General features: G+C 64.2%; 53 protein-coding genes (2 of these 53 running past the window's edge). 21 read left to right on the forward strand and 32 right to left on the reverse strand.

All coding sequences use genetic code 11. From position 1 onward, the window contains the following. The 10 genes from urtC to ureG all read left to right on the forward strand — a co-directional run. Positions 1-730 carry the 3' portion of an urea ABC transporter permease subunit UrtC gene (gene urtC / locus HWX03_RS12230; RefSeq protein WP_175871391.1) on the forward strand. 458 nt of this gene lie to the left of the window's left edge, so only the last 730 of its 1,188 coding nucleotides appear in the window; the start codon falls outside the window, past its left edge; the stop codon is at positions 728-730. After that, a complete protein-coding gene (gene urtD / locus HWX03_RS12235) occupies positions 727-1,587 on the forward strand; it encodes an urea ABC transporter ATP-binding protein UrtD (RefSeq protein WP_175871392.1) in 861 nt (286 codons plus the stop codon). Before urtC ends, urtD begins: the two co-directional genes overlap by 4 nt. A gap of 4 nt (positions 1,588-1,591) precedes the next feature. Continuing rightward, the gene (gene urtE / locus HWX03_RS12240) at positions 1,592-2,284 is read left to right on the forward strand and encodes an urea ABC transporter ATP-binding subunit UrtE (RefSeq protein ID WP_175871393.1); all 693 of its coding nucleotides are present in this window, start codon (positions 1,592-1,594) and stop codon (positions 2,282-2,284) included. Positions 2,285-2,462: 178 nt separating this feature from the next. Beyond that, complete coding sequence (locus HWX03_RS12245; RefSeq protein ID WP_175871394.1) at positions 2,463-3,338, forward strand: urease accessory protein UreD; 876 nt, start codon at positions 2,463-2,465, stop codon at positions 3,336-3,338. A 235-nt stretch (positions 3,339-3,573) separates the two neighbouring features. Next, complete coding sequence (gene ureA / locus HWX03_RS12250) at positions 3,574-3,876, forward strand: urease subunit gamma (RefSeq protein ID WP_006406310.1); 303 nt, start codon at positions 3,574-3,576, stop codon at positions 3,874-3,876. An 8-nt stretch (positions 3,877-3,884) separates the two neighbouring features. Next, positions 3,885-4,190, forward strand: coding sequence for an urease subunit beta (locus HWX03_RS12255; protein WP_043181642.1), 306 nt, complete (start codon positions 3,885-3,887; stop codon positions 4,188-4,190). Between the two features lie 28 nt (positions 4,191-4,218). Further along, positions 4,219-5,925, forward strand: a complete 1,707-nt coding sequence (gene ureC / locus HWX03_RS12260; RefSeq protein WP_174386955.1) for an urease subunit alpha — start codon at positions 4,219-4,221, stop codon at positions 5,923-5,925. An 18-nt stretch (positions 5,926-5,943) separates the two neighbouring features. Then, positions 5,944-6,552 carry an urease accessory protein UreE gene (gene ureE / locus HWX03_RS12265; protein WP_175871395.1) on the forward strand — a complete coding sequence of 203 codons (609 nt, stop codon included), beginning with the start codon at positions 5,944-5,946 and terminating at the stop codon, positions 6,550-6,552. Continuing rightward, a complete protein-coding gene (locus HWX03_RS12270) occupies positions 6,539-7,219 on the forward strand; it encodes an urease accessory UreF family protein (RefSeq protein WP_175871396.1) in 681 nt (226 codons plus the stop codon). The genes ureE and HWX03_RS12270 overlap by 14 nt, the downstream gene beginning before the upstream one ends. Positions 7,220-7,235: 16 nt before the next feature. Continuing rightward, positions 7,236-7,883, forward strand: coding sequence for an urease accessory protein UreG (ureG, locus tag HWX03_RS12275; protein WP_175871397.1), 648 nt, complete (start codon positions 7,236-7,238; stop codon positions 7,881-7,883). Positions 7,884-7,946: 63 nt separating this feature from the next. Here the strand turns inward: ureG and waaA are convergent, their stop codons facing one another. The 4 genes from waaA to HWX03_RS12295 all read right to left on the reverse strand — a co-directional run bounded on the left by waaA (position 7,947) and on the right by HWX03_RS12295 (position 12,816). Next, on the reverse strand, positions 7,947-9,308 hold the full coding sequence (waaA, locus tag HWX03_RS12280; RefSeq protein ID WP_175871398.1) for a lipid IV(A) 3-deoxy-D-manno-octulosonic acid transferase: 1,362 nt from the start codon (positions 9,306-9,308) through the stop codon (positions 7,947-7,949). Between the two features lie 37 nt (positions 9,309-9,345). Then, the gene (locus HWX03_RS12285; protein ID WP_175871399.1) at positions 9,346-10,230 is read right to left on the reverse strand and encodes a Kdo hydroxylase family protein; all 885 of its coding nucleotides are present in this window, start codon (positions 10,228-10,230) and stop codon (positions 9,346-9,348) included. A 23-nt stretch (positions 10,231-10,253) separates the two neighbouring features. Further along, positions 10,254-11,249 carry a lipopolysaccharide heptosyltransferase I gene (gene waaC, locus HWX03_RS12290; protein WP_027783735.1) on the reverse strand — a complete coding sequence of 332 codons (996 nt, stop codon included), beginning with the start codon at positions 11,247-11,249 and terminating at the stop codon, positions 10,254-10,256. A 172-nt stretch (positions 11,250-11,421) separates the two neighbouring features. Next, positions 11,422-12,816, reverse strand: coding sequence for a phosphomannomutase/phosphoglucomutase (locus HWX03_RS12295; RefSeq protein WP_175871400.1), 1,395 nt, complete (start codon positions 12,814-12,816; stop codon positions 11,422-11,424). Positions 12,817-13,062: 246 nt separating this feature from the next. Here HWX03_RS12295 and HWX03_RS12300 point away from each other — a divergent pair, with 246 nt between their 5' ends. The 5 genes from HWX03_RS12300 to HWX03_RS12320 are packed head-to-tail and all read left to right on the forward strand — an operon-like array spanning position 13,063 to position 18,500. Further along, the gene (locus HWX03_RS12300) at positions 13,063-14,319 is read left to right on the forward strand and encodes an oligosaccharide flippase family protein (protein WP_175871401.1); all 1,257 of its coding nucleotides are present in this window, start codon (positions 13,063-13,065) and stop codon (positions 14,317-14,319) included. Then, on the forward strand, positions 14,316-15,140 hold the full coding sequence (locus HWX03_RS12305; RefSeq protein ID WP_175871402.1) for a glycosyltransferase: 825 nt from the start codon (positions 14,316-14,318) through the stop codon (positions 15,138-15,140). The genes HWX03_RS12300 and HWX03_RS12305 overlap by 4 nt, the downstream gene beginning before the upstream one ends. Before the next feature lie 51 nt (positions 15,141-15,191). Beyond that, positions 15,192-16,328, forward strand: a complete 1,137-nt coding sequence (locus HWX03_RS12310; RefSeq protein ID WP_175871403.1) for a glycosyltransferase family 4 protein — start codon at positions 15,192-15,194, stop codon at positions 16,326-16,328. Positions 16,329-16,343: 15 nt separating this feature from the next. Next, positions 16,344-17,366, forward strand: a complete 1,023-nt coding sequence (galE, locus tag HWX03_RS12315; RefSeq protein WP_175871404.1) for a UDP-glucose 4-epimerase GalE — start codon at positions 16,344-16,346, stop codon at positions 17,364-17,366. Positions 17,367-17,393: 27 nt separating this feature from the next. Continuing rightward, the gene (locus HWX03_RS12320) at positions 17,394-18,500 is read left to right on the forward strand and encodes a glycosyltransferase (RefSeq protein WP_175871405.1); all 1,107 of its coding nucleotides are present in this window, start codon (positions 17,394-17,396) and stop codon (positions 18,498-18,500) included. Positions 18,501-18,591: 91 nt separating this feature from the next. Here the strand turns inward: HWX03_RS12320 and HWX03_RS12325 are convergent, their stop codons facing one another. From HWX03_RS12325 to HWX03_RS12340, 4 genes are read right to left on the reverse strand one after another with little or no spacing between them, the layout of a single operon-like run. Beyond that, positions 18,592-20,475: a nucleoside-diphosphate sugar epimerase/dehydratase gene (locus tag HWX03_RS12325; protein WP_175871406.1), complete on the reverse strand. Its 1,884-nt coding sequence runs from the start codon at positions 20,473-20,475 to the stop codon at positions 18,592-18,594. 12 nt (positions 20,476-20,487) lie between these two features. Next, positions 20,488-21,504, reverse strand: coding sequence for a glycosyltransferase family 4 protein (locus HWX03_RS12330; RefSeq protein WP_175871407.1), 1,017 nt, complete (start codon positions 21,502-21,504; stop codon positions 20,488-20,490). 7 nt (positions 21,505-21,511) lie between these two features. Beyond that, positions 21,512-22,477: an SDR family oxidoreductase gene (locus HWX03_RS12335; RefSeq protein ID WP_175871408.1), complete on the reverse strand. Its 966-nt coding sequence runs from the start codon at positions 22,475-22,477 to the stop codon at positions 21,512-21,514. Further along, positions 22,474-23,301, reverse strand: a complete 828-nt coding sequence (locus tag HWX03_RS12340; RefSeq protein WP_175871409.1) for a glycosyltransferase family 2 protein — start codon at positions 23,299-23,301, stop codon at positions 22,474-22,476. The genes HWX03_RS12335 and HWX03_RS12340 overlap by 4 nt, the downstream gene beginning before the upstream one ends. 276 nt (positions 23,302-23,577) lie before the next feature. On the opposite strand from HWX03_RS12340, the gene HWX03_RS12345 reads away from it, so the two are divergent. Beyond that, positions 23,578-24,393, forward strand: a complete 816-nt coding sequence (locus tag HWX03_RS12345; RefSeq protein WP_175871410.1) for a sulfotransferase — start codon at positions 23,578-23,580, stop codon at positions 24,391-24,393. A 93-nt stretch (positions 24,394-24,486) separates the two neighbouring features. Here the strand turns inward: HWX03_RS12345 and HWX03_RS12350 are convergent, their stop codons facing one another. The 5 genes from HWX03_RS12350 to HWX03_RS12370 all read right to left on the reverse strand — a co-directional run bounded on the left by HWX03_RS12350 (position 24,487) and on the right by HWX03_RS12370 (position 32,253). Further along, positions 24,487-25,464 (reverse strand): glycosyltransferase, encoded by a 978-nt coding sequence (locus tag HWX03_RS12350; protein ID WP_175871411.1) that lies wholly within the window; start codon positions 25,462-25,464, stop codon positions 24,487-24,489. 48 nt (positions 25,465-25,512) lie between these two features. Beyond that, complete coding sequence (locus tag HWX03_RS12355; protein ID WP_175871412.1) at positions 25,513-26,091, reverse strand: acyltransferase; 579 nt, start codon at positions 26,089-26,091, stop codon at positions 25,513-25,515. Positions 26,092-26,105: 14 nt separating this feature from the next. Then, the gene (locus tag HWX03_RS12360) at positions 26,106-27,344 is read right to left on the reverse strand and encodes a glycosyltransferase family 4 protein (protein ID WP_175871413.1); all 1,239 of its coding nucleotides are present in this window, start codon (positions 27,342-27,344) and stop codon (positions 26,106-26,108) included. 26 nt (positions 27,345-27,370) lie between these two features. After that, positions 27,371-30,766, reverse strand: coding sequence for a methyltransferase domain-containing protein (locus HWX03_RS12365; RefSeq protein ID WP_175871414.1), 3,396 nt, complete (start codon positions 30,764-30,766; stop codon positions 27,371-27,373). A gap of 116 nt (positions 30,767-30,882) precedes the next feature. Continuing rightward, positions 30,883-32,253, reverse strand: coding sequence for an ABC transporter ATP-binding protein (locus tag HWX03_RS12370; protein WP_175871415.1), 1,371 nt, complete (start codon positions 32,251-32,253; stop codon positions 30,883-30,885). Positions 32,254-32,752: 499 nt separating this feature from the next. Here HWX03_RS12370 and HWX03_RS12375 point away from each other — a divergent pair, with 499 nt between their 5' ends. From HWX03_RS12375 to HWX03_RS12385, 3 genes are all read left to right on the forward strand, one after another. Beyond that, positions 32,753-33,577, forward strand: a complete 825-nt coding sequence (locus tag HWX03_RS12375) for an ABC transporter permease (RefSeq protein ID WP_175871618.1) — start codon at positions 32,753-32,755, stop codon at positions 33,575-33,577. Continuing rightward, positions 33,567-34,967: an ABC transporter ATP-binding protein gene (locus HWX03_RS12380; protein WP_175871416.1), complete on the forward strand. Its 1,401-nt coding sequence runs from the start codon at positions 33,567-33,569 to the stop codon at positions 34,965-34,967. Before HWX03_RS12375 ends, HWX03_RS12380 begins: the two co-directional genes overlap by 11 nt. A gap of 319 nt (positions 34,968-35,286) precedes the next feature. Next, a complete protein-coding gene (locus HWX03_RS12385) occupies positions 35,287-37,185 on the forward strand; it encodes a glycosyltransferase family 2 protein (RefSeq protein WP_244132639.1) in 1,899 nt (632 codons plus the stop codon). A gap of 188 nt (positions 37,186-37,373) precedes the next feature. Here the strand turns inward: HWX03_RS12385 and HWX03_RS12390 are convergent, their stop codons facing one another. The 7 genes from HWX03_RS12390 to rfbB form a co-directional block, all read right to left on the reverse strand. Beyond that, complete coding sequence (locus tag HWX03_RS12390; protein WP_175871418.1) at positions 37,374-38,189, reverse strand: class I SAM-dependent methyltransferase; 816 nt, start codon at positions 38,187-38,189, stop codon at positions 37,374-37,376. 479 nt (positions 38,190-38,668) lie between these two features. Continuing rightward, positions 38,669-39,583 (reverse strand): glycosyltransferase family 2 protein, encoded by a 915-nt coding sequence (locus tag HWX03_RS12395; protein ID WP_175871419.1) that lies wholly within the window; start codon positions 39,581-39,583, stop codon positions 38,669-38,671. A 153-nt stretch (positions 39,584-39,736) separates the two neighbouring features. Further along, complete coding sequence (locus HWX03_RS12400) at positions 39,737-41,155, reverse strand: mannose-1-phosphate guanylyltransferase/mannose-6-phosphate isomerase (RefSeq protein WP_175871619.1); 1,419 nt, start codon at positions 41,153-41,155, stop codon at positions 39,737-39,739. A gap of 131 nt (positions 41,156-41,286) precedes the next feature. Continuing rightward, positions 41,287-42,201, reverse strand: a complete 915-nt coding sequence (gene rfbD, locus HWX03_RS12405) for a dTDP-4-dehydrorhamnose reductase (RefSeq protein ID WP_175871420.1) — start codon at positions 42,199-42,201, stop codon at positions 41,287-41,289. Then, positions 42,194-42,745 carry a dTDP-4-dehydrorhamnose 3,5-epimerase gene (gene rfbC, locus HWX03_RS12410; protein ID WP_175871421.1) on the reverse strand — a complete coding sequence of 184 codons (552 nt, stop codon included), beginning with the start codon at positions 42,743-42,745 and terminating at the stop codon, positions 42,194-42,196. The genes rfbD and rfbC overlap by 8 nt, the downstream gene beginning before the upstream one ends. Beyond that, positions 42,730-43,623: a glucose-1-phosphate thymidylyltransferase RfbA gene (gene rfbA, locus HWX03_RS12415; protein WP_175871422.1), complete on the reverse strand. Its 894-nt coding sequence runs from the start codon at positions 43,621-43,623 to the stop codon at positions 42,730-42,732. Before rfbA ends, rfbC begins: the two co-directional genes overlap by 16 nt. Before the next feature lie 11 nt (positions 43,624-43,634). Beyond that, positions 43,635-44,696 (reverse strand): dTDP-glucose 4,6-dehydratase, encoded by a 1,062-nt coding sequence (rfbB, locus tag HWX03_RS12420; protein WP_175871423.1) that lies wholly within the window; start codon positions 44,694-44,696, stop codon positions 43,635-43,637. A gap of 342 nt (positions 44,697-45,038) precedes the next feature. Here rfbB and HWX03_RS12425 point away from each other — a divergent pair, with 342 nt between their 5' ends. Then, the gene (locus HWX03_RS12425) at positions 45,039-45,878 is read left to right on the forward strand and encodes a symmetrical bis(5'-nucleosyl)-tetraphosphatase (protein ID WP_175871424.1); all 840 of its coding nucleotides are present in this window, start codon (positions 45,039-45,041) and stop codon (positions 45,876-45,878) included. Between the two features lie 32 nt (positions 45,879-45,910). On the opposite strand, the gene HWX03_RS12430 is transcribed toward HWX03_RS12425, so the two are convergent. The 8 genes from HWX03_RS12430 to HWX03_RS12465 all read right to left on the reverse strand — a co-directional run bounded on the left by HWX03_RS12430 (position 45,911) and on the right by HWX03_RS12465 (position 52,539). Beyond that, positions 45,911-46,768: a lysophospholipid acyltransferase family protein gene (locus HWX03_RS12430; protein ID WP_175871425.1), complete on the reverse strand. Its 858-nt coding sequence runs from the start codon at positions 46,766-46,768 to the stop codon at positions 45,911-45,913. Between the two features lie 19 nt (positions 46,769-46,787). Next, entirely contained in the window at positions 46,788-48,074 is a 1,287-nt protein-coding gene (locus tag HWX03_RS12435; protein WP_175871426.1) for a dihydroorotase, read from the reverse strand. A 61-nt stretch (positions 48,075-48,135) separates the two neighbouring features. Further along, on the reverse strand, positions 48,136-49,167 hold the full coding sequence (locus HWX03_RS12440) for an aspartate carbamoyltransferase catalytic subunit (RefSeq protein WP_027783704.1): 1,032 nt from the start codon (positions 49,165-49,167) through the stop codon (positions 48,136-48,138). 73 nt (positions 49,168-49,240) lie between these two features. After that, a complete protein-coding gene (gene pyrR, locus HWX03_RS12445; RefSeq protein WP_175871427.1) occupies positions 49,241-49,768 on the reverse strand; it encodes a bifunctional pyr operon transcriptional regulator/uracil phosphoribosyltransferase PyrR in 528 nt (175 codons plus the stop codon). After that, entirely contained in the window at positions 49,755-50,204 is a 450-nt protein-coding gene (gene ruvX / locus HWX03_RS12450) for a Holliday junction resolvase RuvX (RefSeq protein WP_006476737.1), read from the reverse strand. The genes pyrR and ruvX overlap by 14 nt, the downstream gene beginning before the upstream one ends. Continuing rightward, positions 50,201-50,779, reverse strand: a complete 579-nt coding sequence (locus HWX03_RS12455) for a YqgE/AlgH family protein (RefSeq protein ID WP_006491354.1) — start codon at positions 50,777-50,779, stop codon at positions 50,201-50,203. The genes ruvX and HWX03_RS12455 overlap by 4 nt, the downstream gene beginning before the upstream one ends. Before the next feature lie 182 nt (positions 50,780-50,961). Beyond that, positions 50,962-52,263, reverse strand: coding sequence for a hypothetical protein (locus tag HWX03_RS12460; protein ID WP_175871428.1), 1,302 nt, complete (start codon positions 52,261-52,263; stop codon positions 50,962-50,964). Between the two features lie 105 nt (positions 52,264-52,368). Further along, complete coding sequence (locus HWX03_RS12465) at positions 52,369-52,539, reverse strand: rubredoxin (RefSeq protein ID WP_004186709.1); 171 nt, start codon at positions 52,537-52,539, stop codon at positions 52,369-52,371. 255 nt (positions 52,540-52,794) lie between these two features. On the opposite strand from HWX03_RS12465, the gene HWX03_RS12470 reads away from it, so the two are divergent. After that, on the forward strand, positions 52,795-53,661 hold the full coding sequence (locus tag HWX03_RS12470; protein WP_027783700.1) for a hydroxymethylpyrimidine/phosphomethylpyrimidine kinase: 867 nt from the start codon (positions 52,795-52,797) through the stop codon (positions 53,659-53,661). 146 nt (positions 53,662-53,807) lie between these two features. Here the strand turns inward: HWX03_RS12470 and groL are convergent, their stop codons facing one another. The 4 genes from groL to HWX03_RS12490 form a co-directional block, all read right to left on the reverse strand. Then, positions 53,808-55,448, reverse strand: coding sequence for a chaperonin GroEL (gene groL, locus HWX03_RS12475; RefSeq protein ID WP_175820420.1), 1,641 nt, complete (start codon positions 55,446-55,448; stop codon positions 53,808-53,810). A 45-nt stretch (positions 55,449-55,493) separates the two neighbouring features. Beyond that, positions 55,494-55,787, reverse strand: a complete 294-nt coding sequence (gene groES / locus HWX03_RS12480; protein ID WP_069746035.1) for a co-chaperone GroES — start codon at positions 55,785-55,787, stop codon at positions 55,494-55,496. Between the two features lie 403 nt (positions 55,788-56,190). Beyond that, the gene (locus HWX03_RS12485; RefSeq protein ID WP_175871429.1) at positions 56,191-56,703 is read right to left on the reverse strand and encodes an SRPBCC family protein; all 513 of its coding nucleotides are present in this window, start codon (positions 56,701-56,703) and stop codon (positions 56,191-56,193) included. Positions 56,704-56,747: 44 nt separating this feature from the next. Continuing rightward, a protein-coding gene (locus HWX03_RS12490; RefSeq protein ID WP_175820422.1) for a DUF1571 domain-containing protein crosses the window boundary here: on the reverse strand, positions 56,748-57,141 show its 3' portion. The gene runs 239 nt beyond the window's last position; the window shows 394 of its 633 coding nt (coding positions 240-633); its start codon lies off the right edge, out of view — the gene reads right to left on this strand; its stop codon occupies positions 56,748-56,750.

Here is a 57,141-nt window from a genome sequence, read left to right on the forward strand (position 1 = left end):
GAGCGGCACGCAGCATCTCGCGTGGGCGCTCGCGCTGGTCGTGCTCGTGCCGGCCGTGCTCGCGTGGGTGTTCGGCTTCTTCACGTTCCGCTCGCGCGTGAAAGGCGTGTACCTGTCGATCATCACGCAGGCCATGACGTTCGCCGCGATGCTGCTGTTCTATCGCAACGAGACGGGCTTCGGCGGCAACAACGGCTTCACCGATTTCAAGCGCATCGCCGGCTTCGCGATCACGTCGCCGGGCACGCGCACGGTGCTGTTGCTGCTGACGTTCGCGACGCTCGTGCTCGCGTTCATCGCCGCGCGCGCGATCGTCACGAGCAAGCTCGGCCGCGTGGTGACCGCGGTGCGCGACGGCGAGACGCGGCTGATGTTCCTCGGCTACAGCCCGCTCGCGTACAAGCTGTTCGTGTGGACCGTGTCGGCCGTGCTGTGCGGCATCGCCGGCGCGTTGTACGTGCCGCAGGTCGGCATCATCAATCCCGGCGAGATGTCGCCCGGCAACTCGATCGAAATGGCGATCTGGGTCGCGGTCGGCGGGCGCGGCACGCTGATCGGGCCGATCGTCGGCGCGTTCGCGGTGAACGGCGCGAAGAGTTTCTTCACCGCGTACTTCGCCGAATACTGGCTGTTCTTCCTCGGCCTGATCTTCGTGCTCGTGCCGCTGCTGCTGCCGCGCGGGATCATGGGCCTCGTCGAAACCGTGCTCGCGAAGGGGAAACGCGCATGAACGGAACGGCTCTCTATCAGTTCACGCCGCCGCCGCCCGAAGACGAACTGCTGGCGGTCAGCGGCAGCGCGTCGATGGGGCGCGTCGTGCCGCCCGGCATCGACACGTCGCACGGCACGATCCTCTATCTCGAGGATATCGAGGTGAGCTTCGACGGCTTTCGCGCGCTGAAGAAGCTGTCGCTCGCGATCGACGCGGGCGAGTTGCGCTGCGTGATCGGCCCGAACGGCGCGGGCAAGACGACGATGATGGACGTCATCACCGGCAAGACGCGGCCCGATGCGGGCAAGGTGTTTCTCGGCCAGACGATCGACCTCGCGCGGATGAACGAGCCCGAGATCGCGCGTGCGGGCATCGGCCGCAAGTTCCAGAAGCCGACCGTGTTCGAACAGCATCCGGTGTGGGAAAACCTCGAACTCGCGATGCAGACCGACAAGGGCTGGCTCGCGTCGCTGCGCGCGCGGCTCGACCGCACCGCGCAGGCGAAGATCGAGGAGACGCTCGCGCTGATCGGCCTCGAAAGCCACGCGTATCGCGCGGCCGGCGAACTGTCGCACGGACAGAAGCAGCGGCTCGAGATCGGCATGCTGCTGATGCAGCGCCCCGCGCTACTGCTGCTCGACGAGCCGGCGGCCGGGATGACCGACCACGAGACGATGGAACTCGCCGAGCTGCTGAACACGCTGCGCGGCACCTGCTCGATGATGGTCGTCGAGCACGACATGGAATTCGTCGCGGCGCTCGCGGGCGACACGGGGCGCGTGACGGTGATGGCCGAAGGCGCGGTGCTCGCGCACGGCACGCTCGACCAGGTCAAGCGCGACGACGCGGTGATCGAGTCTTACCTCGGACGATGATGCGATGCTGAAAATCGAAGCGCTGAACCAGTACTACGGCGGCAGCCATATCCTGCGCAACGTGAACCTCGCCGCCGACGACGGCAAGCTCACCGTGCTGCTCGGCCGCAACGGCGTCGGCAAGAGCACGCTGCTGCGCTGCCTGATGGGCGTCGTCGCCGTGAAGAGCGGCAGCGTGTCGTGGCGCGGCACCGCGCTCGGCGCACTGCCGCCGTATGCGCGCGTCGCGGCCGGGCTCGCGTACGTGCCGCAGGGCCGCGACATCTTTCCGCGGCTCACCGTCGAGGAGAACCTGCTCGTCGGCGCGGCGAGCCGCAAGGCACCCTCGAAAGTGCCCGATCGCATCTACGACCTGTTCCCGGTGCTGAAGGACATGCGCGCACGGCGCGGCGGCGACCTGTCGGGCGGCCAGCAGCAACAGCTCGCGATCGGCCGCGCGCTGATGAGCGAGCCGCAGTTGCTGATCCTCGACGAGCCGACCGAAGGCATCCAGCCGTCGATCATCCAGGACATCGGGCGCACGCTGCGCCAGCTCGTCGACGAATCGAAGATGACCGTGCTGCTCGTCGAACAGTATTACGATTTCGCGCAATCGATCGCCGATCGCTACTGGGTGATGAGCCGCGGCGAGATCGTCGCGGGGGGCGATGCGCGCGACATGGGGACGAACGGCGTGCGCGAGTTGATCGCGGTGTGACGGGCGGCACGGCGGTAGGCACGGCGGTAGGCATGGCGGGTGACACGGGAGGTGACACGGGCGGCCGGCTCGCGAAACGCCCACACGCGGCGCTTCCAACGCACGCGGCATCTGCATTATTGTTCCGGTAGCATCCACGTTCTTCACGCCCGTTTCTTTCGTTTCCCGTTCGCCGCCGATGTCCGCCCCCGATTCGCACGCCTCGCTGTCCCGCCCTGCCGTCGCCAAGTCGTGGCGCGGCCGCCTCGAACTCGGCTTCGAGCGGCACGGTGCGCGCACGACGCTCGCGCACCGGCTGCACGACGGCCCGTTGCGCGTGCAGCGGCCGCTGTACCCGGAAGGCGATGCGATCTGCCACGCGGTGATCGTTCACCCGCCGGGCGGCGTCGCGGGCGGCGACCGGCTCGACATCGACATCGCGCTCGGCGACGGCACGCACGCGGTGCTGACGACACCCGGCGCGACCAAGTGGTACAAGTCGAACGGCCTCGAAGCGACGCAGCGCATCGGCATCACGGTCGGCGCGCACGCAAAGCTCGACTGGCTGCCGCAGAACAACCTGTTCTTCGACGCGGCGCACGCGTCGCTCGACTTCACGGTGACGCTCGGCGCGGGCGCGAGCGCGATCGGCTGGGACGCGACGCAACTCGGCCGGCAGGCGGCGGGCGAAACCTGGTCGAAGGGACGCATCGCGTCGACGTCGGCGCTCGTCGATGCCGACGGCCGGCCGCTGTGGACCGAGCGCGCGCTGCTCGACGCGCGCGACCCGCTGCGCGGCGCGCTGCAGGGCCTCGCCGGCTTTCCCGCCTACGGCACGCTGTGGGCGGCCGGCGCCGCGTGCGACGCCGCGCTCGCCGAATCGCTTGCCGCGCGCATGCCGTTCGACGACACGCTGCGTGCGGGCGCCACCTGCGTGACGCCCGGCGTCGTGCTGGTGCGCGCGCTCGCGACGTCGATGGAAGCGCTGCAGCGCCACTTCACTGAATGCTGGCTGCACCTGCGGCCGATCGTGCACGGCGTCGACGCGCGACCGCTGCGCCTCTGGCAAACCTGAACGCGCAGGCATCACGCACCGTTTCGGCGCAGCATCGCGACACACAGTGCACGCTCTGCAGGCATCACGCACCACGAACGCGCATCGCACCACCGCGATGCACATGGCACGCACCTTGCTCCTTACATAGTCGATACACGACGCACGCAAAGTAGCGCGGTGCTACGATGGTCCGCGCGCCTGCCCAGTCGCGTGCGCACCGATAAAAATTACGTTTTCCTGAACGTCTGCCTTCATGAAACTGACTCCCCGCGAAAAGGACAAGCTGCTGATCTTCACGGCGGCGCTGCTCGCCGAACGCCGCCGCGCGCGCGGCCTGAAGCTCAACTATCCGGAGGCGGTCGCCTTCATCACCGCGGCGCTGATGGAAGCCGCGCGCGACGGCAAGACGGTGGCCGAGGTGATGCACTACGGCACGACGCTGCTCACGCGCGACGACGTGATGGACGGCGTGCCGGAAATGATTCCCGACATCCAGGTCGAAGCGACCTTCCCCGACGGCACGAAGCTCGTGACCGTCCACCACCCGATTCCGTGAGGCCCCGCATGATCCCCGGCGAAATCCTCACCGACGACGGCGAACACGAACTGAACGCGGGCCGCGCGACGCTGACGCTCGTCGTCGCGAACACCGGCGATCGCCCGGTGCAGGTCGGCTCGCACTACCACTTCTTCGAAGTCAACGACGCGCTGTCGTTCGACCGCGCGGCCGCGCGCGGCTTCCGGCTCAACATCGCGGCCGGCACGGCCGTGCGCTTCGAGCCGGGCCAGACGCGCACCGTCGAGCTCGTCGCGCTCGCGGGCGAGCGCGCCGTCTACGGTTTTCAGGGCAAGGTGATGGGGCCGCTGTAAGCCGCGCCCCGCTCTTCAGGAACAGCACATGACACTACGCTTGAGCCGCCGCGCGTACGCGGAAATGTTCGGGCCGACGACGGGCGACCGCGTCCGGCTCGCCGATACCGAACTGCTGATCGAGATCGAACGCGATTTCACGACCTACGGCGAAGAAGTGAAATTCGGCGGCGGGAAGGTGATCCGCGACGGGATGGGCCAGTCGCAGCGCGTGGCCGCCGACGTGCCCGATACCGTCATCACGAACGCGGTGATCCTCGATCACTGGGGCATCGTGAAGGCCGATATCGCGATCAAGCACGGCCGCATCGCGGCGATCGGCAAGGCCGGCAACCCCGACATTCAACCGGGCGTGACGATCGCGATCGGCGCCGCCACCGAAGTGATCGCCGGCGAAGGGCTGATCGTGACGGCGGGCGGCATCGACACGCACATCCACTTCATCAGCCCGCAGCAGATCGACGAGGCGCTCGCGTCGGGCGTCACGACGATGCTCGGCGGCGGCACGGGGCCGGCCACCGGCACCAACGCGACGACCTGCACGCCGGGCCCGTGGCACATGGAGCGGATGCTGCAGGCCGCCGATGGCTGGCCGATCAACCTCGGCTTCCTCGGCAAGGGCAACGCGAGCCTGCCCGAGCCGCTCGTCGAGCAGATCGCGGCCGGCGCGATCGGCCTGAAGCTGCACGAGGACTGGGGCACGACGCCCGCCGCGATCGACAACTGCCTGTCGGTTGCCGACGACACCGACACGCAGGTCGCGATCCACACCGACACGCTGAACGAGGCCGGCTTCGTCGAATCGACGGTCGCCGCGTTCAAGGGCCGCACGATCCACACGTACCACACCGAAGGCGCCGGCGGCGGCCATGCGCCCGACATCCTGAAGGTGTGCGGCGAGGCGAACGTGCTGCCGTCGTCGACCAATCCGACGCGCCCGTACACGATCAACACGCTCGACGAGCATCTCGACATGCTGATGGTGTGCCATCACCTCGATCCATCGATCGCCGAGGATCTCGCGTTCGCCGAATCGCGCATTCGCCGCGAGACGATCGCGGCCGAGGACATCCTGCACGATCTCGGCGCGCTGTCGATGCTGTCGTCCGATTCGCAGGCGATGGGCCGCGTCGGCGAAGTGATCATCCGCACGTGGCAGACCGCGCACAAGATGAAGGTGCAACGCGGCGCGCTGCCGGAAGACGGCGCGCGCAACGACAACTTCCGCGCGAAGCGCTACGTCGCGAAGTACACGATCAACCCGGCGCTCACGCACGGCATCGCGCACGAAGTCGGCTCGATCGAGCCGGGCAAGTGGGCCGACCTCGTGCTGTGGGAGCCGGCGTTCTTCGGGATCAAGCCGTCGATGATCCTGAAGGGCGGGATGATCGCCGTCGCACAGATGGGCGACCCGAACGCGTCGATCCCGACGCCGCAGCCGGTTCACTATCGCGAGATGTTCGCGACGCGCGGCGGTGCGCTCGCCCGCACGTCGCTGACCTTCGTGTCGCAGATGGCGGCCGATGCGGGCATCGCGGAGCGCTACGGCCTCGCGAAGCGAATCGTGCCGGTACGCAACTGCCGCAACGTGACCAAGGCCGACATGATTCACAACGCATGGCGCCCATCGATCAGCGTCGATCCGGAAACCTACGACGTGATCGCCGACGGCCAGTTGCTCACCTGCGAGCCGGCAACGGTGCTGCCGATGGCGCAGCGCTATTTCCTGTTCTGATTCGGAATCCTTTGTTTCATGCGCACCCTCGACAAACGCATTGCCCCGAACGTGAAACTCGCCGCGTCGCTCGTCGCGCGCGCGCCGACGCTCACGCTCGCCTATGACGCCCGCTGCAAGAGCCGCCTCGCGGCGACGCTCGACACCGGCGAGGACGTCGCGGTCCTGCTGCCGCGCGGCACCGTGCTGCGCGACGGCGACGTGCTCGTCGCCGACGATGGCGCGCTCGTGCGCATCGCAGCTGCCCCCGAAACCGTGCTGCTCGTGCGCGCGGCCGATCCGCTCACGCTGATGCGCGCCGCGTACCATCTCGGCAACCGTCACACGCCGGTCGAGATCGGCGACGGCTACCTGAAGCTCGAAGCCGATCCGGTGCTCGCGGACATGCTGCGCAGGCTCGGCACGCAAGTCGAAGAAACGAGCGCGCCGTTCCAGCCGGAAGCCGGCGCGTACGGCGGCGGCCACAAGCACGGGCACGACGCGACGTTCGCCGAGGATTACGCGCTCGCGCAGCAGGTGTTCGGCGAACACCACGGCCACTCGCATTCGCACGATCACGATCACGATCACGATCATCAGCATGGTCCCGGCTGCACGCACGGCCACCACGGTCATGACCACCACTGAACTCGTCGCGCTGCTGCACCTCGCGTCGCCCGCTTTGCCGATCGGCGCATACAGCTATTCGCAGGGCCTCGAAGCCGCACTCGACGCGAACCTGATCCGCGATGCCGATTCCGCACGCGACTGGATCGCCAGCGGCCTGACCGACGTGCTCGCGCACGGCGAGTTGCCGTTCCTCGCGCACCAGCTCGCCCGCTGGCAGACCCACGACACGCACGCGCTCGCCGCCGAAAATGCCTGGTTCGTGGCGAGCCGGGAATCGGCCGAACTGCGCCGCGAAACCGAACAGATGGGCTGGTCGCTCGCGCAGTTGTGCGCATCGCTCGAATGGGGCGACGCCGCACGCCGCGCGACGCTCGCGTCGCTGTCGCCGGTCGCGCTGCCGACCGCGTTCGCGTACGCGGCCGCCGCTCACGACGCCAGCGCCGACGCGACGCTCGCCGCGTACGCGTTCGGCTGGGTCGAGAACCAGACGTCCGCCGCGCTGAAGGCCGTGCCGCTCGGCCAGCTCGCCGGGCAACGCATCCTCGTCGCGCTGCGCGGCGCGATCGACGCCGCCGTGCGCCGCGCGCTCGCGACGCCGCCCGACTCCGTCAACACGTTCGCGCCGCAGCTCGGCATCCTGTCCGCGCGGCACGAAACCCAGTATTCGCGGTTGTTCCGCTCCTGAACCTCATCGCCCGACCATGAACGCACCTGCCTCCTCCTCCGCCCGCCGCACGAAGAAACTGCCGCCGCTGCGCGTCGGCATCGGCGGCCCCGTCGGCTCCGGCAAGACCACGCTGCTCGAAATGCTGTGCAAGGCGATGCGCGAGCGCTACGACCTCGTCGCGATCACGAACGACATCTATACGAAGGAAGACCAGCGGCTGCTGACGGTCGCGGGCGCGCTGCCCGAGGAACGCATCATGGGCGTCGAGACGGGCGGCTGCCCGCACACGGCGATCCGGGAAGATGCGTCGATCAACCTCGAAGCCGTCGACCGGATGCTCGCGCGCTTTCCCGATGCCGACATCGTGTTCATCGAGTCGGGCGGCGACAATCTCGCGGCGACCTTCAGCCCCGAGCTGTCGGACCTGACGATCTACGTGATCGACGTCGCCGGCGGCGAGAAGATTCCGCGCAAGGGCGGCCCCGGCATCACGAAGTCCGACCTGCTCGTGATCAACAAGACCGACCTCGCGCCGCTGGTCGGCGCGAACCTCGACGTGATGGCGTCCGACACGCAGAAGATGCGCGGCGAACGGCCTTACGTGATGACGAACCTGAAGGCGCTCGACGGCGTCGCGGACGTGATCGCGTTCATCGAGAAGAAGGGCTTGTTGACGGTGTGAGCGGCGTAGCGGCGGCTCAGGTCGCCGCCATGCGTGCGCGGGCGGCCTTGCGCCGCCCTTCGTCTATTCGTCTTCGGAAGCAGCGTCCTGCCCGCCCGGTAACGCACGCGCGCCGGCTTCGCCGGGCGGCAGCAGCGCGGCGAGCACGTCGACCGTGCGCGCGGTCGCGCCGCGGTGACGCGACGCGAAGGCCGCGCCGGCCGCGCCCATCGCGATGCGCCGCGCCTTGTCGGCGAACAACGCGTCGAGCACGTGCGCGAGATCGAGCGGATCCGCAACCTGCATCGCAGCACCGGCCGCGACCGCGTCGGCCGTCGCCTGCGTGAAGTTGAACACGTGCGGCCCGATCAGCACCGGCACGCCGACCGCGCATGCTTCGATCAGGTTCTGCCCGCCGAGCGGCAGCAGGCTGCCGCCGATGAACGCGATGTCGGCCGCCGCGTAGTACGCGCCGAGCTCGCCCATCGAATCGCCGAGCAGCACCGTCACGTCGTCCGGCAGCGGTTCGGCGGCCGGCCGGCCCGCCGCGAGCGCGGCCGCATCGGCGGCCCAGACGGAGCGCCGCACGCACTTGAGCCCGCTGCGCGCGACGAGCGCCTCGACTTCGGCGAAGCGCTGCGGATGACGCGGCACGAGCACCAGCAGCGCGCCGGGCGTGCGCATTTCCGCGAACGCCTGCAGCACCAGCGCTTCTTCGTTCTCGCGCGTGCTGGCGGCGACCCACACCGGCCGCGCGCCGATCGCATCGCGCCACGCATGGCCGCGTGCCGCGAGTTCCGGCGGCGTCGTCATGTCGAACTTCAGGTTGCCGAGCACGGTCACGTTGCGCGCGCCGAGCGACGTCAGCCGCTCCGCGTCGGCCGGGCTCTGCGCGAGCACGCGCGAGAAGCCGCCGAACACGTCACGCGTCGCCGCGCCGAACTTCGCCGCGCGCCGGAACGAACGCGCGGACATCCGCGCATTGGTCAGCACGAGCGGCACGTCCGCGCGGCGGCACTCGTCGATCAGCGTCGGCCACACCTCGGTTTCCATCACGAGGCCGAGCGTCGGCCGCCATGCGCGCAGGAAGCGCCGCACCGCGCCCGGCATGTCGTACGGCAGGTAGCAGCACAGCACGCGATCGCCGAAGATCTGTTCGCCCGTCGCGCGGCCGCTCGGCGTCATGTGGGTAAGCAGGATGCGCGCATCGGGGCGCGCGTGCATCAGCGCATCGATCAACGGCTGCGCGGCGCGCGTCTCGCCGACCGACACCGCATGCACCCAGATCAGCGGCGCACGGTCGTCGCGCGAGCGTCCCGCGACGTGGCCGAAGCGCTCGCCGATATGCTCGCGATAGCCGCGCTCCTTGCGTGAACGCACGTAGAGCCGGATGACCGCGGCCGGCGCGACGAGCCACCACAGCGCGCGATAGATCGCCCTCAGCATGCGGCCGCCTGCGGGTTGTGTCGAAGCAGGGGCGCGCTCAAACCAGCGCCCTGCCCGTCAGGCGTTCGAGAATGCCGAGCGGCGCGCATTCGCGGCGCACCATCGCGTCGACCGGCAGGAAGAAGGTCTGCTCGAGCATGAACTGGCCGGACATCACAGCGTGCGAAGTCTGATCGGAGAAACATATCCACACGCTGCCCGGCGGAAACGGCATCGTTTGCTGTGGACAAATCTTCTGGTAGTCGAGATCGGCCTTCATCCCGTCGTGCAGGTTCAGCATCAGGTGGTCGTACGCGCTGCGCGGCGATTTCGTCACATGCAGCAGATTCAGCAGCCACGCCGAGCCCGGGAACTGCGGCCGGATCTTCGGCAGGAAGCGCTTCGCGACGTCCTCGAACGGCTCGCCGACACGCCACACGCGCGGCACGCCGGCCGGATTCACGTTCGTGAACACGCGCAGGATGCGCTCGCCGTAGTTCGGCCGCGACGGGAACGCGTCGACGTGCAGCCGGCTGTCGTCCTTGCGCCACGACGTCTGGCGCGTCTCGACCTGCATCAGCCGCAGGCTCGTCGGCGCGACCCGCAGCTTGCCGCGGTATTCGGGAAAGAGGCCGTCGACGAGCGTGCCGGCCTGCTGCTGGAAGCGCGCGACGAGCGCGCGCACGGCCGACTGCGTGACGCTGTCGCCGAGCACGCCGGCGAGCGCGCCACCATTCGGCGCGAGGCTGATGTTCTTGCGTTTCGGATCGGCGAGCGCCGGATCGAGCAGCGCTTCCTCGCCGCCTTCGATCGCGAAGCGCAGGTGCGGGAAATACAGCACCTTGCCTTCCTCGACCGCGGCCAGCAACTGCTCGCGCGGCGCCGACAGGTTGTGTCCGCTCCAGTCGGCGGACGGGACTTCGATGATCTGGGATTCGCTCATGATCGGTTCGCGTGTGGACAGCATTACAGGAGACCGAAGCCCGCGAGCGCCGACTTCACCTGCGCGATCGACGGGGGCTGCCCCGCCGTGCCGAGATTGACGACGTTCGGCGACCAGTAGCCGCCGGTCCGCCAGGCCGTCGCGAAATTGTACAGTTCGATCGTCGGACGCTTCAGCGCGGCCGCGATATGAACCAGACCTGTATCAACCCCGACCGTCGCGGCCGCGCCGTCGATCAGCCCGACCACGGCCGGCAGCGACAGCTTCGGCGGCACGATCGCGGCCGCGCCGAATTCCTTCGCGAGCCGCTCGCTGGTCGCGCGTTCCGCGTCGTTGCCCCACGGCAGCACGAGCGACGCGCCGCGCCGCACGAGCGCCTGGCCGAGCTCGATCCATGCGGCGTCCGGCCACTGCTTGTCGGCGCGCGACGTCGCGTGGACGAACACGACGTACGGCACCGGCAGGTTCAGGCCGAGCGCGGCCACCGCGAGCGCCGCCGCCCGCGTGTCGAGGCCGAATTCGACCGGATCGGCCGGGGTCGGCGCCGGGTCGTCCAGCGCGGCCGCGACGAGCTGCCGCGAGCGCTCGACGACGTGCGTGCGCGGCGCGATCGGCACGCGCTTGCGGTAGAAGAAGCGCACCGGCCATTCGTAGCCGGCGCCGTCGGTACGGTTGCCGAGCCCGACGAGCGGGCCGCGCGCCCAGCTCGCGACCCACGCCGTCTTGATGAGGCCCTGGCAGTCGATCACGAGGTCGTACTGCTCGGCCGCGAGGCGCCGGCGGAACGCGCGGATCTCGCGCCACGTCGCCCCCGAGAACGGCTTCTTGCGCCAGCGGCGCAGCGAGAACGGCAGCACGTTGCGCACGCCGTCGACGAGCCGCACGAGGTCGACGAAGCTTTCCTCGACGAGCCAGTCGATCTGCGCATCGGGGTGGCGGCGCCGGATATCGGCGATCACCGGCATGTTGTGCACGACGTCGCCCAGCGACGACACGCGCACGATCAGGATCTTTTGCACGCTGAAAAAACGCCGGCTGGCAGCCGGCGACAGACATAAAGGGGGGATTTTATCCCGGCCGGCGGGCCGGACAGACAAAAAGCGGCCGCGCGCCTGGGGCGCGCGCCGCTTTTCGGGACCAGCACGGCCGCTGAACGGGCCGTCGTACGGGCGGCCCGGCGGCCGCCGGCGCTCAGAACGGCAGCTTGACGTCCGGCTTCGCAGCCGTCAGCACGCGGCGGAAGTCTTCCTGAATGCGCTCGAGCCCTTCCTGCGTCTCGGCTTCGAAGCGCATCACGACGACCGGCGTCGTGTTCGACGAACGCGCGAGGCCGAAGCCGTCCGGGTACTCGACACGCAGGCCGTCGATCGTCACGACTTCGTCGGCGCCGTCGAACTTCGCCTCTTTCTGCAGCTTGTCGATCAGGCGGAAATTCTCGCCTTCGTCAAGCCAGAGCTGCAGTTCCGGCGTGCTCATCGCGTCCGGCAGGCTGTTGAGCAGTGCGCTCGGATCGGCCGTCTTCGCGAGGATCTCGAGCAGGCGCGCGCCGGTGTACAGGCCGTCGTCGAAGCCATACCAGCGATCCTTGAAGAACACGTGGCCGCTCATTTCGCCGGCGAGCGGCGCACCCGTCTCGCGCAGCTTCGCCTTCACGAGCGAGTGGCCCGTCTTCCACATCAGCGGCTCGCCGCCCTTCGACTTCACCCACTGCGCGAGGTGGCGCGTGCACTTCACGTCGTAGATGATCTGGGCGCCCGGGTTGCGCGACAGCACTTCTTCCGCGAACAGCATCAGCTGGCGGTCCGGATAGATGATCTGGCCGTCCTTCGTGACGACGCCCAGGCGGTCGCCGTCGCCGTCGAACGCGAAGCCGAGCTCCGCATCGGTGTCCTTCAGCGCCTGGATCACGTCCTGCAGGTTTTCCGGGTGGGCGGGATCGGGATGGTGGTTCGGGAACGTGCCGTCGATGTCGGTGAAGCGCTCGACGAGTTCGCAGCCGAGCGCCTTGAACAGGCGCGTCGCGAGCGGGCCCGCGACGCCGTTGCCGCCGTCGATCACGAGCTTCAGCGGCCGTGCCAGCTTCACGTCGCCGACGATGCGCGCGATGTATTGATCCGCGACGTCGATTTCTTCATACGTACCGCTGCCCGTCTCGAACCGCTCGTCGACGATGCGGCGGTACAGCGCCTGGATCTGCTCGCCGTAGATCGCGGCGCCGCGCAGCACCATCTTGAAGCCGTTGTAGTCGGGCGGGTTGTGGCTGCCCGTGACGACGATGCACGAATCGACGCGGCGCTCGCCGCCCTTCAGCGCCAGCGGCACGTTCGCCGCGAAATAACCGACCGGCGTCGGCACCATGCCGACGTCGACGACGTCGACCCCGGCCGCACGCAGGCCGTCGGCCAGCGCGCCGACGAGTTCCGGCCCGGACAGGCGGCCGTCGCGCGCGACGACGACCGCATCGCCGCCCTGCGCACGCACTTCGCTGCCGAATGCCCGGCCGATTCCGCGCGCGGTGTCGACGTCGAGGGTCTTGCCGACCACGCCACGAATGTCATATGCCTTGAAGATGGATTGGGAGATCATCGATTCTCTTCTCTCTCAGTTGCGTGCATGGAAAATTGTCTGGCTTGCGCGGCCGCCGCTCACGGGTGCCGCGCATGATACATGCCTGCCGGCGGGCCACGGCGCGCAACGGCTGGCGCGGCCGCGATCCCACTTATAATCGCGGGTTTTGATGACGCGCATATCGCCCATTTTAATGCCTAGCCGTCCCGCCGCCGCCCACCCGCCGCTTCCGGCCGCCCTCCGCGCGCGCCGCCGCTGCCGCGCATGCTGAAGCGCTTCGGCAACCCGGACGTCGCGAAGGCCGTCGCGAACCTCGTCTGGCTGGGGCTCGAACGGCTCACGCAGATCGGCGTCGCGATCGCGATCAGCGGCCTGCTGGCCCGTTATTTCGGGCCAGATGTGTTCGGCAAATGGCAGTATGCGAATACGCTTCTCCTGGTACTGGCGCCGCTCACCTGGGTGTGCGGCGCGGAAATCCTCGTCCCGACCATCGTCCAGCGCCCGCCCGCCCAGCTCGGCGCGGTGCTCGGCAGCGCGTTCGTGCTGCGCATCGCCGTGTCGGTCGCCGCGCTCGTCGCGACCTGGATCGCGATCGCCGCGGGCGCCTTCGACCCGCTGGTCGGCGCGATGCTCGCGGGCCTGGCGGTCACGATGGTGTTCCGCGAGCCGTTCGTCGGCGTGATCAACGCGTGGCTGCAGAGCATGACCTACAGCAAGCCGCAGCTCGTCACCAGCATGGTCACCGCGCTCGCCAAGGCGCTGCTCGTGTGGCTGCTGGTCCGCGCGGCCGCCGGCCCCGCCCGCTTCGCGTGGCTGTGGGCGCTGGAAGCCGCCGCGATCGGCGTCGCCCTGCTGCTGTACTACCGCCATCGTAACGGCGGTGCGCTCGGCTGGACGTTCGACACGCCGCTGTTCCGGCACTTTGCGACGGCCGGCACCGTGTTCTGGCTCGGCCTCATCTGCATGTACCTGTTCCTGAAGCTCGATCGCCTGATGCTCGAGCGTCATGTGTCGTTCGCCGATCTCGGCCGCTATTCGGCCGCGCAGCAGCTCAACGAGAACTGGATCACGCTCGCGCTGATGCTCGCGCAGACGATCGCGCCCGCCTTCGTCTACCGCGTGCAGGACGTCGCGCGGCTGCGCCGCAACATCGTCCGGCTGATCGCAATGACGGCCTGCCTGATGACGGCCGGCGCGCTCGTGCTCGACGCCGCCGCCCCGCTGATCGTCGGCAAGGTGTTCGGCCGCGGCTACGAGGCGTCGGTCGACATCTTCCGCTGGGCCGTCTGGCTGTCCGTGCCGGCCGGCATCGAGGCGATAGGCAATCTTATCGTTCTCAAATATCAAGCAAAATTCGTGTTGCTGACGAAATGGCTGCTCGCGCTGGCGATCGCCGCGCTCGTCAACCTGTTCGCGATCCCGCGGCTCGGCCTGTACGGCGCGCTCGTCGGGCTGGCGGCCGGCTACCTGGCTGCGGCCGCCGTCAACTTTTATTACATCCGTTTCAAGCTGCAAACATGACGTCCCCTGATTGCCCGCCCCCGCTCGACGACGTGGCCGTGCTGATGCCAGCCTACAACGGGCACGACGACGTCGTCCGGACCCTCGCGTCGTTTCGCGAGGACGCGCCCGTGCACGTGCTGATCGTCGACGACGGCAGCACGCCGCCGATCGTCGCGCCCGACCTGCCGGGCCTGTCGATCGACGTGCTGCGCATGCCGCAGAACGGCGGTATCGAACGCGCGCTGGCGGCCGGCATCGACGCGCTTGCGGCGCGCGGGTTCCGCTATGCAGCCCGCATCGACGCGGGCGATCTCGCCGCGCCGCAGCGCCTCGCGAAGCAGCGCGCCTATCTCGGCGCCCACCCGCGCGTGGCCTGCGTCGGCATGTGGACGCAGGTCGTGTCGCGCGCCGGCGAGCCGCGCTTCATGCTGACGCCGCCCGCCGATCCGCGCACGCTGCGCCGCACCCGCTTCCTGCGCTCGCCGCTCGTGCATCCGTCGGTCATGTTGCGCATCGACGCCGTGCGCGAAGTGGGCAACTATCGTGCGAAGTACCGCGCGGCCGAGGATCTCGATCTTTTTTTACGGTTAATGCAACGCTACGATTGCGCGAACCTGCCGGAACTCGGCCTGTATTACGAGCTTAACGAGGGCGGGATCAGCGCGACCAAACGCCGGCGCCAGCTGGTGTCGACGCTTACGCTGCTGCTGCGCCACTTCAACGCGCTGAACCCGTACGACTGGGCCGGCCTCGCCAAGAACCTGCTGCATTTCGTGACGCCGTACCGTACGCTGCAGCGCATCAAGCAGACGCTGTTCGCCGCGCGGCCGTCCGCCTGACGCGTATCCGGCCAGTTCGGCAATTTCGACGCTTTATTTTTTCTTTTTTTCATGTCCGCCACCTCCCCGCTGCGCATCGCGCTCGTCTGCAACACGGCCTGGGCGATCCATACGTATCGCCACGGGCTGATCCGTGCGCTCGTCGCGCGCGGCGCCGAGGTCATCGTGATCGCGCCGCACGACCGCACGGTGCCGTTGCTCGAGCAAATGGGCTGCCGCTACGTGGCGCTCGCGGTCGCGTCGAAAGGCACGAGCCCGCGCGAGGATCTCGGCACGCTCGCCGCGCTGGTGCGCCACTACCGCGCGCTGCGGCCCGATCTCGTGTTCCATTACACGATCAAGCCGAACATCTACGGCTCGGTGGCCGCGTGGCTCGCGCGCGTGCCGTCGATCGCGGTGACGACGGGCCTCGGCTACGTGTTCATCCAGAAGAGCCGCGCGGCGAACGTCGCGAAGCGCCTGTACCAGTTCGCGTTCCGCTTCCCGCGTGAAGTGTGGTTCCTGAACCGCGACGATCTCGCGACCTTCACCGACGAGCGGTTGCTCGCGCATCCCGACCGCGCGCGGCTGCTGCACGGCGAAGGCGTCAATCTCGAACAGTTCTCGCCCGTGCCGCTGCCGGCCGGCGCAGCGCCCGTCTTCATCCTGATCGGCCGGCTGCTGTGGGACAAGGGCGTGCGCGAATACGTGGAGGCCGCGCGTCGCGTGCGCGAGCGCTTCCCGAATGCGCGCTTCCAGCTGCTCGGGCCGCTCGGCGTCGACAATCCGAGCGCGATCGGTCGCGCGGATGTCGACGCGTGGGTCGACGAAGGCATCGTCGAGTATCTCGGCGAAGCGCACGACGTGCGCCCGCACATCGCGGCGGCTGATTGCGTCGTGCTGCCGTCGTACCGCGAAGGCGTGCCGCGCACGCTGATGGAAGCATCGGCGATGGGCCGGCCGATCGTCGCGACCGATGTGCCGGGCTGCCGCGACGTCGTCGCCGACGGCGAAACGGGGTTCCTGTGCCGCGTGCGGGACAGCGCGAGCCTCGTGGAGCAATTGGTTCGCATGATCGAGTTGCAGCCGGAAGGACGCGCAGTGATGGGGACGCGCGGTCGACTGAAGGTGGCGGCCGAATTCGATGAGCAAACGGTCGTCGATTGCTACAGACGTACCATTCATACGTTGACAGGCATCACTTTTTGAAGGAGCACATGAGCAATGAGCGCTAAAGGCACCATACTCGTCACCGGCGGTGCGGGTTACATCGGTTCGCACACGACCGTCGAGCTGCTCGACAATGGCTACGACGTCGTAATCGTCGACAACCTCGTCAACAGCAAGGTCGAATCCGTTCGCCGGATCGAACGCATCACGGGCAAAACACCGGCATTTCATCAGGTCGACGTGTGCGACGAAGCCGCGCTCGCGAAGGTGTTCGACGCGCACCCGATCACTGCCACGATCCATTTCGCGGCGCTCAAGGCGGTCGGCGAATCGGTAGAGAAGCCGCTCGAGTACTACCAGAACAATCTCGGCGGCTTGCTGACCGTGCTGAAGGTAATGCGCGAGCGCAACGTCAAGCAGTTCGTGTTCAGCTCGTCCGCGACCGTGTACGGCGTGCCGGAGCGCTCGCCGATCGACGAATCGTTCCCGCTGTCCGCGACCAACCCGTACGGCCAATCGAAGCTGATCGCCGAGCAGATCCTGCGCGATCTCGAGGTATCGGACCCGTCGTGGCGGATCGCGACGCTGCGCTACTTCAACCCGGTCGGCGCGCACGCGAGCGGGCTGATCGGCGAGGATCCGGCCGGCATTCCGAACAACCTGATGCCGTACGTCGCGCAGGTCGCGGTCGGCAAGCTGGAAAAGCTGCGTGTGTTCGGCTCCGACTACCCGACGCCGGACGGCACCGGCGTGCGCGACTACATCCACGTCGTCGATCTCGCGAAGGGGCACATCGCCGCGCTGGACGCACTCGCAAAGCGCGACGCGAGCTTCGTCGTGAACCTCGGCACCGGCCAGGGCTACAGCGTGCTGGAAGTCGTGCGTGCGTTCGAGAAGGCGTCGGGCCGCCCGGTGCCGTACGAACTCGTCGCGCGCCGCCCGGGCGACATCGCCGAGTGCTATGCGAACCCGCAGGCCGCGGCCGACATCATCGGCTGGCGCGCGACGCTCGGCATCGAGGAAATGTGTGTCGACCACTGGCGATGGCAGGAGGGGAACCCGCGCGGTTTTGTATAATCCGCTGTCCATTTTTCGAGCGATCCCATGCTCAGCTTCGCGTCCGGCTTCATCGTCTCCTTGCTCGTCACGCTGTTCATCGTGCGCTACGCGCACCTTCACGAGAAATTCTCGATCGACAGCGACCTGGCCGGCGTGCAGAAATTCCACGTGCGGCCCGTGCCGCGTGTCGGGGGCATCGGGATCCTCGCCGGGGTCGTAATTGCCGCACTGATCCTGTCGCGGCGCTATCCGACGATCGCCGGGAGCATACTGGGGATCGCCGCATGCGGGTTGCCGGCATTCCTGTCCGGCCTCGTCGAGGACCTGACCAAGCGCGTGTCGCCGCGCGCGCGGCTGCTCTGCACGATGGGCGCGGCCGCGCTGGCGTTCTGGCTGATGGGCATCGCGGTCAAGCGCATCAGCGTGCCGCCGCTCGATTTCCTGCTCGGCTACGTGGCCATCTCGGCGTTCATCACGGTGCTCGCGGTTGCGGCGCTGGCGAACGCGATCAACATCATCGACGGCTTCAACGGGCTCGCATCGATGGTCAGCTTCATGATGTTCGCGTCGCTCGCGTATGTCGCGTTCCACGTCAACGACCCGGTCGTGATGTCCGCGTCGATCATCATGATGGGCGCCGTGCTCGGCTTCTTCCTGTGGAATTTCCCGGCCGGGCTGATTTTCCTCGGCGACGGCGGCGCGTATTTCATCGGCTTCATGCTCGCGGAGCTCGCGATCCTGCTCGTGATGCGCAACCGCGAGGTGTCCGCGTGGTACCCGGTGCTGCTGTTCATGTATCCGATCTTCGAGACCTGCTTCTCGATTTATCGGAAGAAATTCATCCGCGGGATGTCGCCGGGAATTCCGGACGGCGTGCATCTGCATATGCTCGTGTACAAGCGGCTGATGAGATGGGCCGTCGGCACGAAACACGCGCACGATCTGACGCGCCGCAATTCGCTGACGTCGCCGTATCTGTGGCTGCTGTGCCTCGTCGCAGTGATACCGGCGACGCTGTTCTGGCGGCATACCGTGCATCTGTTCGTTTTTGTCGTGCTGTTCGCGCTGACGTATGTCTGGCTTTATCTCAGCATCGTGCGGTTCAAAGCGCCGCGGTGGATGGTGGTGCGCAAGCACCGGCGCAGCCACTGAGCGTCACGCCGGCTGCCGGATAAAGAAATAGCGCCCCGCGGGGCGCTATTTTCATGCGTCGTCGAGCCGTTCGGGTCTCGACCGGGCCGCGTCACCCGTTCGACGCAACGCGCACCGGCGGTACGCTCTGCAAGGTCGGGGCAACGGCCGTCTGGTATTCCGGCACCCAGCGCCGCAGGTCGCGCCGCACTTCGTCGTCGGACAGCACACGATGCTGCATCAGCCACGGCAACAGTTCGTCGAGCAAATTGTCCGGCACTTCGCGCGCCCGCGCGATCCGCAATTTCGGGTGCGGCGTGCGCGTCGTCGCCTCGTCGTCCGCCAGCAGTTCCTCGTAGAGCTTCTCGCCCGGCCGCAGCCCGGTGAACTCGATGCGGATCTGCTCTTCCGAGAAACCGTACAGACGGATCAGGTCGCACGCGAGATCGACGATCTTCACCGGCTCGCCCATGTCGAGAATGAAGATCTCGCCGCCCTGCCCCATGCTCGACGCCTGCAGCACGAGCTGCGACGCCTCCGGAATCGTCATGAAGAAACGCGTGATTTCCGGGTGCGTGACCGTCACCGGGCCGCCTTTCGCGATCTGCTGCTGGAACTTCGGAATCACGCTGCCCGCACTGCCGAGCACGTTGCCGAAGCGCACCGTCTCGAACTGCGTGCGCCCGCTCGTCTGCTGCAACGCCTGGCACGCCATTTCGGCGAGGCGCTTGCTCGCGCCCATTACGTTGGTCGGATTGACGGCCTTGTCGGTCGAGATCAGCACGAAGTGACGCACGTCGTGGCGAATCGCCGCGCGGGCCACGCGATAAGTGCCGAGCACGTTGTTGCGCAGCGCCTGCCACGCGTTGTGCTCCTCCATCAGCGGCACGTGCTTGTAGGCGGCCGCATGGAACACGATGTGCGGCGCATGACGCGACATCACCTGGTCGAGCAGCAGCGAATCCTTCGCATCGCCGATGATCGGCACCACGGGCAGATCGGGGAAGCGCTCGCGCAGTTCCTCGGTCAGCCGGTACATCGCGTATTCGGACAGGTCGAACGCGACCAGTTGCGCCGGTACGAAGCGCAGGATCTGCCGGCACAGCTCGGAGCCGATCGAGCCCCCCGCGCCGGTCACCATCACGACGCGACCGCGCAGCAGCGCCTCGACGTGCGGCGTGTCGATCGTCACGGCATCGCGGCCGAGCAGATCCTCGAGATCGATGCTCCGTACCTGCGACAGGAAGCCCTGCCCCGGCATCAGCGCGGTCAGCGAAGGCAGCACCATCGCCTTGACACCGGCCCGCACGCACAGCGTCGCGACGCGACGTTGTGTTTCGACCGACGCCGACGGAATCGCGATGATCGCGTATTCGACCTTCATCGCATCGGTCCAGTGCTTCAGGTCGTTGAACGAGCCGAGCACCTTGTAGCCGTAGATTTCGCGGCCCTGCTTCGTGACGTCGTCGTCGAGCAGGCCGACGAGGCGCCACTCTCCGGAACGCGACAGTTCGCGCGCGAGGCTCGCGCCGGCCGTGCCGGCGCCGAGCACCAGCACCGGCTTGCCTTTGCCGACGAGCCCGCCGTACAGGTAGTACTCCTTCGTCGCGCGATACAGCGCGCGCGCGCCGCCCATCGCCAGGAACAGCATCAACGGCGACACGAGCAGCACCGAGCGCGGAATGATCGGCTGCGGCTGGAACATCACGGCGCCGATCATCACGATCACGCCGCCGCCGACCACCGCCTTCGCGATGCGCATCAGATCGGGCAGGCTCGCGAACACCCACAGCCCGCGATACAGGCCGAACCCGCGGAACATCAGTGCGTAGACGGGCAGCACCCACGTCAACGCCATCAGCGCGCCGCTCAGGAAATCATGCGGAACGCTGCCGTTGAATCGGACGAGATAAGCGAACAACCATGCGGCGGTAACCGCCGTCAGGTCGAACAGGAAAGCACTCAGGGACAGCCAAGATGCTCTGGATCGCAACATCGGCGGGAAACCTCAAGAATTGTTTTTGGCGGCCGGCTGAAATCTGCGCCAACGCATGTCGATCAACCATCCGAACCATGCCAGGACGCCGTACCACGCGAGGAACGACAGCCATTGCTGCAGTTCGGGGCGGCCCTTTGCCCACACGGCCAGAATTATGCCTGCGAGCATGATGAGGTACCAATAAAGGGCCGTTCGGCCGTGACTGACGCCCGACCGGACCATCCTTTGATAATAATGCTCGCGGTGCGCCTGCCAGAACTTTTCTCCGCGTAACAGACGTCTCAAAAGTGTTACAGATGCATCGGCAATAAAGGGCGCGAACACCATCGCGGGAAACCAGATCGGCCAGACATCGGTACGCCAGCCCCAGTAGCCCAGCGCGCCGGCCAGGAAGCCCAGCGGAATCGAGCCGGCGTCGCCGAGGAACAGTCTCGCCGGATGGAAATTGAGCAGAAGAAAGCCGAGCGCCGCGCCGGCAACCGCAGCGCCCGCCACGACGAGATCAGCGGAAGCATGCATACCACCAAGCGCCGCGAGCGCGTACCCGCCGAAGCCGAACAGCGCCATGCCACCCGCAAGACCGTCGGCGCCGTCCATGAAGTTGTACAGGTTCGTCAGCCAGACCATTGCGAAGCCGACGCCCGCGAGCAGCCACCAGGGCGCATCGGCCGGGAACACGACGATCAGCGCGACGACTGCCGCGAGGTGTGCCGAGAACCGCACACGGGCCGGCAGCCCGCGCCGGTCGTCAATCTGCGACATCGCAGCCAGCCCCGCAGCAGCGATCGCGATCAGCCACAGTCGCGGCGCCAGCGTGAGCAGTGCAACGACACAGACCGGCACGATGCCCCATCCGCCGACGCGCGGAGTCGGCAGCGTATGGAGCGAACGATCGTTCGGAACGTCGGTGGCAAGACGCCAGGCCAACCCCGTGGCGAGCAGTACGCGGAGAATCGTCGTCGAGGCGAATGCGGCGGCCAGAGCCACCGCGGCCGTGGTGAGCCAGGTGGGATTCGCGAGAAGCATGTGGCTTTTATTTTGGTGTATCGCGCGAACGATACCATGCGGCGGTCGCTTCGAGGCCCTGGCGGGTCGTATAGGGCGGATGCCAGTCGAGCACGCGCCTGATCCGACCGGTATCGAGTTGCAGGCTGCCCGTCAGGCGGCCGATAGCCGCGCTGCGACCGGTCAGCTTTCCGAGCATACGCAACAGCGCCGGCGGCACCGCGATCAGCCGCGCTGGCCTGCCGAGCGCGTCGCCGACGAGGCGCAGCAGGCCTGCGACCGTCGGCGCGTCGTTGTCGGCGACATGAAAGCATTCGCCGGCGGCGCGCGGGTCGATTGCGCAACGCAGCAGCGCATCGGCGAGATTGTCGACGTAGACGATGCTGCGGCGCGCTGAAACTGCACCGAGCGGCAACGGCATCCCGCGCGCGACCGCGTCCATCATCCGCAGGAAGTTCGCGCGGACGGCGGGACCGTAGACGAGCGGCGGACGAACGACGACGACGTCGAGCCCGGCAGACGCGCCGAATTGCGCGAGTTGCCGTTCCGCACGCAGCTTCGAACGGCCGTATGCGTCCTGCGGATCGGGTTCGAACGCTTCCGACAGCGGCATCCCGCCGTCGCCCTCCCCGACCGCCTTGATGCTACTCGCGAACACGATGCGGCGCACGCCGTGATGGCGCGCGGCCTCGGCGAGACGCAGTGTGCCGGCTACGTTGGTGGCATCGAACGCGGCATCGGGATCGGGCGACTCGTCCCGCATCACGTGCACGCGCGCGGCGAGATGGATCACGCAATCGGCGGCCACATCGGTTGGCCACGCTTCATCCAGGGCATTGAAATCGGCGGTGTCGTGTACCCATTCGCGCACGCCGTCAATGCAGCCGCCCGGACGCCGCACCAGGGCGGTAACCGTGTGCCCGGCCTCGAGCGCGCAGCGGCAGACTGCCCGACCGACGAAGCCGTTCGCGCCGGTGACGACGAGGTGACTCACCAGAGCCTCCAGCCGAAGCGGTTGTAGAACTTGAAGGCCGATGCCGCGAACATGCGGATGTGCGCGAAGCCCTTGCGGGACGCCCCACCACCGTGATGGACCACGCGCACCGAGGGGACATACGCGACACGGGCGACCTCGTGCGTGCGCAGGCTCAGGTCGTAGTCCTCGAAGTAGAGGAAATAGCGCGGATCGAAGCCACCGAGTTTCTTCAGGACTTCGGTGCGGAACAGCATGAAGCAGCCGCTGACGATGGGGGGATCCTCAACGATATCGTGATCGTTGATCACGTCACGCATCTCGTAGCGCGCGAGACGCTTCCCGAACCGCACCCTCCAGTTCGCCGGAAAAAATCCTCTGACCAGCAGATCGAATATTGCCGGAGGACGCCTGCACAGATACTGGATGCCACCTTTCTCATCGGAAATATTCGGCGTCAAAAGTCCGACGTCTGGACGACTGCACATGAAGCTCAACGCTTGCACGAGGGAGTTCTCGTCGAGATCGATATCCGGATTCAGAATCAGGTGATGCTCGCTGCTTGCCGTCGCAATCGACAGGTTATGTCCGCGGCCGTAACCGACGTTCCCGTGACCACTCAACGACGCACACTCGAATCCGGCCACATTCAATCTGGCCACGTCCTCCCAGATATCGGGCGTGCCGCCGTTGTCCACCACGCAGATTACGGCATGAAAGTTCGGATCGCGTAGACGCATCGCGCCCACTGCGTCGCGCAAGCTATGGAGTGTCTTGAAAAAGCGCTCGACGTCCGGCCGATAGACGACGATCGATACGGTTAGCAGGGCTCTCGAAGTACTCATCTCAAATCAAACATTATCGAAGTGAACATGATGCGCATGTGTTCGCATCGTAAGGCATTCGAAACATTACGACAGGCCATTCACCTTGTCACTGTCGATGCGGGCATGTGATCTGGCCGGCATCGTGGGCACGACATGCGACATTGGCAAGAACGTTTTGGCATCCACGATGTCGTAGAGGTTCGCTCATACTCGATTGGCGTGGATCGCGCGGCCCCGTGCCACTCATTCGGTGATGCGGCCAGGCCGTCGTCCATTGCACGCCATCCCCACAGCATGTTCATTCTTTTCGGTTCGCCTCGATCGGGAACGACCCTGTTCAAGGAGTCGCTCAACCTGCACAGCGACATCTTCATCCCGAACCAAACCACGCTTATCAGTCCGATCGCTCACGTCATGGGTTGCATCAGCAACTGGTCCGTCGCACGTCCGCTGATCAGCAAGATCGTCAAGTCGACGGACGACTTCCCCGAAGTTCTTGAGCCCTATATCTCCGCCACGGACATCGATGACGCGCTACGTGAAGCCGAACCGACCGTGGCAGGCGTGCTCACATCGATCTATGGTCGCATCGCATCCAATGCAGGAAAGCGGTTGAGTGGAGACAAAACCCCTGACGATCTCCTTTCGATCCGAAAGCTGGAACAGGTCGGACTCCTGGACTCTGACATCAGGTTTCTCCACATCGTCCGCGACGTACGCGGTACGATGCTGTCCCTCAAAAACGTCACGTGGGCTCCGTCAGGCATCGAGGAATATTTCCCTCGCTTGTGGAATTACACCAATCTCCACTTGCACAATGCCATGCACGAGCGCGCGAATTATCTGCTCCTGCGCTACGAGGATCTCGTCTCGAACCCGCGGAATGTCCTGGCGCGCTCTGCGGCATTTCTCGGCCTGCCGTTTGAGGAATCCATGCTGGACAATTCGAAGCGGGCGCCGGTACTGCGCCATGATCAGAGTCACCTCAACCTGTCGCGGCCGTTCCTGAACGACCGCGCAACGGCTTGGCAGACGAGCCTGCCACCGGACATCACCGCCCACTGTTGCGCTACCGCGGCTGAAGGGCTGAAAGCGTTCGGATATATCTGAGTATGCGGTAGTCCGTGCGGGGTCTGCCATGAGAACGGTCGCGCACCCTGCGTGCGCAGCCTCGATCGTTCTGCTCTTTGGCGTCGTGACAAGTCAGCCCGCCACGGCGACGCGAAATGCATCGGCATTTCGTGCATCGACAGCATATTCATAGAATGCTGAACGCGTCGGAAATGCCGGAAGGACGGTCTGCAGAAAGCACAGCATCTCAGTCATCCCCTTGTTCTGCAGGAAGCGCCTGAATGCATCAAGATCGCTTCCGTCCAATCGCGCGGAGAACATTCTCGGCCCCGACATCGCAAGTGCCTGCGCAATGACCGCCGCGATCTCGACCCGAACCTTGCTCAAGTCTTCCTTGATCGTATTCCTTTCGTGCACGCGATACACGATATGCTTCACGTCCCGGTCGATATACACGCTGTCGTAGGCGAACGCGTACATCAAGAAATCGAGATCATGGCAGTAGCGAAGCGGCTGGAATCCGCCCGCAGCTTGCCAGAGAGCCCGACTGAATACCATGTTCGACGTCGTCGCGACAAAATTCTCGTTTAGCAATGCCAGTTGCTGCAATCCGGTATCGCTTAGAAATCCATATGCACGCGCCAGCCAGTCGATCGCGACGCCAGCATGCTGTTCGATGCCGTGGTCGTCCATGATGCCGGCCCGCCCCACGATCAACCCCGGGCCGGCCCGCTCCTGAATCAGTTCCCGGCAACGCGCGAGTTTCTCCGGCGCAAATACATCATCCGAATTCAGCACCGCGACATAGTCGCCGCGGGCGAGACCAATCGCACGATTGATCGTATTGTGGGCCCCTGCATTCTCCTGTCGATAGGCGTTCGCATACGGAACGTTTGCGAGAAGTCGCGACGCGACGTCAAACCCGTCGTCGGACGAACCGTCATCGATCAATATGATTTCATCGGCAGGAGAAGACTGCGACAACACACTCTGCAACGTACCTTCGATATACCGTGCATGGTTATACAAAGGGATAACCACAGAAATGGTGGCGTTCGCCCGAGCAACGGATGCAGGCGCAGACGGCTTGCGGAATTTAAAGATTGACATATTCAAGACCGGGCAATGATTTCATCCACAAAACACTCAAACACGAATTCATTGGATATCGGTATCAAAGAACGGGAAGTAGCGCGACCGATACCGCAAATCCCGCGTCCGCTCCTTGATGAACCGTGCCGGATTTCCGGCAACGATCGTGTATGGTTCGACATCACGCGTTACAACCGACCCTGCTCCCACCACTGCCCCTTCGCCAACACGAACACCAGGGCTGATGATTGCGCGAGCACCGATCCAGACGTGATCCTCAATGACAACCGGTTTGCACAAGCATACGAAATCCGGATTCTGCGGATCGTGCGTCAACGTCTGGATTAACGTATAGTGCGAAATATTTACGTTGTTCCCGATCGTCAAGGGAACACGACCATCCAGATAGGTATATCGGTTTACGACGGTATTATCCCCAATCGAAATGTGATACCCCGTAACAAAGCACCCCATCGCAATGCTTGAATCGCGACCGATCCTCACCTGACAAAACCTGCCAAGGAACCAATGCCTTATTCGATAAGGCATATAATTCATGAACAAGTGATTGCCCAGGTAGAAGCAAACCGCGGGTTTGAAGCGCCACCTGACGAAGCGGTAAAACGACTTGAGTGAGCTCACCATATCCGCCTCTTCCGTTATCGGTTGTGCGCCCTGACCACATCTTCGATGATCGATTCGTAGCGCGTCACGATATCGGCAAAGTTGTAGCTCGCGTAGATCTTGTCGCGCCCCCGCGCCCCTCTTTCACGCCACTGCGCAGCGTTCGATGCCATTTGGTCCATCGCATCCGCGAGGACGGGCGCAATCTTATATTCCCTCGGTGCGTAGGCAAGCTCGTCGAGCAACTTCGAATTCAGATTCGGCGTATCGCCATATTCGTTCGGGATCAGGATCCCGATATCGTCATCGTCGATGACTTCGGCGGATGCGCCTGTGTCGGTGAGGATCATCGGCTTGCGATAGAACATGGCCTCGTTCATCGCAATGCTCCAACCCTCGATGAACGACGGAAGGATGAACGCGTCCGCAACGCGATGTACGTCTTCGACATCCGGGAAATAGCCCGGCATCAGAATATGCTGCTCCAGACCATGCTCGACCAGATAGTGGCGAAGCGCATCGACGTGAGGGGGATAGATCACGTTGCCAACGCAGAGAATCTTGACGTCGCGTCTGCGCGCCAGCAAATGGCGCATCGCGTCCGCCATCACGTAGTGCCCCTTGTGCAGATTGTACGAAGCGACATTCGCGAACACGTAGTCGGAATCCGACAGGCCAAGCTGCGCGCGCGTCAGCTTCGGAGGCTGCTTTTCCCTCGTCTCGTGTTCAGACAGGATAAGCCCGTTCGGTACCGTCACGACCTTGCCGTCCGACACGCCGAGATTCGTCACAGCAAAGCGGGTCGCGTTCTTCGAAACTGAAACGTAGCGATCGACATAGCGATCATTGTCGGCAAACGCTCGTGACTGTTCGTCCGAAAAGAACGCATAGACATTATGGATGAACGTGATATTCGGAATCCCGAGACGATCAAACAGCGGATAGCCGGTATTCGAGAAGTGAGACATCGAGATATCGACACTCAACTCGGTCAGCAGTTTCTCGTAAGCCGCGAGCGTGTTCGCTGCGGGCAGTCCGACCACCCGCAGGCCGGCATTGCGTGCGACGGTACCAAGGTGCCCGACTTTGCCCGGCGTAACGATGGTGACGTCGAAACGTGCCCGATCGAATGCGATCGCGGAGTCGAGCACGACCTTCTCGAGACCGCCCTTGTCGAACGACGCCAGTTCGATCACGACACCGAGCTTCCCGTCGGTACGGGGACGACGTTGCGGCGGTACTTTACGAAACAACGAGAACAGGGAACGCAGCATGGCGAGGATCAATATGAGTGGAACGGTCAGTGAATATCGAATGCACCAGGACGCAAATCTCGCTCGCCGTCGAGGACGTTGATCGATGCGAGCAGAGTAGACATCCTGGCCGCAACGGTTTCCACCGAGTACTCTGCAACCGCAGCCGCGAACCCTGCATCGGCGACGCGCTGCCACAGTTGCGGGTCTTCGAGCAGTTTGACGATCGCTGCGGCAATGTCTTCGGCACTGTCACCCTCAAGCACCTGCTCACCTGCAACGAGGCCCATGCCTTCGCTCGCAATCTTGCTCAGCACGCTGGGTACCCCATGCAACAGACTTGAAACCACCTTGCCCTTGATACCGGCACCGAATCGAAGCGGTGCAACCGATACGCGAGCCACGTCGAGCACGTCGCCCAGACTCTCCACGAATCCGACAACCTTCACACCCGTTGCCGGATTGTCGAGCGAGCGTACGTAATCGGTCACGCCGCTGCCGATGATACGCAACTCCGCGGTGGGCTGGCTCCGCCGCACGATCGGCCAAATCTCCTCGACCAGGAATTGCACTGCATCGATATTCGGTCGATGCGCGAATCCGCCGACAAATACGACGCCGGACCGCTCGTCGAATGTCCGCCCCGAACGGGTCGGCATCCGCGGGATCGGAATGCGATGGACGTTCGCTTGCGGCACCAGATCTTTCAGCACATCGTGCTCGAGACGACTCACCACGATGGTCGCATCGGCTTCGCGCACGGTTTGAATTTCCGTGCGCCGCAGCATCAACGCCTCTTCCAGTGCTTCGGAGGAGCGGTCGTGGATTGCCGCACGCTCTTCACGGAGGTAATGGAGATCCACCGTGCCAAACACCAGCTTGACATGCGGCGCTCCCCGACGAAGCGGTTCGACCAGATGACGAGCGACGATGATGCGTTGAGCGACGACTACGCGTGCATCCACGACTTCTTCCATGAACAACTGGTTGAGCGATGCGAGATCGCTCGCACACTGAACCCGCACGCCCCAACGCCGCAGCGCGTCCATATAGGCGACAGGAGGCGACTGTTCGAATGCAGCAATGAAGCTCACGTCATAGCCGAACTCGCGGAAAATCCGTATGTACCAGTAGACGTCAACCGATCCGGAATCCTGATCGGGCTTTGGCACGAATGCATCGACGATCACGACCTTCGGTCGCTGCGGCAATGCAAGCACGTCGCCAAACGGGCGTTCGACCCGGAAGAGCCTGTCGTGATGCTGCCGCAGGAGCCAACGCTGATACGCATCATCCCAATTGTCACCATTCGTCGGCCGGCTCGCTTGCGCCGCATTCGACATGACGAAACGGGCGAACGGCTGCAAGTAGGTTTTCTCTCCTCGTGCAAACAGATCGAGCGCCAACGCAACGAAACCGGTTGTGAGGACCGGCATCTCCTCCTCGAAACGCGATGCACGCCTCCAGGCATCGTTTCGAACCGCGATGAATCCCGGGCTTGCCGCCTTGATCTCGGTCACATTCTGGATCTTGACGTTATCGCTGTTGACGCCCGCATGGGCGGCCAGGAGATGCGCGCCAGCATCGATGACTCCGCCAGCGGCGTACACCGTACCGTTCCTTTCCAAGATGATCCCGGAGACCGCAGCCGCGTCGGTAAAGCGTTCGAACGCTTCATCGATCGCCGCCAGCCATCCCGGACGCGCCAGCAATACGTCCGACATCAGGACAACGAATTCGCTCCCGGACAAATCACCGATATGCTTGGCCAGTGCGGATATCGACAGGGCTGCATGACGATCGTCGATGACACGGATACCGCTCTCGGCCACCAGCTTCGCATCGATCTCGCCAACCGCGAATATCTGGTATGCGACGGATGTCGTATGGTGGCTCAGGGCCGCAAGACATTCGCGCATCGCCGCGCCGCCTTGTGATTGCAGCACGACGATCGTCGCTCGCGGCGCCGACGCTTGCTCGAACGGCTGGAGCGTCAACGACGACAACCCGTCAACCTCGGCGATCGACGTGGACAACCCTGTCGCCGCTCCAAGACGCGAAACCGGCGTCGTGTTGGCACCCTGCTGATTTGCGCGGATACGGCGGGCGGCATAACGAAGCGGCTTCGTCACGCGCCAGGAAGTGGAGTTCGTGATCTGCTTCAGTTGCCGCCGAAGGCTCTCGTTCTCGATCAGTAATGCAACCGTCGACGGATCGCTCTCGCGCTCGCCGTCGCTGTCCTGAGCCTGTGTGCCGAGCACGCCCTCCGCGTGCTTCAACTGGTCGGTCAACTCGTCGACCCGAGCAGCGAGAACCGTCGACGTGTTGTTCTGCACGTCGAGAGATTCAAGCACCTTACGTGAGGTCGTCATCGCTTCGTCGCGACGTTCGGTCGCCTCGGTAAGCGTGGAAACGGTCCGAGTCAATCGCTCGACTTCGGTTTTCAGGCGGCCGATATCGGCATTGTTCGCAATGATGACGTCGTTCAAGCGCACGGTCTCGACCGTCAACTTGCCGATCTCTTCGTCGCGCCGGAGAACCTCGTCGGTCAGCCGCACTGCCTCGGCCGTCAGACGGCCGATTTCGTCGCCGCGTGCCATGGTTTCCGTCGTCAGGCGGACAATTTCAGCCGCCTGGGCACCGATATGCGCGTTGCGCGCCTGGTCGTAACGCGTGAACGACACACCACCATCGAGCAGATTGTCGTCCATTTCCGGTATCGGACCGTCGGACGCAATCGCAATGAAGTACACGGGATCGAGAACGCCCGCAGTCTCGCGATACTCGCCCACCTCGTGTTCGGACCAGCAGTTGATGCGACGCTCACCGCTGCGCCCTTCCTTCTGGAGCAGCGATCCGGCAAGCGGCTTCTGTTCATAAAGGACGAAATTCTGAAACCCGCTCTTGAGCCACTGGACGAATTCCTCGCGATCGAGCTCGCGCACATGGTATTCGTTGGGGGGCGATCCGGGCGGCGAATAGATCGGACGGTTCGGCGTCGAAATGATCATGATGCCGCCCGGCTTCAGTACCCGACGCGCCTCACGCATGAACACCTCATGCTCGCGAAAATGCTCCAGCGTCTCGTAGGAGTTGAGGATGTCGACCGATGCGTCGGCAAGAGGAATCTGCGTGGCGCTACCCCACTCGAACCGGAGGTTCGGTACGTCACCATAGCGGCCCTTCGCATTTTCGACTGCTTGCGGGTCGACATCGACACCGGTCACGGAGCGCGCCGCCTGCGCCAGCAATGCAGAACCATAGCCTTCCCCCGAAGCGATATCGAGCACGTCCTTGCCTGCGCAGATCGCCGTCGAGAAAAGATACCGATGGTAATGCTCGTACTGAATCGGCCCCGCAACGCCCGGAAGATATCGTTCACCCGTGAACGAGTGATCATCTTCCGACGCTTTGAATCGAAAAATTCGCTCTTGCTTGATCATTTGAGAATCCTGCTCTGCAAACTTGCAAAAATCTTGTAAGTAATCTCGCCGAACACATGACGACAACTTTACGCCGGGAGATTGTGCTCATGCCTGTGGATCAAATCCGTTCCGCGCTACATCTCTTCGGACAGTCCGGCATGCGCCATCGGTACGCCCACGAGCGCGTGTCTCACGCGGGATGCGTGCACGCGAAGGGGTAACGCATCGTGGATCCAGTGATGCTGAACGTGATCGTATTGCGTGCCCTCCGCAATCGCCACGTTGATCGAGAAAGCACCCACCGGCAGTACCGGCATGATGAAGGTGAACTCCGCGCATAGCGCGTCGCCGGCGTCGCATGATACGGGTCGTTCGGCGAAGGTTGCGAACGTGTTGTCTCCCGTCAGCTCCTGACCTCGCTCGTTCTTGAGGTAGAAACCGACGATCGGGGAAACCAGCGGCTCGTCGATTTCAATTGTCACGCGCAGCGTAATCGTTTCGCCACCGACAATCCATTCGAGCCTGCGCTCCTGATCGTCGAAGAATGCAACGTCGACGATTCGCGCGCCCCCCTCGCCAAAAGCCTGCGACTGATGATTGAACGCCAGCACCTGGATGTCGTTGCGAAACGAGGAGGCGTTGAAGCGTTCGCGACGGAAATCAACTGCGCTGTCGTGACGCTCCACCTCCACTGGCACCGCCGTGGACGCTGCTCCGCTCGTGCTGTAGCGCGCCTCCAGATACGCTGCACAGACGTCCGCCGGTTTCCCCTGCGCAACAATCCGCCCGCTGTCGATCCAGATGACGCGCGAGCAAAGCTTTCTGATCGTCGACGTATCGTGACTGACGAACAGGATGGTTCCGTGCTGCTTGAATTCGTGCAGGAAACGAAAGCACTTCTGATTGAAAAATGCGTCGCCAACCGCCAGCGCCTCGTCGATCACCAGGATGTCCGCATCGACATGCGCGATGACCGCGAACGCCAGACGGACAAACATGCCGCTCGAGTAGGTCTTGACGGGCTGATCGATAAACTCGCCGATGTCCGCGAAATCGACGATCGACTCGTAGCGATCGTCGATCTGCTGACGGGATAGCCCGTACAGTTGCGCATTCAGATAGATGTTTTCGCGACCGGTGTACTCGACGTCGAAGCCGGAGCCGAGCTCGAGCAACGCGGCAACCTTGCCGCGCACGGCGATATCGCCGCGGGTCGGGGCCAGCGTGCCACAGACGATCTGGAGCAAGGTGCTCTTGCCCGACCCGTTCCGCCCCACGATGCCGACGGTTTCTCCGGCCGCGACGGAGAAACTCACGTCATGAAGGGCCCAAAATACGTTCGACTGCGCTTCAGCTTGCCGATGCGTCGCCTGTCGCGTCGCCGAGCCTTGCGCAAGTCGCGCAATAGCACCGAGCACTCCTCTCTTCAACCGGTCGCCGGGCCGCTCGTAGGACTCAAAACCCTTGCTGATGCCGTGAGATTCGATCGCGATATTGTCAGACATATGAATTCATTCTTCGCATCCCGTCCGGACACGATGCCAACCTATGGATTGCGATCGATGGATCGATCCAGTGATGTGCCATCAGTCGCGAATGGTAAACAACGAATCGTACCACGACGCACCATTTCATAATATGGAAAATCGGCACTGAAAAGCCCCGGGAAAGACGCTCCCCGGCCCGAAATTCCATTCGGGTTCGGCTCGCGGCTTGGAAAAGCCAACGATCGACACCAATCCGCAGCCCCGCACACGCGCCCGGGATTGCTTGCGACATTTACACTTCGACACACGCTGCAACCGACGCGACGTCGGTCCGCCGATGAACCACTATGCGATAATTCGCATGCACCAGAATGGCCTCAGGGCCAAGTAAAGCACTGGACCGCAGGTGCTGCACCGGCCTGACGCCCGCCTGCGGTCATCGAATCGCGGCTGCACGGATCCGCTTTCCGCCGGCTCCCTGTGCCGTGCCACACCCGCTGACCTTGTCGTCGAACTTATGCAAAGCTTTAGTCTTTCGCCGCGATCTCTCGCCGCTTCACTGGTGAAAAATCGCCGCCTGATGCTCGATCTCGCGCGCCGCGACGCCGTGGGACGTTACAAGGGGTCCTTTCTAGGCATCTTCTGGTCGCTGCTCACCCCCCTCATGATGCTGAGCGTCTATACGTTCGTCTTCAGCGAAGTGTTCAAGTCACGCTGGAACGACGCGTCGCACGCAGCATCAAAGGGCGAATTCGCCGTGGTGCTGTTCGCCGGAATGATCGTGTTCAACCTGTTTTCCGAATGCGTGAACAGGGCACCGGGGCAAATTCTCTCCCACTCGAACTTCGTCAAGAAGATCGTATTCCCGCTTGAAATCCTGCCTTGCGTGACGCTGTTATCGGCGCTGTTCCACCTTAGCGTGAGCGTCTGCATCCTGCTGGTCGCCGAATGGGTCGTCGTCGGTAGCGTGCCATTGACTGCGTTTCTGTTCCCCATCGTGCTCGCACCGCTCTGCGTATTCATCATGGGCGTGAGCTGGATCCTGTCCGCCACCGGCGTCTATCTCCGCGACATCGGACAAACCGTAGGGATCGTCATCACCGCGATGATGTTCCTCTCGCCCGTGTTCTTCCCGGTGTCTTCGCTGCCAGAACAGTTCCGCGGCTTCGTCTATCTGAATCCGATGACCTATCCCATCGAACAGGGTCGTGACGTTCTCATCTGGGGACACATGATCGACTGGAATCGGTGGTCCATCTATTCGATCATGGCCGTCGCCGTTGCATGGATCGGCTTCGCATGGTTCCAGAAGACGCGCCGGGGTTTCGCCGATGTCATCTGATGTTGTCATCCGCGCCGCGTCGCTCGCCAAAGGATTCGAGTCCTATCGCAAACCGTCGGACCGCCTGAAACGCAGTGTCCTCAGCTTGCTGAGCGGGCTTGCACCGGTCCCGAGCGTGCGCGAATCGCTGCGCCAGCGCGCGCAGGCGTGCGCCCGGATGTTCTGGGCGCTCAAAGACGTCAATTTCGAGATTACGCGCGGAGAAACGATTGGCATCATCGGCCGCAACGGCTCCGGCAAGAGCACGTTGCTGCAGATCATCTGCGGCACACTCGCTCCCACGAACGGCGCGGTGGAAACTCAGGGGCGCATTGCAGCGCTGCTTGAACTCGGTTCCGGGTTCGATGCCGAATACTCCGGCCGGGAAAACATCTACATCAACGGCCAGTTGCACGGCCTGACCCGCGAGCAGATCGATTCGCGCGTCGACGAGATCATTGCGTTCGCCGATATCGGCCACTTCATCGACCAGCCCGTCAAAACATACTCGAGCGGCATGTTCGTCCGCCTCGCGTTCGCAGTCATCGCACACGTGGATGCCGACATCCTGGTTATCGACGAGGCGCTGGCTGTGGGCGACGCATTCTTTACGCAAAAATGCATGCGCTTCCTGCGTCGCTTTCAACAGACCGGGACGGTTTTGTTCGTCAGCCATGATTCATCCGCCATCCGCAGCCTGTGCGACCGGGTCATCTGGCTGGATCGAGGTGCGATGCGCGAGTCGGGAAGTGCGAAAACCGTCTGCATGAACTACTTCGAGGCGTTTTATCGGAAACCTGGCGAGGACGGCGTGTCTCGTGTTGAATCCGACACCAGAAAGCTCGACATGACCGCCATCGGCAACGAGCCACGTGCAGATCAGCGCAGCGGATTCCCGCGCGACGCGATCGATACACTGCCGGCGCTGCCGAGCGTCGATCTGGATCCGCACGAACTTCCGGCGCAACGTGAGTCGACACTGATCGAATCCACGACCCTCACCAACACGAAAGGAGCCCCTGTTACCTGGGTCACGGGTGGCGAACGGGTTTCACTTCGGATTCGCATCCGCCGGACCGAATCCGACACGCCGCACATTGCGTTCTTCGTCAAGGACCGACTCGGGCAGCCGCTGTTTGGTGACGACAGCGTATTCGCGCTGCGGGAAGGCGGTTTGCCGTCTACGGATGCGAGCCACGTCGTTGCGGAGTTTCGTTTCGACATGCCAATCCTTCCGCCTGGCGACTACGCGTTCACCGTGCTCGCCGCGGCACCTTCCGACAACGGTATTCGCATACTCGACTGCGTTCACGATGCCATCATCGTAAAGTCGGAGTCCGCCCGTGTCGCAACCGGACTCGTCGGTGTTCCCATCAATCGCATCGAGCTCTTTGTTCGCGAAACTGCGTAAAACGTGTCAGTCCGTTTGAGGATCTGATCAACCCACACCGACCGGGCCCTGATTTACTCATATGACTTCCGGCCAACACCGCGCCCCACACGATTCGACAAATCACGATGCCCTTTCCCGTGACGACGTCGAGGGCAGCGCATTGGCGCAGCGCATTCTCGAACTGGAACGCGAACTTGCGGGCCTGCGCAAGGAAAATATCCTGCGCGCGAATGCCGAAGCCGACCGAATCCGGCTCGAGGATGAGCTGCGAAACATCCACGCGTCGCTATCATGGCGCCTGACGTCGCCACTTCGACACGTCACGTCTGCAATCCGCATGGCCGGCGTCGTTGCGGCAACGATCCGGCGCCAAGCGGTCGTCCGCGGTAGCCTGCCGAGTGCGCTCGGGCACTACGCGGCCATGCTCAAGCGGGAAGGTCTCCAGGGAATCCTTGCTCGGTCCAGACGTCTGCGTGATGGTGGCGGATTCGCCGACGCCCCCCCGCCCGACGAGGTCTATCACGAGTGGATCAACAAGTTCGATCGATTCGGCGACGCGGAACGTGCGGCCACCGAGAGTGCTCTGCAATCGTTCGAACGTCAGCCGCTGATTTCAATCGTCGTTCCGACGTACAACAGCAATCCGTCGTATCTCGAAGCAATGATCCGTTCCGTGCAGGAGCAGGTCTACCCGTTCTGGGAGCTCTGTATCGCGGACGATGCATCGCCGGGCGAGACTACGCGCGAAATCCTGACACGCCATCAGGCGCATGATTCACGAATCCGGCTCGTGTTTCGTACGGAGAACGGCCATATCTCCGAAGCGAGCAATAGCGCCCTCTCGCTGGCAACCGGTGAATTCGTCGCACTGCTGGATCATGACGACATCCTTCCGCCTCACGCACTGTTTACCGTTGCACAATACATCAACCGATACCCTCGCGCGCGCATGTTCTACAGCGACGAGGACAAGCTGAACGAACGCGGGCAGCGGACCGCCCCGTATTTCAAATGCGACTGGAATCCTGCGTTGTTCCGTACGCAGAATCTGTTTTCACACCTCGGCGTCATCGAAACCGCGCTAGTGCGGCAGGTGGGCGGCTTTCGGCTCGGGTTCGAAGGAAGCCAGGACTACGATCTCGCGCTTCGATGCGTCGAGATTGCCGGCGATGACAGCGTCGTTCACATTCCGCATGTGCTCTATCACTGGCGCATCACGGCCAGTAGCACCGCAGGAACGAGTCATGCCAAACCGTATGCATCAACGGCGGCGCAGCGGGCCATCGAAGGTCATCTCGCGCGCTCCGGCACCGTCGCAACCGTGGAGCAGCCCTTCGGCGAGTTGCCGGTTTTCCGCGTGAGGTACGCGATACCCGCCCCTGCTCCAAAGGTGTCCATCATCATCCCGACGCGAGACGGCGTCGCGTTGCTCCGCCAGTGCGTCGAAAGCATCGTCGGGCGCACGGTATACCCGAACTACGAAATCATCGTCGTCGACAATGGCAGCACTGACGGGGCTACCCTCGCCTATTTCCAGGAAATATCGCTCCGCCCGAACGTCAGGATCATCAGGGACGATTCGCCGTTCAATTTTTCTGCGCTGAACAATATCGCCGCAGCAGCAGCGACGGGCAGTTTCCTATGTCTACTGAACAACGATACCGAAGTCATCTCGCCTGACTGGCTCGACGAAATGGTCGGCATCGCGTCGCAGCCGGGCATCGGTGCAGTCGGTGCAGCCCTGTGGTACCCGGACAACTCGCTTCAGCATGGCGGCGTGCTGTTGGGACTGGGCGGTATCGCGGGCCATATGCACCACATGCTCAAGCGTGGGAATTTCGGCTACTTCAACCGTGCAGTTTCCGTGCAGAACATGTCTGCGGTCACAGCTGCATGCCTGCTAGTCAGCAAGCGGATATATGACGAGGTACACGGCCTGGACGAGGCTTTTGCCGTCGCTTTCAATGACGTGGACTTCTGCTTGCGGGTGCGAGACGCAGGTTACCGAAACGTATGGACGCCGTTCGCCGAGTTGTACCACTACGAATCGGCAACACGTGGTTCCGACATGGCGGCGGACAAGTACGAGCGCTTTGTGGGTGAGGTGCGTCGAATGGAAGAGCGATGGGGTAGCGCACTGAATCGCGACCCGGCATACAACCCGAATCTTTCCCTCGCCGTGGACGTATTGCCGTTCACGCTGGCCAATCCTCCGCGCATCGGAACCCTCGACTAGGTCGAAGCCTGCCGGCGTGAAGTGGACACAACTCGACGGAGCGGCCAGCGCCTGCTCCGTCCCAGGCCATCTCCAGCGGATCAAAAACCACCCTCTACCGCGCGCCCGCATGAACGACAAGGTCGATGAGCGTCGCCGAATGCCATCGGTTCAGCCGTTGCAAAGCCGATACTCGAGTATGGTCAACTTCACATCCATCGACTTACGAATCTTGTCCAGGCAGATACCGGCAGCGATGCCTCTCCTTGCCGCTGCGACAAGAAGACCCAGTTGTTGTAAATTGCGTATGCGCGCTCCATGTCGAGATCACCATGAGCAGCCAACATCTCCGACTTACCGATGATGCTACAGTAGCGCGCGAGAATATCCTGCCCGTAGTCAGTAAACGCCAATATTCCTTCAACTCTGGTCGGATCGAGATGAAACTCGGGCTCCTGCAAGTGAAGAATCACCCCATTCTCGATTACTGCCCGAGGTTCACTTTTAGCAAGATGCCATTTAACCGGTATCGTCGAAACATGATAACCACCGGGTTTCAAAATGCGTCTAATCTCGGAAAATGCCATTTCAGGACAGGGAACGTGCTCCAGAACATCTTCAGTGATAACCAGATCAAATGAGCAGTCGTCGAAGGACGTAGCCTGGATATCCTCGCAGAGCACTCCATTACGGCTCTCTCCCGAAGCAATGCCGTCGATATATTCACTGGCAACGAGGCGTTTCCCAAGCGGAGCTAGGGATTCAGCGACAGCACCTGCCGTGCTCGCTATGTAGACCGTTCCTCGAAATTTTCTTGCGAATTTCCGAAGCGATGCGTGGGAATCACCGCTCAGCCACAAATCGAGAATCGACTTTGCAAGATGCCGGTTTCTTGCGGAAGATCCGCAGTAATCACACAGGAAAGAATTGCGCTTGCAGGGGAAATCGACTGGCTCGTATGACTTGAAGATGGCTTGCGATCCGCAGACGTGGCAATATCCGCGAGCAATTTGCGTTGGCTCCATACTCATCTCTCAGGTAGACGGTTTGGGTAGGCTTCTGTTGCCATAGCCGTGGCAAATATCGATACATCGCTAACTGAAGGCCGGCCACGAGCTTACAACATATTACATATAATTATATTTTTGAAAGGAAGTGGGGTTAATACCAATCCCAGCCCATCATCCAGTCCGTCAGAGTGTGATTATCTGGCACGCCTCCTCACTTCAAACCCATCCACTAACGCGTCACCATACGCCTTCTGATTTATGATGCATCGCAAAAAATCCACAACACCATTCAGTTGACACGCCCACGTCACGCGACCACTATCACCGCGGTCCGTACAGCCCTCAATAACGAACGTGAGTACTGGATAGATTTTACGAAAGCATCCAAATCCCGGGCGCCCCCAAGGATGTCAAAACTCTGTATAGCCGCAAGGCGGCCACACATCTAATCAAGCGAGTTTAACCGACCCGCCTAGCGACATCCTTCGAAATTTTCATCGAGCACTATCGGAATAAGGTCCGAGCCGCCCCCGAAAACCATCTCGGATTCCGCGCCATACCATCACAAGATGCTCGCCACGCCGATCCGGAAAAAAACAATAGATCAGGACCCGAAATGGCAACTTCACGAGTTCCGTCGATTTCCATTTCAACGGCATCGATGCACGCTTCATCAATGCGATTACATTTCGAAACTGATAATAGTGGCGGATCGGCCCGTGCATGGGATAACGACGCCCCAATACCTGAACAGGCTCGCCTCCCAACTCGTGACTCATCCGTAACCACGGAATCCCCCAGACCTGATAGCCGCGCTGCTTCGCGCGAATGCACCATTCGAGATCGACGAAATCGATGAATAGCGACTCGTCCATTGCGCCGACCTCTTTCCAGCATTCCAGGTTGATGCAGGACCCGGATGAAATGAGGAAATCGACGTCGATTGGCACGTCGCCCACCGGAGGTATCCGCTGGAGCCTGCCCCATCCAAACCGGACAAACGGTGCGACCCCACGCAGACGACGATCCTCATAAGCCGGACCGATCAGCGCAACACGGCTTCCCGACTCCCGGGCCTGGACGATCAGTTTCGGCAGATCCGTCAGCAAGGACTGGGGCGGCTCACTGTCCTGATCAAACAGCAACGCGACATCGCAATCCGCCTGAATCAGCGCGCCGACACCCTGATTGAACGCCATCGCGATTCCGGCATTCCACCCGTTGGGGATGTATTCAATCGAATCGGTCAACCCGAGAGCGCGGCGATCAAGCACTTTCGGTGTATTGTCGACCACCACGCAATGCATCGACTCGGCCAGCCGATTCGCGCGAGCAACACACGCCGCGTCAGGATGAAAGAAAACGACAACCGCTCCGGTGTTCGGCGATCGATTTTGTGTATTGCTCATAAGATTGCTACGCCTACGGTATCAGCATCGTGCGAAATGGCCATGTTCGCTATCCTGCAATTTCAATGCGCTTTGACACGATCATTCCGCAATCGGTGATAGCAGACCGCTTCGGCAACGCGAAAATCCGCCACGCCCCTGCCGGCCATCGCGTCATGTTCGCCCGTAGTTGTCCTCGAAGCGGACGATATCGTCTTCGCCCAAATACTCGCCACTCTGAACTTCGATCATGACCAGGTCGACTACCCCGGGATTCTCCAGCCGGTGCTTGTGGCCAGCCGGGATGTAAGTGGACTCGTTGGTCGACACGAAAAACGCTTCATCACCATTGACGACTTTCGCCATCCCGGACACGACGATCCAATGCTCGCTGCGATGATGATGCATTTGAAGGCTGAGGCTTGCGCCAGACTTCACGACAATGCGCTTGATCTTGAATCGCGGTCCCTCTTCAAGCACCGTGTACGTTCCCCACGGGCGATGCACCGTTCGATGTACCTTGTACGCCTCGTGACCAGTCGCCTTGAGTTCCGCATAGATCTGCTTCACGTCCTGTGCGCGACTGCGCGCAGCAATCAGCAACGCGTCGGGTGTGTCGATCACGATCAGGTTCTCGACACCGACTGCGCCAATCAAACGCTCGGAACTCTGCAGATAACTGTTCCTGACATCGACGAGCAGGGCTTCGCCTTCCACGCGATTGCCGTATTCGTCCGGAGTCGCAAGATCACCCAGCGCCGTCCACGATCCCACGTCACTCCAGCCAATCGAGCACGGTATCACAGCCCCCTGCCGGCACTTCTCCATCACCGCATAATCCACGGAAACATCGGGAACCGCGCCGAAACTGTTCGGATCGAGACGAATCTGCGCCCCACCGCGTGCACTCGTCGACGACGGTGACACACCGATACAGGCTTTCACGGAATCGAGGATGTCGGGGCAATGCTCGGCAAGCTCTCGCAGCATCGTTCCGGCCGTAAAACAAAACATCCCGGAATTCCACAGAAACCGCCCGGACTCAAGATACTGCTGCGCATGAGCGAGATCGGGCTTCTCGACGAATCGCACGATGTCGGTTCCGTCCGCCTCGATATAACCATATGCGGTTTCCGGGCTGTCGGGCTGTATGCCGAACGTCACGACCCGCCCGCCCGTGGCCAGCACCGACGCCTTCTCCACTGCGTCGGCAAACGCGGATGTGTCGTTGATCAGATGATCCGCCGCGAGCACGAGCATCACGACCTGTTCACCCTGAGCCGCGGCAGCATACAAGGTCGCTGCGGCGATCGCGGCAGCCGTGTTTCTGCCAAAAGGCTCGAGAATGAACGAGGTCGCCAATCCGGTCGCATTGACTTCCCGATACTCGTCCTCGGTCTTGAAGAAAAGGTCGCGATTGGTGACCGTGAGCACTTCATCGACGCCCGCCAGACCGGCCGCCCGCAGGAAGGCCTTTTGCAACAGGCTTTCGCCGTCGGCAAGCCGAATGAACGGTTTGGGATGCGATTCACGAGACACGGGCCAAAGTCTTGACCCGGCACCACCGCAAAGAATAATCGGCAACAAGCTCACATGTTCCTCGTATTGCATTGACGATCAACGCGCTTAGGTCGACGTATGACGCCGCGGATATCAGCCGCATCCGCCCGCTTCGGTACGAAACGCACTACACGCGCATGCGACCACTCACACTACAGAAACGATCACGTCTTCTGCATACCAGCCAGGCAAAACCCGAGAGATTCGCGCCAGTGCGGCAGGGCCACACCAAAAATCTGCGCCAGCTTAGCGTTGGACAACCTCGAATTCGACGGCCGCTTCGCCGGCGTCGGATATTCGGCAGCGGGAATCGGCAATATGACCGGCCGCTTCGGAAGATTCGCCAGCTCGAAAATCGCCGACGCGAATCCGTGCCACGACGTGTCCCCGCCAGCTGTCAAATGATACGTTCCGGAACGTGCGTCCCACCATTCCGCCGCATCCGCGGCACCGCGCGCCTGGGCAATCACGTGCGACGTCGCCGTTGCGATGGCGCGACTCCAGGTCGGTGCGCCCATTTGATCAGCAACGACTTTCAATTCGGGGCGCTCGGCACCCAAACGAAGCATCGTCAGCAGAAAATTATGTCCACGCGCACCATATACCCAACTGGTGCGCAAAATGAGATGCCGGCATCCGGACGAGGCGATCGCCGCTTCGCCTTCAAGCTTGGTCAGGCCGTAGACATTTTGCGGATCCGGGAGATCGGTCTCGCAATACTCACCCGGCTTTACGCCGTCGAACACATAATCGGTCGAGTAGTGAACCAGTGCCGCGCCGCTACGCGCCGCCTCTTCGGCCAGCACACCTGGGACTTCGGCATTCAGCCGGCGCGCGGCGTCGACGTCCGTCTCCGCCTTGTCGACGGCCGTATACGCGGCCGGATTCACGATGATCGACGGCTTCAGCTCGCGTACGACGCTGCGGACCCGATCGAGATCGGACAGGTCGAGCATCGAGCGGTCGCATGCCACCACGCGGCCGAGTCCTTGCAGCGAGCGCAGCAGTTCGAACCCGACCTGGCCATTCACACCCGTCACGAGGATCGTCGGCTCAGGAGTCACACTCACCTCACGCATAAACTTCGGCTTCGCTCAAACGCTTGCCGGCCGCATCCTTCGCCGCCAGCAGCGGCTCGAAATCGATCGGCCACTCGATCCCGATCTCCGGGTCGTTCCACACGATGCTGCGCTCGTGTTCGGGGAACCAGTAGTCGGTCGTCTTGTAGAGGAACTGCGCGGCCTCCGACAGCACGACGAAACCGTGCGCGAAGCCGGGCGGCACCCACAGCTGCCGATGGTTGTCGTTCGACAGCACCACACCCACCCACTTGCCGAAGTTCGGCGAGCGCTTGCGAATATCGACTGCAACGTCGAATACTTCGCCCTCGACGACGCGAACGAGCTTGCCCTGCGCATGCTGGACCTGATAGTGCAGCCCGCGCAACACGCCCTTCGACGACCGCGAATGATTGTCCTGCACGAATTCGATGCCGGGTTCGACCTGCTCTGCAAACTCCTTCCCGTTGAAACTCTCGTAGAAGAATCCGCGCGCGTCGCCGAACACCTTCGGCTCGATGATCTTGACTTCGGGCAGCGCCGTCGCCGTTACTTGGATGGCCATGCGACTTGATCCGTGAGAATGTTCTTGAGGTACTGCCCGTATGCGTTCTTCGCGAGCGGCTGTGCCAGTTTCAGCACTTGCTCCGCGTCGATCCAGTTGCGGCGATACGCGATTTCTTCCGGACATGCGACCACGAGACCCTGCCGCTTCTGCAGCGTCGCGATGAAACTGGCCGCCTCGATCAGCGAATCGTGCGTGCCGGTATCGAGCCACGCATAGCCGCGCCCCATGATCTCGACGTTCAGCGCGCCGCTGTCGAGATAGCGCGAGTTGACATCGGTGATTTCCAGCTCGCCGCGCGGCGACGGCTTGATGTCGGCCGCGATGTCGCACACGCGGTTGTCGTAGAAGTACAGGCCGGTCACCGCGTAGTTCGAACGAGGCTTGGCTGGCTTCTCCTCGATCGACACCGCACGAAACGACTTGTCGAACTCGACGACGCCATAACGCTCCGGGTCATGCACGTGATACGCGAACACGGTCGCGCCCGTTTCCTGCACATGCGCACGCTCGAGTTGCTTCGCGAGATCGTGCCCGTAGAAAATGTTGTCGCCGAGAATCAGCGCCGACGGATCGTTGCCGACGAATTCCTTGCCGATGATGAACGCCTGCGCGAGCCCGTCGGGCGACGGCTGCACCGCATATTGGATGTTCATCCCCCACTGGCTGCCGTCGCCGAGCATCGATTCGAAGCGCGGCGTGTCCTGCGGCGTCGAAATGATCAGGACATCGCGAATGCCGGCGACCATCAGCGTCGACAGCGGGTAGTAGATCATCGGCTTGTCGTACACCGGCAGGAGCTGCTTCGATACGACGTGCGTGATCGGATACAGCCGGGTGCCGGAACCGCCGGCGAGAATGATGCCTTTACGTGCCATCGCTTCTCTCCTCAAGTGCGTTTCGCGTAATTCGTTTCGACCCACTTGCGATACTCGCCCGATGCGACTTCATCGGCCCAGACCTGGTTGTCGAGATACCAGTCGACCGTCTTTGCCAGACCGGTCTCGAACGTTTCCGCAGGCTTCCAGCCGAGCTCGCGTTCGAGCTTGCGCGCATCGATCGCGTAGCGGCGATCATGGCCCGGGCGATCCGTCACATAGGTGATCTGGTCACGGTACGAACCGGCTGCCTTCGGGCGCGCCTTGTCGAGCAGATCGCACAGCGTGTGCACGACCTCGAGGTTCTTCTTCTCGTTCCAGCCGCCGACGTTGTACGTCTCGCCGGGCACCCCGCGCGCGAGCACTTCACGAATCGCGCTGCAGTGGTCGCCGACATACAGCCAGTCGCGCACGTTCTGGCCGTCGCCGTACACCGGCAGCGGCTTGCCCGCGAGCGCGTTCGCGATCATCAGCGGGATCAGCTTTTCCGGGAACTGGTACGGGCCGTAGTTGTTCGAACAGTTCGTCGTCAGTACCGGCAGGCCGTACGTGTGGTGATACGCGCGCACCAGGTGGTCGGAGCCCGCCTTCGTCGCGGAATACGGGCTGTTCGGCGCGTACGGCGTCGTCTCGGAGAATTGCGGGTCGGTTGCGGACAGCGAACCAAACACTTCGTCGGTCGACACGTGCAGGAAGCGGAACGCGGCCTTGTCGGCATCGTTCAGGCCGTTCCAGTATTGGCGGGCGGCCTCAAGTAGCGTGAACGTGCCGACGACGTTGGTCTGGACGAAATCGGCCGGGCCGTGGATCGAGCGGTCGACGTGGCTTTCGGCGGCAAAATGCAGCACCGCGCGCGGCTTGTGCTCGACGAACAACGCGTCGAGCGCGGTACGATCGCAGATGTCGACGCGTGCGAACACGTGCTTCGGGTTGCCGTCCAGTGATTGCAGTGTACGGAGGTTACCCGCGTAGGTCAGCTTGTCGACATTGAGCACCGCTTCGTCGGAATCGCGCAGCCAATCGAGTACAAAGTTGGCACCGATAAACCCTGCGCCGCCCGTAACCAGAATCATGAGACTCCCTCTGTAGTAATGCGCGGCGAGCGCCTTCTGGCGACCGCCGCGTCAAAATTCGAAGCACTCGGCGATGATCGCCACGTCAGACCGGGAATTTTAACCGGTCGACATGGCCTCCAAAGTCATGAAATGCTAATTTTGTTGGGGAAAGCGACAATTATAGGGAGCCGCCCCCTGCAAAAGCCATGCCGCTAACAACTTGATACAGCGCTTCGAACCCTTTCCGGGCATGAAATTTCTTGCCAAATCAACCCGCTGTCGCGGAACAGAAATTGCGAAACGCTGCATTGACTGGATAATTTTTCCCGACTTATCGATACTCGCAAAATCCGCCTCCCCATGACCCTCCCCCCCATCGCCATCGGTGACATCCAGGGCTGCTATTCCGCTTTCCAGTCGCTGCTCGACAAGCTTTCAGCCCCCGCCGACACGCCCCTCTGGATCGCCGGCGATGTCGTCAACCGCGGCCCGGGCTCGCTTGCCGCGCTGCGCGCGGTCGTCGACCTCGGCCCGCGCGCGACCGTCGTGCTCGGCAATCACGACCTCCACCTGCTCGCGGTCTCCGCCGGGCTGCGCACCGAGCGCCCGGGCGACACCATCGGCGAGATCCTCGACGCGCCCGACGCCGACGCGCTGCTCGACTGGGTCCGCCACCGCCCGTTCGTGCACGTCGAAGACGGAAAGCTGCTCGTGCACGCCGGCGTGTTGCCGCAATGGGACGCCACGCTCGCGCTCGAACTCGCGGACGAACTGCAGCGCGCGCTGCGCGCCCCCGACTGGCGCGACACGCTGCAAGGCCTGTACGGCAACGAGCCGAATCAATGGAGTCCGAACCTAAAAAAACGCGACCGGATGCGCGTCGCATTCAATGCGTTCACGCGCCTGCGCTTCTGCACGCCCGACGGCGCGATGGAGTTCAAGGCGAACGGCGGCCCCGACAGCGCACCGTCCGGCTACCTGCCGTGGTTCGACGTGCCAGGACGCCGCACCGAGGCCGTGACGGTCGTGTTCGGGCACTGGGCCGCGCTCGGCCTGATGCTGCGCGACAACGTCGTCGCGCTCGATTCGGGATGCGTCTGGGGGAATCAGTTGTCGGCCGTGCGGCTGACGGCCGATCCGGCGCAGCGCACGGTCACGCAGGTGCAGTGCGAAGCGTGCCGCTCGCCGGGCGGCGAGTGACAGCTCGCTGATTCGCCCGGCCGGGCGGCACGTCAGCCCTCGCGCCCCGGCACGGGCGCGTCGGCCGTCGCGTCGCCGGCCGCGTCGGCACCGAGTTCGATCGCCGGAAACGCATGCTTCTGCAGCTCCGCGAGCGATTCGGCCGTCGGCTTTCCGACCTTCTCCTGCAGCGTCGCCAGTGCGGCGGCGATCGCATCGCGTGCCGCTGCGGACGTCGCCCGGCGGTCGCCGCCCGGCGCGATCGGTTCGCACACGTACAGATGCGCGACGAGCGGGCCGCCGCGCAGCACCATGTCGAGCGACTTGCCGAGCGACAGGTCGCCCGTGTAGGCCGGCGCGACCGACTGCCGCCCGTGCGCGTCCTCGTACATCAGGCAGATCGGCTGCACCGCGCAGCCGGCCGATACCGCGGCCTGGAACAGGTTCGCATGGAACGGCAGCAGCTCCTGGCCGTCGGACGTCGTCCCTTCCGGAAACACGCACATCAGCCCGCCGGTGCGCAGGCGCTCGGCCATCTCGTGCATGATCCGCATCGCCTCGGTACGCTTCTCGCGCTGCAGGAACACGGTGTCGAGCTTCTCGGCAAGCCAGCCAACGACCGGCCACTGCCGCACCTCGGCCTTCGACACGAACGGCGTCGGCCGCCACGCGTTGACCGCATAGATGTCGAGCCACGACACGTGGTTGCCCACGACGAGCGCACTCGCGTCGAGCCGCGCGCCGTCGTTGTGGACGACGAGGCGCATCCCGCAGATTCGCAGCATCTTGAGCGACCAGCGGCGTATCAGCTTGGCGCGGCGCGCGGGCGTGACGTGCGAAAAGCACAGCGCGACGATCACCATGCCGCGCAACAGGTGAAAGACGAGACGCAGCTTGCGAAGAGCGGTCATGAAGAAGATCCGGCGTGGTTCAGTGGCGCTCGAACGCGACCTGCCCGCCCACGAGCGTCGCGCGCACGGTGGCCGGCAGTTCGTAGCCGAGGAACGGCGAGTTGTGGCCCTGGCTCTTCAGCGCACGCGGCTCGACGCGCCAGTGCGCGCGCGGATCGAACACGCACAGGTCGGCCGCGCCGCCTTCGGCGAGGCGACCCGCCGGCAGCTGCAGCACATCGGCCGGCGCGGACGTGATGCGGCGCAGCGCCTGCGCGAGCGGCGTGCGCGTCTCGTCCGCCCACTTCAGCGTCAGCGACAGCAGCAGCTCGAGCCCCGTCGCGCCCGGCGTCGCTTCACCGAACGGCAGCAGCTTCTCGTCGTCGTCGACCGGCGTGTGATCCGAGCAGATCGCGTCGATCGTGCCGTCGGCGAGCGCCACGCGGATCGCTTCGCGGTCGCGCTCGCTGCGCAGCGGCGGGTCGAGCCGGAACTGCGAATCGAAGTAGCCGATGTCGACGTCGATCAGGTGGACGTGATTCACGCCGACGTCGCAGGTCACGGGCAGCCCCTCGGCCTTCGCTTCACGCACGAGCGCGAGGCCGGCCGCCGACGACAGCCGCGCGAGGTGCACGCGCGCGCCCGTCACGCGCATCAGTTCGAAAATGGTGTGCAGTGCGATCGTCTCGGCCGCGACCGGCACGCCGGACAGCCCGAGCCGCGACGCGAGCGGGCCGCTCGCGGCCACGCCGCCGCGGCCGATGAACGCGTCGAGCGGACGCAGCCACGTCGTGTAGCCATAGGTGCTCGCGTATTGCAGCGCGCGCAGCAGCACCTGCGTGTCGCGCACCGGCACGTTGGCGTGCGTGAAGCCGACGCAGCCGGATTCGGTCAGCGCGACCATCTCGGTGATCACCTCGCCCTTGAGGCCGACCGTCAGCGCGCCGAGCGGATGCACGTTCGCCTGCCGCAGGTTGCGCGCGCGGAACTTGAGCATTTCGACGAGGCCCGGCTCGTCGAGCACGGGGTCGGTGTCCGGCGGGCACACGAGCGTCGTGACGCCGCCCGCGACGGCCGCGGCCATCTCGGACGCGAGCGTCGCCTTGTGTTCGTAGCCGGGCTCGCGCAGCCGCGCGCACAGGTCGACGAGGCCGGGCGCCACGATCAGGCCCGATGCGTCGATCGTCTTGTCCGCGTTGAAACCGGCCGGCGCTGAACCGGCCGCCGCGAGCGCGGCGATCTTGCCGTCCGCGACGAATACGTCGGCCTGCCGTTCGGTGCCGGCGACCGGGTCGATCAGCGTGCCGCCTTGGATATGAATCTTCATGCGCTGTCTGTGAATGCGTTGATTGCGTTGAATGCCTGAACGAGGATGCGCGAAAGCGGGCTCAGTCGCTGTTGCCGGCGACGATGCCCATCACCGCCATCCGCACGGCGATGCCGAACGTGACCTGGTTGAGGATCACCGACTGCGGGCCGTCGGCGACCTGCGAATCGATTTCGACGCCGCGGTTCATCGGGCCCGGGTGCATCACGATCGCGTCGGGCGCGGCGAGCGCGAGGCGCTCGGGCGTCAGGCCCCACGTCTTGAAATACTCCTGCGCGGACGGCAGCAGTGCGCCGCTCATCCGTTCGTTCTGCAGGCGCAGCATGATGATCACGTCGACGCCCTTCAGCCCCTCGTCGAGGTTGTTGAACACCTTCACGCCCATCTGCTCGAGCCCGCCCGGCAGCAGCGTGCGCGGGCCGATCGCGCGCACTTCGGGCACGCCGAGCGTGGTGAGCGCGTGGATGTCGGAGCGCGCGACGCGCGAATGCAGGATGTCGCCGACGATCGCCACGCGCAGCTTCGTGAAGTCGCGCTTGTAGTGACGGATCGTGTACATGTCGAGCAAGCCCTGCGTCGGGTGCGCGTGGCGGCCGTCGCCGGCGTTGATCACGTGCACGTGCGGCGCGCAGTGCTCGGCGATCAGGTACGGCGCGCCGCTCGACGCGTGGCGCACGACGAACAGGTCGGCATGCATCGCCGACAGGTTGTTGATCGTGTCGAGCAAGGATTCGCCCTTGCTCGTCGACGATGCATTGATGTTCAGGTTCAGCACGTCGGCCGACAGGCGCGTCGCGGCGATCTCGAAGGTCGTGCGCGTGCGCGTCGAGTTCTCGAAGAACAGGTTGAACACGGACTTGCCGCGCAGCAGCGGCACCTTCTTCACTTCACGGTCCGTCACGCTGACGAACTGCTCGGCCGTATCGAGGATGTGATTGACGATCGAGCGCGGCAGGCCCTCGATCGACAGCAGGTGCTTCAGCTCACCGTTTTTCGTGAGCTGCGGGTTGCCCTTCAGGAAACCGTAGCGAAACCGGTCGGGGCTCGCGGCCGCCGCGGGATTGCCGGTGCGGCCAGTGGTGTCGGTGGTCATGGTGTGCGTGATTCCAACTATGCAAACGGGCCGCGGTGCAAACCAGCGGCCCGGGATACGGTTCGCGTGCCGTTCAGGCGCCGTGCGACTCGCTGTGCGCCTCGATACGCAGCGTGAACTGCGCGGCATCGTCGCGCGCGAGCACGAGCGTCGCGTCGGCCGGCACGTCGAGCGTGCCGCCCGCGAAGCGTGCGGCAACCGGCAGCTCGCGGCCGCCGCGATCGGCGAGCACGGCGAGCTCGACCGCGGCCGGACGGCCGTAGTCGAACAGCTCGTTGAGCGCCGCGCGCACAGTGCGCCCGGTGTACAGCACGTCGTCGACGAGCACGATGCGCGCGCCGTCGACGTCGAACGGCAGCGACGTCGGGCTGGCCTGGCTGTGCAGCCCCTTCTTCGCGTAATCGTCGCGGTGCAGCGCGACGTTGACGACGCCGAACGCCGATGCGCCGAGATCGCGCGCGAGGCGCTCGGCGAGCCATGCGCCGCCGCTGTAAATGCCGGCGAGCCGCGGGCCGCCCGGTTCGGCGAACGCCGTACCGTACGCGGCGCGGATCTGGTCGAGCAGGACGCGGTAAAGCGCCTCGGCGTCAATGGTGCTCATGGTCGGACAATTGATCGAGATACTGTTGAAGGATGACGCGCGCGGCTTCGGCATCGAGCATGTCGGTGCGTGCGCGGCCGCGCACGTTGCGCTCGCGCAGCCCGGCTTCCGCCTCGACCGACGAATAGCGCTCGTCGACCCATGTGACGGGCAGCCCGAAGCGGCCATTCAACTGGTTACCGAAACGCTTCGCCTGCTGCGTCATGTCGTGCGGCGTGCCGTCCGGATGCATCGGCAGGCCCACGACGAGCGCGTCCGGCCGCCATTCGGCCAGCAGGTCGCCGACCGCCTTGAAGCGGTGTTCGCGGTTCAGGTTCTGGATCACGACGAGCGCACGCGCCGAGCGCGTCAGCGCGTTGCCGATCGCGACGCCGATCCGTTTTTCGCCGTAGTCGAACGCCAGGAGCGTCGCATCGCGCGCGCTCGCGCCACTCATGCGTGCCCTGCTTCGCCGGACAGCATCGACGAGCTGACGCCGAGCAGGCCGAGCGCCGCTTCGAAGCGCTCTTCGGCCGGCGTGTCGAACACGATGCGCGGATCGGCGGCGACCGTCAGCCAGCCATTGCGGGAAATTTCTTCCTCGAGCTGCCCGGCACCCCAGCCCGCATGGCCGAGCGTCAGCAGGAAGCGTTTCGGGCCGGTGCCCGTCGCGACCGCCTCGAGCACGTCCTTCGACGTCGTCATCTCGAGCCCGCCGTCGACGGACATCGACGAGTTGTAGCTCGCGCCCTCGACCGGCTCGTGCAGCACGAAGCCGCGCTCGGTCTGGACCGGGCCGCCGAAGTACACGGGAATGTGCAGCAGCGGCTCGATGTCGAGCTTCAGGTCGATGCGGTTGAACAGCGATTCGAGGTCGATGTCGGTAGGACGATTGATGACGAGGCCGAGCGCACCGCGCTCGCTGTGATCGCAAAGATAGACCACCGTTCCCGAGAACGTCGGATCGGCCATGTTGGGCATGGCGATCAGGAACTGGTTGGTGAGATTGATGCGATCGGAAGGCTTTGACATGGTTTGAATTTTAGCAAAGACGCCGCGACCTGACCGGGCCGCGATCAACAAGCAACGCCGCGCCGCGCTGGCAACGGCGCGCGCGGATCACACGGCACTCTAACACGCGCGCGGGCGCTGTCGGCAGCGTGTTGCAGGCCCGCGCGACAAGGGCCGCCGCCGAGTGTCCGTCCCCTTGTTCGTCAGGTCCGGCCAAGCGCCGTGCCAAGCGCTTCGGACGCCGCCGTGAGATCCGGCGGCGCGACGCCGGCCGCGATCTTCAGGAGCGCCGCGCGCAGCATGTCGGACGCGTGGCGGTGCGCATCAAGCCCGCCGTCGGCGAGCGGCACGCCGTGCGCCGCACGGCGCCACGCCAGGCCGAGCGTGTCGGCCAGCAGCGCCGCGTGGCCGAGCCCGAGCGCGCAGGCGGCCGTGCCGACCCGATAGGCCGCGCCGGACGCGTGCCACGCGGCGCCGGCGTCGGCCGCGGCCGGATTGGCCGCAAGATCGGCCATCGACGCATCGGCGGTCTGCAGGAAATCCTCATAGGCATGCGCGTTGACGGTCACGACGCCGAGCGCGCGGGTCGGCGCGGCCGTGACCGCATCGTGCTCGGCCCGCGCGGCATCGGCCTCCCACAGCGCTTCGGACGCGGGCGTGCCGGCGACGTGCCAGTCGACCGTCAGCCCGTAGTCGTGCAGCACGTCGACGAGGGCGACATCCTCGGCCGCGGCGCCGAACAGCGCGAAATCGCGCCATAGCAGCGCCACCGTCTCGCGCACCAGCTCGGGCGGCGCGACCGGCCGGCCCTGCGCGTGCTCACCGAGCAGCAGGTTGGTTCGCGCGAGAAAGCGCTTCAGCTCGGGCGCGCCGCTTGCGCGCAGCGCGCGCACGCATGCGGCCGCGAGCCGCCAGAAATCGTACGGCCCGTCGTCGGTGAGCGCGGCCAGCATCGCGTCGAGTTCGTCGAGCGCCGCGCCCGGCGCGCCGTGTTCGGCACGCAGCACGCCCAGCAGCGCCTGCTCGTAGCGGGCGCGAATCCGGGTCGCGAATGCATCGGGCAGCGCGCGCAGCGTGGCAGGCGGCACCGCGCGGCCGACCAGCGCGAGCGCATCGAGCGGCGTGCTCGCGCGCAGGTCGGCGGCGCTTTGCGCGCGCAACGTACGGAAATGCTCGAAGAGAACGGGCGAGCACGCGAGCTCGCGCAGGTTGTGGCGCCCGACGGCCGCACGAAAATCGTGCAGCGCAGCCCGCCAGCCGGCCGAAGTCGGCTCGGTGGCGACGAGCGGCACGGCGGCCGACAGTTGCCCGGCGAAACGCGCGGCCGGCAGCCAGCCGGCTTCCGCGAGCACGGCCGCGGCCGCGGCAAGCGGCGCCGCCGCGTCGTCGCGCCGCCCGAATGCGTCGGCAGCCGCCGCCAGCCACGCGTCGGCGGCGCGTACGGCGCCGCCACGCGGGTTGGGCAATGCGTCAGGGAGGGGAACGTTCGCCGGATCGGACGTCATGGACACGCGCGCCTGTCATCGTCGAGTCGCTCGCGCGAGCCGCGGCGCGCGAGCGCCGGGGCCGGTGCGAGGCCTGAGCGGAGTGTCCGTGGGCCAGCGGTCCGATCAGATCTGGACCATCTCGAAGTCTTCCTTGCGGGCGCCGCATTCGGGACACGTCCAGTTGATCGGGACGTCTTCCCAGCGCGTGCCCGGGGCAATGCCCTCTTCCGGCAGCCCGGCTTCTTCGTCGTAAATCCAGCCACAAATCAGGCACATCCAGCTCTTGTATTCCATCTTAAGCCGCGTCGGGGAAAAGTCGGTAAATTCGGGAGCCATGATGGTACCGTGTCGGGGCCGGACTGCCTAGCAATCGCGCTGGAGGACGGCAACTACGTTGCGCTGCGCTAAAAAATCCGTCGTACCGGCCGGATTCCACCGCATAATGGTTGAAAAGTGCGGCCTGCCGGGCAACACAGGGCCGAACCAGCCCATTCGCCTCGCCGTCCGCATCTCCGTCGCTTGTCCGTTTTTCTCTTGCCCCATTTTTACATGTCCAGCAACGCCCCTCCGATCGTCCTCACCTTCGGCCTGTCCGATCCCACCGGCGGCTCCGGCCTCCAAGCCGATCTGATGACCCTGGCGAGCATGGGCTGTCACGGCGTGTCCGTCCTGACCGGCTATACCGTGCGCGACTCGGCCGCCTGCGAAGAAGTGACCGGCCTCGACCCCGACGTCGTCGCCGCGCAGGCGCGCATGCTGCTCGAGGACATGCCGGTTGCCGCGTTCAAGATCGGCGCGGCAACGCGCGCGGAAGTCGTGAGCGCGATCGCCGAAGTGGTCGCCGACTACGACGGCGTGCCGCTCGTGCTCGCACCGGACTTCACGCTCGACGACGAGCACGTGCTCGCCGCCGACGACCTGCGCGAATCGATCGCCGACCTGCTGGCGCCGCAAACCACGTTGCTGGTCGCCGACCACGCCACGTTGATCGCGCTCGCCCAGCCGGACGGCGATGCCGAGGCGCCGAATCTCGACGCGGCCGTGTCGCACCTGCTGTCGCAGGGCTGCGAATACATCCTGTCGTCGGAAACGGGGTCGCACCGGCTCGTCAATACGCTGTACGGCGAAGAAGGCCAGCTGCGCGAAGACATGTGGGATCGCTCGCCGCACCGGCTGATGGGCATCACCGATACGCTCGGCGCGGCCATCGCGGCGCTGCTCGCGAACGGCCAGGAACCGCCGGAGGCCGTGCGCGAGGCGCAGGAATACCTGTACCAGGCCGTGCGCGACGCGTTCCGGCCCGGCATGGGCGCGTACCTGCCCGACCGGTTCTTCTGGGCGCGCAGCAACGACGATTCGGACACGCCGCCGGCCGTGAAGGCCGACCCGGTGCCGAGGACGTCGCACCGGCATTGAGTCGCGACGCGGCGGGCCGCCCCGCCGCGAAGCCCGAGCGCATCGCATTCCACGCGCCCATAAAAAAAGACCCGCATCGCTGCGGGTCTTTTCTTTGGCTGGAACGCGCATCGCTGCGCGCTCCGGACACCATCGACCGAAGTCGATTACATGTCCATGCCCATGCCGCCCATGCCACCCGGCATGCCGCCCGGCATCGGTGCATCTTCCTTCGGCAGTTCTGCGACAGCTGCGTCCGTCGTCAGCAGCAGGCCTGCAACCGAAGCTGCGTTCTGCAGTGCGGTGCGCGTAACCTTGGTCGGGTCGACGACGCCGGCTTCAACCATGTCGACGTACTCGCCCGTTGCTGCGTTGTAGCCGTAGTTGCCCTTGCCTGCAGCAACCGCCGCCACCACGACGCTGGCTTCTTCGCCGCCGTTCGTGACGATCTGGCGCAGCGGCTCTTCCATTGCGCGCAGCACGATCTTGATGCCGGCGTTCTGGTCGGCGTTGATGCCGGTCAGGCCTGCGATCGCGGTGCGAGCGCGGATCAGCGCAACGCCGCCGCCTGCCACGATGCCTTCTTCCACAGCTGCGCGCGTGGCGTGCAGTGCGTCTTCGACACGTGCCTTCTTTTCCTTCATTTCGACTTCGGTCGCAGCACCGACCTTGATCACTGCCACGCCGCCGGCCAGCTTGGCCACGCGCTCTTGCAGCTTTTCACGGTCGTAGTCCGACGTCGCTTCTTCGATTTGCGCGCGCACTTGCTTCACGCGTGCTTCGATGTTCACGGCTTCGCCTGCGCCGTCGATGATCGTCGTGTTTTCCTTGCCCACTTCGATGCGCTTCGCCTGGCCCAGTTCTGCCAGCGTTGCCTTCTCGAGCGTCAGGCCGGTTTCTTCCGCGACGACTTGACCGCCGGTCAGGATCGCGATGTCTTCCAGCATCGCCTTGCGGCGATCGCCGAAGCCCGGTGCCTTGACCGCAACGGTCTTCAGGATGCCGCGGATGTTGTTGACGACCAGCGTCGCGAGCGCTTCGCCTTCGACGTCTTCAGCGATGATCAGCAGCGGACGGCCAGCCTTCGCGACTTGCTCGAGCACCGGCAGCAGATCACGGATGTTCGACACCTTCTTGTCGTGCAGCAGCACGAACGGGTTGTCGAGGACGGCGACTTGCTTGTCCGGGTTGTTGATGAAGTACGGCGACAGGTAGCCGCGGTCGAACTGCATGCCTTCGACGACGTCGAGTTCGTCGGCCAGCGACTTGCCGTCTTCGACGGTGATGACGCCTTCCTTGCCGACCTTGTCCATCGCTTCAGCGATGCGATCGCCGATCGACGAATCGCTGTTCGCCGAGATCGAGCCGACCTGTGCGATTTCCTTGTTGGTCGTGCACGGCTTGCTGATCTTCTTCAGCTCTTCGACAGCCGCTGCGACTGCCTTGTCGATGCCGCGCTTCAGGTCCATCGGGTTCATGCCCGATGCGACGTACTTCATGCCTTCGCGAACGATCGATTGCGCGAGGACGGTTGCCGTCGTCGTGCCGTCGCCTGCGTTGTCGCTGGTCTTGGAAGCGACTTCCTTGACCATTTGCGCGCCCATGTTCTGGAGCTTGTCCTTCAGCTCGATTTCCTTCGCGACCGACACACCGTCCTTGGTGACCGTCGGGCCGCCGAAGCTGCGCTCGAGCACGACGTTGCGGCCCTTCGGACCCAGCGTGACCTTGACTGCGTTGGCGAGAATGTTCACGCCTTCGACCATCTTCGAACGGGCGGAATCGCCGAATACGACGTCTTTAGCTGCCATCTTTAACTCCTTGAATTCTTGGGAATATGTACCGTCGGAGGACGCTTACTTGGCGTTGACCACGGCCATGATGTCTTCTTCGCGCATGACCAGCAGTTCCTGGCCGTCGACCTTCACGGTCTGGCCTGCGTACTTGCCGAACAGGACGCGATCGCCGACCTTCACGTCGAGTGCGATCAGTGCGCCCTTGTCGTCGCGCTTGCCCGGGCCGACCGCGAGGATCTCGCCTTGATCCGGCTTTTCAGCAGCAGCTTCGGGGATCACGATGCCCGAGGCGGTCTTGGTTTCCTGATCCAGGCGCTTGACGATCACGCGATCGTGCAAAGGACGAAGGTTCATATTCACTCCTCTCTTGACTGAGATTGAAGAACGCTTAGGGAATCTGCCCGGCGGATCGCCCGGCAGAGAATTGTTAGCACTCTCGTGCAGCGAGTGCTAATTATATGGACGGGTTTTGACAAATTCAAGAAGGGAAAGCGGAGGAATTTTCGGGGCGGCGATGCGGCGGGAAAAACACATGAAAACAACAAAAACCCTTTTAAAACAATACACTGAAGCCAAAAACCGTCCCGACGGGCGGCCCCGTGCGGCCCGCCAATCCTATCCAGCCCCGTTTGGACACCGGGTAAGCCCGGAGTTCCTGAGACCGGCGACATCACATCGAAAAAACCGTGCGGGCGCCGATTTCATCCGCCGCGACGCGTTCGTTCGCCGGCGTTGCCGGGCCCGATCCGCACGCTCCTCACGCATCGGCGCAGTCCGCGCCCGACAACGGCCGGAAGGTCCGGCCGTCCGTCTCGACGGCCGCGCCCAGCCGCCGCGCGAGGCCCTTCGCGCCTTCGCGCATCACGACGTCGTGATTCCATCGGAACAGCGGCCGCGCGAGCGGCTCCAGCCAGTTCATCCAGCCGTGCGTGCGGATGTGCCAGTCGTAACGCACGACGGTGCGCGCGCCGTCGGCGGCGAACGACCAGCATCCGTCGCCTTCGATCGCGCCACTCGCGCGGCCTTCGAGCGCATGCGGCCGCTCGACGCGCCGCACACGCATGTCGAAGGTCAGCCGGTACGGCAGCGCGCCCTTCCAGGTATATCGGTGCAGCGCGCCGACGCCGCGCGCGTCGCCATGCTCGAGCTCGACGGTGCGCACGGCGCCCTTCCACCAGTCGGGCCAGCGGTCGACCTGGTAGATCGCATCCCACACCGCCGCGAGCGGCGCATCCACCCGCCAGGTCGTCGAAAACCGGTACTCCGCCATGCAGCCTCCGGCATGCGCGTTCAGGAACGCGGGTCGGCGCGCCGTCAGGGCGCGAAGAAGCGCTCGGGAAACGCGACGTCGATCTCCACGTCGTCGAGCGTCACGGTTTCGAGCGGCACGTCGTCGTCGCCGGCGTAGCTGACGACCTTCAGCGGAAAACCGTCCGCGGCGTCGAGCCACAGCCGGTAGCGATGCACGCCGTCGACCGCGTGCGCGGGCGCGCCCGTGACCAGCACGCGCAGCGTGGTCCGGCCGCCGACGGCCTCCTCGCCTTCGGTCACCGTCGCGCCGCCCTGCTGCAGCGCATGAACGTTGCGCAGCAGTTCGCCGACGTCCGAGCGGTCGACCCGGTGGCCGGCGCGGTCGCGCACGAGCGGATTGGACGGCGACAGCGTCAGCGCGGGCGGCGCATGCGTGCCGAACGGGCGCAGCCGCACC

It is taken from the genome of Burkholderia sp. BCC0397 (assembly GCF_902832865.1).
Taxonomy (GTDB): domain Bacteria; phylum Pseudomonadota; class Gammaproteobacteria; order Burkholderiales; family Burkholderiaceae; genus Burkholderia.

What these genes read in the sequence shown, in the direction of transcription:
- HWX03_RS12345 (WP_175871410.1), top strand. Translation starts at nt 23,578, where the DNA reads ATGTTCATTCTTTTCGGTTCGCCTCGATCGGGAACGACCCTGTTCAAG.
- rfbD (WP_175871420.1), bottom strand. Translation starts at nt 42,201, where the DNA reads ATGCGTGAGGTGAGTGTGACTCCTGAGCCGACGATCCTCGTGACGGGT.
- galE (WP_175871404.1), top strand. Translation starts at nt 16,344, where the DNA reads ATGAGCGCTAAAGGCACCATACTCGTCACCGGCGGTGCGGGTTACATC.
- HWX03_RS12285 (WP_175871399.1), bottom strand. Translation starts at nt 10,230, where the DNA reads ATGAGCGAATCCCAGATCATCGAAGTCCCGTCCGCCGACTGGAGCGGA.
- HWX03_RS12245 (WP_175871394.1), top strand. Translation starts at nt 2,463, where the DNA reads ATGTCCGCCCCCGATTCGCACGCCTCGCTGTCCCGCCCTGCCGTCGCC.
- HWX03_RS12425 (WP_175871424.1), top strand. Translation starts at nt 45,039, where the DNA reads ATGACCCTCCCCCCCATCGCCATCGGTGACATCCAGGGCTGCTATTCC.
- rfbA (WP_175871422.1), bottom strand. Translation starts at nt 43,623, where the DNA reads ATGGCACGTAAAGGCATCATTCTCGCCGGCGGTTCCGGCACCCGGCTG.
- ureA (WP_006406310.1), top strand. Translation starts at nt 3,574, where the DNA reads ATGAAACTGACTCCCCGCGAAAAGGACAAGCTGCTGATCTTCACGGCG.
- ureG (WP_175871397.1), top strand. Translation starts at nt 7,236, where the DNA reads ATGAACGCACCTGCCTCCTCCTCCGCCCGCCGCACGAAGAAACTGCCG.
- HWX03_RS12365 (WP_175871414.1), bottom strand. Translation starts at nt 30,766, where the DNA reads ATGATCAAGCAAGAGCGAATTTTTCGATTCAAAGCGTCGGAAGATGAT.
- groES (WP_069746035.1), bottom strand. Translation starts at nt 55,787, where the DNA reads ATGAACCTTCGTCCTTTGCACGATCGCGTGATCGTCAAGCGCCTGGAT.
- groL (WP_175820420.1), bottom strand. Translation starts at nt 55,448, where the DNA reads ATGGCAGCTAAAGACGTCGTATTCGGCGATTCCGCCCGTTCGAAGATG.
- HWX03_RS12340 (WP_175871409.1), bottom strand. Translation starts at nt 23,301, where the DNA reads ATGAGTACTTCGAGAGCCCTGCTAACCGTATCGATCGTCGTCTATCGG.
- HWX03_RS12460 (WP_175871428.1), bottom strand. Translation starts at nt 52,263, where the DNA reads ATGACGTCCGATCCGGCGAACGTTCCCCTCCCTGACGCATTGCCCAAC.
- HWX03_RS12435 (WP_175871426.1), bottom strand. Translation starts at nt 48,074, where the DNA reads ATGAAGATTCATATCCAAGGCGGCACGCTGATCGACCCGGTCGCCGGC.
- ureC (WP_174386955.1), top strand. Translation starts at nt 4,219, where the DNA reads ATGACACTACGCTTGAGCCGCCGCGCGTACGCGGAAATGTTCGGGCCG.
- ureE (WP_175871395.1), top strand. Translation starts at nt 5,944, where the DNA reads ATGCGCACCCTCGACAAACGCATTGCCCCGAACGTGAAACTCGCCGCG.
- HWX03_RS12470 (WP_027783700.1), top strand. Translation starts at nt 52,795, where the DNA reads ATGTCCAGCAACGCCCCTCCGATCGTCCTCACCTTCGGCCTGTCCGAT.
- HWX03_RS12310 (WP_175871403.1), top strand. Translation starts at nt 15,192, where the DNA reads ATGTCCGCCACCTCCCCGCTGCGCATCGCGCTCGTCTGCAACACGGCC.
- pyrR (WP_175871427.1), bottom strand. Translation starts at nt 49,768, where the DNA reads ATGAGCACCATTGACGCCGAGGCGCTTTACCGCGTCCTGCTCGACCAG.
- rfbC (WP_175871421.1), bottom strand. Translation starts at nt 42,745, where the DNA reads ATGGCCATCCAAGTAACGGCGACGGCGCTGCCCGAAGTCAAGATCATC.
- HWX03_RS12455 (WP_006491354.1), bottom strand. Translation starts at nt 50,779, where the DNA reads ATGTCAAAGCCTTCCGATCGCATCAATCTCACCAACCAGTTCCTGATC.
- HWX03_RS12360 (WP_175871413.1), bottom strand. Translation starts at nt 27,344, where the DNA reads ATGCTGCGTTCCCTGTTCTCGTTGTTTCGTAAAGTACCGCCGCAACGT.
- HWX03_RS12440 (WP_027783704.1), bottom strand. Translation starts at nt 49,167, where the DNA reads ATGACCACCGACACCACTGGCCGCACCGGCAATCCCGCGGCGGCCGCG.
- HWX03_RS12430 (WP_175871425.1), bottom strand. Translation starts at nt 46,768, where the DNA reads ATGACCGCTCTTCGCAAGCTGCGTCTCGTCTTTCACCTGTTGCGCGGC.
- rfbB (WP_175871423.1), bottom strand. Translation starts at nt 44,696, where the DNA reads ATGATTCTGGTTACGGGCGGCGCAGGGTTTATCGGTGCCAACTTTGTA.
- HWX03_RS12300 (WP_175871401.1), top strand. Translation starts at nt 13,063, where the DNA reads ATGCTGAAGCGCTTCGGCAACCCGGACGTCGCGAAGGCCGTCGCGAAC.
- ruvX (WP_006476737.1), bottom strand. Translation starts at nt 50,204, where the DNA reads ATGAGTGGCGCGAGCGCGCGCGATGCGACGCTCCTGGCGTTCGACTAC.
- HWX03_RS12305 (WP_175871402.1), top strand. Translation starts at nt 14,316, where the DNA reads ATGACGTCCCCTGATTGCCCGCCCCCGCTCGACGACGTGGCCGTGCTG.
- urtE (WP_175871393.1), top strand. Translation starts at nt 1,592, where the DNA reads ATGCTGAAAATCGAAGCGCTGAACCAGTACTACGGCGGCAGCCATATC.
- HWX03_RS12270 (WP_175871396.1), top strand. Translation starts at nt 6,539, where the DNA reads ATGACCACCACTGAACTCGTCGCGCTGCTGCACCTCGCGTCGCCCGCT.
- urtD (WP_175871392.1), top strand. Translation starts at nt 727, where the DNA reads ATGAACGGAACGGCTCTCTATCAGTTCACGCCGCCGCCGCCCGAAGAC.
- HWX03_RS12350 (WP_175871411.1), bottom strand. Translation starts at nt 25,464, where the DNA reads ATGTCAATCTTTAAATTCCGCAAGCCGTCTGCGCCTGCATCCGTTGCT.
- HWX03_RS12390 (WP_175871418.1), bottom strand. Translation starts at nt 38,189, where the DNA reads ATGGAGCCAACGCAAATTGCTCGCGGATATTGCCACGTCTGCGGATCG.
- HWX03_RS12485 (WP_175871429.1), bottom strand. Translation starts at nt 56,703, where the DNA reads ATGGCGGAGTACCGGTTTTCGACGACCTGGCGGGTGGATGCGCCGCTC.
- HWX03_RS12255 (WP_043181642.1), top strand. Translation starts at nt 3,885, where the DNA reads ATGATCCCCGGCGAAATCCTCACCGACGACGGCGAACACGAACTGAAC.
- HWX03_RS12395 (WP_175871419.1), bottom strand. Translation starts at nt 39,583, where the DNA reads ATGAGCAATACACAAAATCGATCGCCGAACACCGGAGCGGTTGTCGTT.
- HWX03_RS12295 (WP_175871400.1), bottom strand. Translation starts at nt 12,816, where the DNA reads ATGATCTCCCAATCCATCTTCAAGGCATATGACATTCGTGGCGTGGTC.
- waaA (WP_175871398.1), bottom strand. Translation starts at nt 9,308, where the DNA reads ATGCTGAGGGCGATCTATCGCGCGCTGTGGTGGCTCGTCGCGCCGGCC.
- HWX03_RS12355 (WP_175871412.1), bottom strand. Translation starts at nt 26,091, where the DNA reads ATGGTGAGCTCACTCAAGTCGTTTTACCGCTTCGTCAGGTGGCGCTTC.
- HWX03_RS12380 (WP_175871416.1), top strand. Translation starts at nt 33,567, where the DNA reads ATGTCATCTGATGTTGTCATCCGCGCCGCGTCGCTCGCCAAAGGATTC.
- HWX03_RS12385 (WP_244132639.1), top strand. Translation starts at nt 35,287, where the DNA reads ATGGCCGGCGTCGTTGCGGCAACGATCCGGCGCCAAGCGGTCGTCCGC.
- HWX03_RS12465 (WP_004186709.1), bottom strand. Translation starts at nt 52,539, where the DNA reads ATGGAATACAAGAGCTGGATGTGCCTGATTTGTGGCTGGATTTACGAC.
- HWX03_RS12325 (WP_175871406.1), bottom strand. Translation starts at nt 20,475, where the DNA reads ATGTTGCGATCCAGAGCATCTTGGCTGTCCCTGAGTGCTTTCCTGTTC.
- HWX03_RS12375 (WP_175871618.1), top strand. Translation starts at nt 32,753, where the DNA reads ATGCAAAGCTTTAGTCTTTCGCCGCGATCTCTCGCCGCTTCACTGGTG.
- HWX03_RS12330 (WP_175871407.1), bottom strand. Translation starts at nt 21,504, where the DNA reads ATGCTTCTCGCGAATCCCACCTGGCTCACCACGGCCGCGGTGGCTCTG.
- HWX03_RS12370 (WP_175871415.1), bottom strand. Translation starts at nt 32,253, where the DNA reads ATGTCTGACAATATCGCGATCGAATCTCACGGCATCAGCAAGGGTTTT.
- HWX03_RS12320 (WP_175871405.1), top strand. Translation starts at nt 17,394, where the DNA reads ATGCTCAGCTTCGCGTCCGGCTTCATCGTCTCCTTGCTCGTCACGCTG.